Annotated in this window: 43 protein-coding genes, 1 pseudogene and 2 CRISPR repeat arrays; of the genes and pseudogenes, 25 read left to right on the forward strand and 19 right to left on the reverse strand. The window is 34.5% G+C overall.

What is annotated here, in order from left to right:
• Positions 1–68 precede the first annotated feature (68 nt).
• Together ACN4EE_RS08490 and zwf are read right to left on the reverse strand one after the other, a co-directional pair.
• Positions 69–464, reverse strand: coding sequence for a four helix bundle protein (locus tag ACN4EE_RS08490; RefSeq protein WP_431705994.1), 396 nt, complete (start codon positions 462–464; stop codon positions 69–71).
• Positions 465–574: 110 nt separating this feature from the next.
• Positions 575–2,104, reverse strand: a complete 1,530-nt coding sequence (gene zwf / locus ACN4EE_RS08495; protein ID WP_431705995.1) for a glucose-6-phosphate dehydrogenase — start codon at positions 2,102–2,104, stop codon at positions 575–577.
• A 240-nt stretch (positions 2,105–2,344) separates the two neighbouring features.
• On the opposite strand from zwf, the gene ACN4EE_RS08500 reads away from it, so the two are divergent.
• Together ACN4EE_RS08500 and ACN4EE_RS08505 are read left to right on the forward strand one after the other, a co-directional pair.
• Entirely contained in the window at positions 2,345–3,289 is a 945-nt protein-coding gene (locus tag ACN4EE_RS08500; RefSeq protein ID WP_431705996.1) for an undecaprenyl-diphosphate phosphatase, read from the forward strand.
• A 79-nt stretch (positions 3,290–3,368) separates the two neighbouring features.
• Positions 3,369–3,686, forward strand: a complete 318-nt coding sequence (locus tag ACN4EE_RS08505) for a putative quinol monooxygenase (RefSeq protein ID WP_431705997.1) — start codon at positions 3,369–3,371, stop codon at positions 3,684–3,686.
• A 68-nt stretch (positions 3,687–3,754) separates the two neighbouring features.
• Here the strand turns inward: ACN4EE_RS08505 and ACN4EE_RS08510 are convergent, their stop codons facing one another.
• The gene (locus ACN4EE_RS08510) at positions 3,755–4,894 is read right to left on the reverse strand and encodes a hybrid sensor histidine kinase/response regulator (protein ID WP_431705998.1); all 1,140 of its coding nucleotides are present in this window, start codon (positions 4,892–4,894) and stop codon (positions 3,755–3,757) included.
• Between the two features lie 244 nt (positions 4,895–5,138).
• On the opposite strand from ACN4EE_RS08510, the gene psbA reads away from it, so the two are divergent.
• Together psbA and ACN4EE_RS08520 are read left to right on the forward strand one after the other, a co-directional pair.
• Positions 5,139–6,206, forward strand: a complete 1,068-nt coding sequence (gene psbA, locus ACN4EE_RS08515; RefSeq protein WP_431705999.1) for a photosystem II q(b) protein — start codon at positions 5,139–5,141, stop codon at positions 6,204–6,206.
• A gap of 250 nt (positions 6,207–6,456) precedes the next feature.
• A complete protein-coding gene (locus ACN4EE_RS08520; protein ID WP_431706000.1) occupies positions 6,457–8,154 on the forward strand; it encodes an alpha/beta hydrolase in 1,698 nt (565 codons plus the stop codon).
• 85 nt (positions 8,155–8,239) lie between these two features.
• Here the strand turns inward: ACN4EE_RS08520 and ACN4EE_RS08525 are convergent.
• Positions 8,240–8,589: pseudogene (locus tag ACN4EE_RS08525) on the reverse strand (HigA family addiction module antitoxin).
• A 137-nt stretch (positions 8,590–8,726) separates the two neighbouring features.
• On the opposite strand from ACN4EE_RS08525, the gene ACN4EE_RS08530 reads away from it, so the two are divergent.
• Positions 8,727–11,900: a valine--tRNA ligase gene (locus ACN4EE_RS08530; RefSeq protein ID WP_431706001.1), complete on the forward strand. Its 3,174-nt coding sequence runs from the start codon at positions 8,727–8,729 to the stop codon at positions 11,898–11,900.
• Positions 11,901–12,152: 252 nt separating this feature from the next.
• Entirely contained in the window at positions 12,153–12,446 is a 294-nt protein-coding gene (locus ACN4EE_RS08535; RefSeq protein WP_431706002.1) for a hypothetical protein, read from the forward strand.
• 175 nt (positions 12,447–12,621) lie between these two features.
• Here ACN4EE_RS08535 and ACN4EE_RS08540 read toward each other — a convergent pair whose 3' ends face one another.
• From ACN4EE_RS08540 to ACN4EE_RS08585, 10 genes are all read right to left on the reverse strand, one after another.
• On the reverse strand, positions 12,622–12,984 hold the full coding sequence (locus ACN4EE_RS08540; protein ID WP_431706003.1) for a DUF5615 family PIN-like protein: 363 nt from the start codon (positions 12,982–12,984) through the stop codon (positions 12,622–12,624).
• A complete protein-coding gene (locus ACN4EE_RS08545) occupies positions 12,968–13,336 on the reverse strand; it encodes a DUF433 domain-containing protein (protein WP_431706004.1) in 369 nt (122 codons plus the stop codon). Before ACN4EE_RS08545 ends, ACN4EE_RS08540 begins: the two co-directional genes overlap by 17 nt.
• 115 nt (positions 13,337–13,451) lie before the next feature.
• Positions 13,452–13,613, reverse strand: coding sequence for a hypothetical protein (locus tag ACN4EE_RS08550; protein WP_431706005.1), 162 nt, complete (start codon positions 13,611–13,613; stop codon positions 13,452–13,454).
• Positions 13,614–13,653: 40 nt separating this feature from the next.
• Positions 13,654–14,469: a DUF3598 family protein gene (locus tag ACN4EE_RS08555; RefSeq protein ID WP_431706006.1), complete on the reverse strand. Its 816-nt coding sequence runs from the start codon at positions 14,467–14,469 to the stop codon at positions 13,654–13,656.
• Positions 14,470–14,546: 77 nt separating this feature from the next.
• Complete coding sequence (locus ACN4EE_RS08560; RefSeq protein WP_431706007.1) at positions 14,547–14,696, reverse strand: hypothetical protein; 150 nt, start codon at positions 14,694–14,696, stop codon at positions 14,547–14,549.
• A gap of 85 nt (positions 14,697–14,781) precedes the next feature.
• A CRISPR array of direct repeats spans positions 14,782–16,225; the repeat unit is 36 nt; unit sequence GTTTCCATTCAAATAGTTTCCCCAAGAAAGGGGAAG.
• Between the two features lie 192 nt (positions 16,226–16,417).
• Entirely contained in the window at positions 16,418–16,699 is a 282-nt protein-coding gene (cas2, locus tag ACN4EE_RS08565; RefSeq protein ID WP_431706008.1) for a CRISPR-associated endonuclease Cas2, read from the reverse strand.
• 5 nt (positions 16,700–16,704) lie between these two features.
• Positions 16,705–17,697 (reverse strand): CRISPR-associated endonuclease Cas1, encoded by a 993-nt coding sequence (gene cas1 / locus ACN4EE_RS08570; RefSeq protein ID WP_431706009.1) that lies wholly within the window; start codon positions 17,695–17,697, stop codon positions 16,705–16,707.
• A gap of 192 nt (positions 17,698–17,889) precedes the next feature.
• The gene (gene csx18 / locus ACN4EE_RS08575; RefSeq protein WP_431706010.1) at positions 17,890–18,195 is read right to left on the reverse strand and encodes a CRISPR-associated protein Csx18; all 306 of its coding nucleotides are present in this window, start codon (positions 18,193–18,195) and stop codon (positions 17,890–17,892) included.
• A 267-nt stretch (positions 18,196–18,462) separates the two neighbouring features.
• Positions 18,463–19,089, reverse strand: a complete 627-nt coding sequence (locus ACN4EE_RS08580) for a hypothetical protein (RefSeq protein ID WP_431706011.1) — start codon at positions 19,087–19,089, stop codon at positions 18,463–18,465.
• Positions 19,010–20,359, reverse strand: coding sequence for a hypothetical protein (locus ACN4EE_RS08585; protein ID WP_431706012.1), 1,350 nt, complete (start codon positions 20,357–20,359; stop codon positions 19,010–19,012). Before ACN4EE_RS08585 ends, ACN4EE_RS08580 begins: the two co-directional genes overlap by 80 nt.
• A gap of 308 nt (positions 20,360–20,667) precedes the next feature.
• On the opposite strand from ACN4EE_RS08585, the gene ACN4EE_RS08590 reads away from it, so the two are divergent.
• The gene (locus tag ACN4EE_RS08590) at positions 20,668–21,843 is read left to right on the forward strand and encodes a helix-turn-helix transcriptional regulator (RefSeq protein ID WP_431706013.1); all 1,176 of its coding nucleotides are present in this window, start codon (positions 20,668–20,670) and stop codon (positions 21,841–21,843) included.
• Positions 21,844–21,889: 46 nt separating this feature from the next.
• Here ACN4EE_RS08590 and ACN4EE_RS08595 read toward each other — a convergent pair whose 3' ends face one another.
• Entirely contained in the window at positions 21,890–23,347 is a 1,458-nt protein-coding gene (locus ACN4EE_RS08595; RefSeq protein WP_431706014.1) for a hypothetical protein, read from the reverse strand.
• A 200-nt stretch (positions 23,348–23,547) separates the two neighbouring features.
• A CRISPR array of direct repeats spans positions 23,548–24,789; the repeat unit is 36 nt; unit sequence GTTTCCATTCAAATAGTTTCCCCAAGAAAGGGGAAG.
• A 517-nt stretch (positions 24,790–25,306) separates the two neighbouring features.
• Here ACN4EE_RS08595 and cas10 point away from each other — a divergent pair.
• The 10 genes from cas10 to ACN4EE_RS08645 all read left to right on the forward strand — a co-directional run bounded on the left by cas10 (position 25,307) and on the right by ACN4EE_RS08645 (position 36,824).
• On the forward strand, positions 25,307–28,360 hold the full coding sequence (cas10, locus tag ACN4EE_RS08600; protein WP_431706015.1) for a type III-B CRISPR-associated protein Cas10/Cmr2: 3,054 nt from the start codon (positions 25,307–25,309) through the stop codon (positions 28,358–28,360).
• Positions 28,361–28,779: 419 nt separating this feature from the next.
• Entirely contained in the window at positions 28,780–29,910 is a 1,131-nt protein-coding gene (locus ACN4EE_RS08605) for a type III-B CRISPR module-associated Cmr3 family protein (protein ID WP_431706016.1), read from the forward strand.
• A gap of 12 nt (positions 29,911–29,922) precedes the next feature.
• Positions 29,923–30,807 carry a type III-B CRISPR module RAMP protein Cmr4 gene (cmr4, locus tag ACN4EE_RS08610; RefSeq protein ID WP_431706017.1) on the forward strand — a complete coding sequence of 295 codons (885 nt, stop codon included), beginning with the start codon at positions 29,923–29,925 and terminating at the stop codon, positions 30,805–30,807.
• A gap of 207 nt (positions 30,808–31,014) precedes the next feature.
• The gene (locus ACN4EE_RS08615) at positions 31,015–31,542 is read left to right on the forward strand and encodes a hypothetical protein (RefSeq protein ID WP_431706018.1); all 528 of its coding nucleotides are present in this window, start codon (positions 31,015–31,017) and stop codon (positions 31,540–31,542) included.
• Between the two features lie 42 nt (positions 31,543–31,584).
• Complete coding sequence (locus tag ACN4EE_RS08620; protein WP_431706019.1) at positions 31,585–32,001, forward strand: XisH family protein; 417 nt, start codon at positions 31,585–31,587, stop codon at positions 31,999–32,001.
• Entirely contained in the window at positions 31,989–32,324 is a 336-nt protein-coding gene (locus ACN4EE_RS08625; protein ID WP_431706020.1) for a XisI protein, read from the forward strand. Before ACN4EE_RS08620 ends, ACN4EE_RS08625 begins: the two co-directional genes overlap by 13 nt.
• A 48-nt stretch (positions 32,325–32,372) precedes the next feature.
• On the forward strand, positions 32,373–34,133 hold the full coding sequence (locus ACN4EE_RS08630; RefSeq protein ID WP_431706021.1) for an RAMP superfamily CRISPR-associated protein: 1,761 nt from the start codon (positions 32,373–32,375) through the stop codon (positions 34,131–34,133).
• Positions 34,134–34,419: 286 nt separating this feature from the next.
• The gene (cutA, locus tag ACN4EE_RS08635; protein ID WP_431706022.1) at positions 34,420–34,797 is read left to right on the forward strand and encodes a divalent-cation tolerance protein CutA; all 378 of its coding nucleotides are present in this window, start codon (positions 34,420–34,422) and stop codon (positions 34,795–34,797) included.
• A 7-nt stretch (positions 34,798–34,804) separates the two neighbouring features.
• Positions 34,805–35,719 (forward strand): ParA family protein, encoded by a 915-nt coding sequence (locus ACN4EE_RS08640; protein WP_431706023.1) that lies wholly within the window; start codon positions 34,805–34,807, stop codon positions 35,717–35,719.
• A 172-nt stretch (positions 35,720–35,891) separates the two neighbouring features.
• A complete protein-coding gene (locus ACN4EE_RS08645; RefSeq protein WP_431706024.1) occupies positions 35,892–36,824 on the forward strand; it encodes an NAD(P)H-dependent glycerol-3-phosphate dehydrogenase in 933 nt (310 codons plus the stop codon).
• On the opposite strand, the gene ACN4EE_RS08650 is transcribed toward ACN4EE_RS08645, so the two are convergent.
• Both ACN4EE_RS08650 and ACN4EE_RS08655 read right to left on the reverse strand, forming a co-directional pair.
• A complete protein-coding gene (locus ACN4EE_RS08650; protein WP_431706025.1) occupies positions 36,821–37,816 on the reverse strand; it encodes an L-lactate dehydrogenase in 996 nt (331 codons plus the stop codon). The genes ACN4EE_RS08645 and ACN4EE_RS08650 overlap by 4 nt on opposite strands.
• Before the next feature lie 80 nt (positions 37,817–37,896).
• Positions 37,897–38,283 (reverse strand): acyl-CoA thioesterase, encoded by a 387-nt coding sequence (locus ACN4EE_RS08655; RefSeq protein ID WP_431706026.1) that lies wholly within the window; start codon positions 38,281–38,283, stop codon positions 37,897–37,899.
• A gap of 126 nt (positions 38,284–38,409) precedes the next feature.
• Here ACN4EE_RS08655 and ACN4EE_RS08660 point away from each other — a divergent pair, with 126 nt between their 5' ends.
• The 6 genes from ACN4EE_RS08660 (at position 38,410) to ACN4EE_RS08685 (ending at position 44,884) form a co-directional block, all read left to right on the forward strand.
• Positions 38,410–40,515, forward strand: coding sequence for a Piwi domain-containing protein (locus ACN4EE_RS08660; protein ID WP_431706027.1), 2,106 nt, complete (start codon positions 38,410–38,412; stop codon positions 40,513–40,515).
• Positions 40,516–40,581: 66 nt separating this feature from the next.
• Entirely contained in the window at positions 40,582–41,745 is a 1,164-nt protein-coding gene (locus ACN4EE_RS08665; protein ID WP_431706028.1) for an AAA family ATPase, read from the forward strand.
• A 1-nt stretch (position 41,746) separates the two neighbouring features.
• Entirely contained in the window at positions 41,747–42,424 is a 678-nt protein-coding gene (locus tag ACN4EE_RS08670; RefSeq protein ID WP_431706029.1) for a DUF3226 domain-containing protein, read from the forward strand.
• A gap of 59 nt (positions 42,425–42,483) precedes the next feature.
• Positions 42,484–42,723: a hypothetical protein gene (locus ACN4EE_RS08675; protein WP_431706030.1), complete on the forward strand. Its 240-nt coding sequence runs from the start codon at positions 42,484–42,486 to the stop codon at positions 42,721–42,723.
• A gap of 217 nt (positions 42,724–42,940) precedes the next feature.
• The gene (locus tag ACN4EE_RS08680) at positions 42,941–44,671 is read left to right on the forward strand and encodes an HlyD family efflux transporter periplasmic adaptor subunit (RefSeq protein ID WP_431706031.1); all 1,731 of its coding nucleotides are present in this window, start codon (positions 42,941–42,943) and stop codon (positions 44,669–44,671) included.
• Between the two features lie 24 nt (positions 44,672–44,695).
• Positions 44,696–44,884, forward strand: a complete 189-nt coding sequence (locus tag ACN4EE_RS08685; RefSeq protein ID WP_431706032.1) for a hypothetical protein — start codon at positions 44,696–44,698, stop codon at positions 44,882–44,884.
• A gap of 128 nt (positions 44,885–45,012) precedes the next feature.
• Here ACN4EE_RS08685 and aqpZ read toward each other — a convergent pair whose 3' ends face one another.
• Together aqpZ and ACN4EE_RS08695 are read right to left on the reverse strand one after the other, a co-directional pair.
• Positions 45,013–45,756 carry an aquaporin Z gene (gene aqpZ, locus ACN4EE_RS08690; RefSeq protein ID WP_431706033.1) on the reverse strand — a complete coding sequence of 248 codons (744 nt, stop codon included), beginning with the start codon at positions 45,754–45,756 and terminating at the stop codon, positions 45,013–45,015.
• 534 nt (positions 45,757–46,290) lie between these two features.
• A complete protein-coding gene (locus tag ACN4EE_RS08695) occupies positions 46,291–47,688 on the reverse strand; it encodes an MFS transporter (protein WP_431706034.1) in 1,398 nt (465 codons plus the stop codon).
• A gap of 84 nt (positions 47,689–47,772) precedes the next feature.
• Between ACN4EE_RS08695 and ACN4EE_RS08700 the strand changes: the two genes are divergently transcribed.
• Positions 47,773–48,105, forward strand: a complete 333-nt coding sequence (locus ACN4EE_RS08700; RefSeq protein ID WP_431706035.1) for a DUF565 domain-containing protein — start codon at positions 47,773–47,775, stop codon at positions 48,103–48,105.
• On the forward strand, positions 48,095–48,562 hold the full coding sequence (locus tag ACN4EE_RS08705; protein WP_431706036.1) for a gamma-glutamylcyclotransferase family protein: 468 nt from the start codon (positions 48,095–48,097) through the stop codon (positions 48,560–48,562). Before ACN4EE_RS08700 ends, ACN4EE_RS08705 begins: the two co-directional genes overlap by 11 nt.
• Positions 48,563–48,758 lie beyond the last annotated feature (196 nt).

Consider the following 48,758-nt stretch of genomic DNA (forward strand, 5'->3'; position numbering starts at 1 on the left):
GGCATCGTCAGATGTGTATATGGGACAGGGAAGAGGGGGAAGAGGGGGAAGAGGGGAAGAAAAAAAGTTTATAAAAGCCATTGCTCAGGATTGTGTATCATCTTGACTAATCCACTGAGAATTTGATTATAAATACCGTATAATTCTCTGGCTTTTTCAATATCTATATAATGGCAATTAACCGCAAATTTAAGCCAAACTTGGGTTTCTGCCGCTTCTCCCTCAGAATCACTCAATTTAGCAATAAATGCCGCTTTGTATCGTCTTTTTCCCCATGTTTCTGCTAGATTAGCACACACAGAACGGGACGATCGACGAATTTGATCCGTAAGAGAGTATCTTTCTTCCATGGGAAACTTTTTTGATAACTCAAAAATCTTCATAGCAGACTCAAAGGCTTTTTGATACACAATCAAATCCTCGTGACTTATTAAACATTGATTCTTTTTAAAGTCTGTTTCCATACCCATTTTTTGATCAATCAATTAATGATTTAATTTATCTTTCCTCCCCCTCTCCCCTTTCTTCCCCCTCTCCCCCCTCTTGTCTTCATCATTTTCCATCGGGCTTAACTTTAAAGTCTTCTCCATCTTCTACCATCTCTATTCAGCAAAAACTCTGCCTCTGGTGGTTGCCATGTACCTGCTTCATAAAATGGGATAGAATCAGGGGCTGATGGTGCATCCCACGCTGTTAACGCAGGAGTGACAATGCGCCAAGCCTCCTCCACTTCATCGGCACGGGTGAACAAAGTTTGATCCCCTAACATACAATCTAAAAGTAAGCGGTGATAAGCGTCTGCTGTTGCCATGCCAAAGGATGAGCCATAACTGAAATCCATATCCACTGTACGAGTGCGTAATTCAGAACCGGGTACTTTTGCTTCAAATCGTAAAGAAATGCCCTCATTGGGTTGAATACGCAAAGCCAAAATATTCGGATTGGTTTGTTGGGCGGCGGATTGAAAAATGGTTAACGGTACATCTTTAAATTGAATGGCAATCTCTGACACCTTCTTGGGTAAACGTTTCCCCGTGCGTAGATAGAAAGGCACACCTTGCCAACGCCAATTATCCACCATCAATTTCAGAGCGACAAAAGTAGGGGTTGTGGAATCTGGATTAACGTCTTTCTCGTCACGATACCCCGGAATTGGTTTTCCTTTCATCCATCCTGCGGTATATTGTCCTCTAATGGCACTTTTGTCCAAATTTTTTAAATCTGCAAGGCGAGTTGACTGTAAAGCCTTAACTTTTTCACCCCTAATACTATCGGCATTAACCCCGTTAGGTGCTTCCATCGCTGTTAAAGCAAATAATTGTAAGAGGTGATTTTGTACCATATCTCGCAACGCCCCTGCGGTTTCGTAATATCCTGCCCTTTCTTCTACCCCTACGGTTTCTGCTACGGTTATTTGAATATTGTCCACATAGTTACGATTCCATAAAGGCTCGAATATGGCATTAGCAAAGCGAAACACCATCAAGTTTTGTACTGTTTCTTTTCCTAAGTAATGATCAATACGATACACTTGTTCTTCTTTACAGACTTTCTGCACGATGCGATTTAATACTTGCGCACTGCTTAAATCTTTCCCGAAGGGTTTTTCTATCACTAAGCGATGTTTGAAAGAATCTTCTAACATTCCTGCCGCACCTAGTTGTTTGATAGCTGGAGGAAAAAACTTAGGAGACACCGCTAGATAAAAGACTCGATTTCCCCTTGTGCCTCTTTTGCCGTCTAATTCTTCCAGAAATGCCTTGAGTTTTTCGTAGCTTTCGGCTTCATCCATGTTTCCTGCACAGTAAAAAAGTCCTTCAGCAAAATCCTGCCATAAATCTTCTCTACCGATGCCGTCAGAAAATTCCTCGATACCCTCTCGCATTTGTTCTCGAAAATAGTCATGACTCCATTCTCTCCGTGCTACACCCACGATCGTCATCTCCGCAGGTAATCGCCCTTCTTTTTTGAGTTGGTATAAAGCAGGTACTAATTTTCTTTGGGTTAAGTCTCCTGATGCTCCAAATATAACAAGGATAAGTGGTTCAGGAGTTTTAGCTTGTTTTAATCCTATTCTGAGGGGATTTTCTTGTAGTGTCAACATTTAATTCTGTTTTTGAACAACCACTTTCATTTTAGTTTCTCTCTCAAAATGTGATTGATTTTCTTCTGACAGGTTAACTTTTGTAAAGTTCGATCGAACTCCTCACGTTCTGCCATTCAGTTTATAACATTTATACAACATTAAAACTATCCACTCTTCACTATTCACTATCCTGTCATATCGTCAGACGATCGAGTATAATTTTAAACTCGTTGCAGTAATTTATCAGTCAAAGGAATAATGTTTAAATCAAAATCTCGTCTTTATAACGCTATATCAGGAGTCACAGGGGGAATGTTATTCGTTTTCCTTGCCCATTCTGTGGCATTATCCCAAGAGATTGAGACTGTCACTAGCAATAATTTTTCCCAAGTCAATATTTTTCAAGCCTTCATCTTAGGCATGATTCAAGGATTAACAGAATTTATCCCCATCAGTAGCACCGCTCATTTAAAAGTGATACCCTTAGCGTTAGGATGGAACGATCCGGGGGTGTCTTTTACTGCTATTATTCAATTAGGTAGTATCGTGGCAGTATTGTGGTTTTTTCGTCAAGATTTAACTAACTTAACCCAAGGCATTCTTAAAGCTGTAGAAAAAAAAGATTATCAATCCCAAGATTTTAAAATTGGTTTAGGCATCGCTATTGGTACAATTCCTATTATTATCGGCGGATTAGCTTTCAAACTTTTGATTGATGATTTAGATAACTCCGCTTTTCGTAGTCTCAAAACTATTGCCTTCGCCTCGATCGTTATGTCAATATTATTAGGTATCGCTGAAAAAATTGGCTCTCATAAGCGTAATTTTGACCAATTATCCACAAAAGATGGTATTTTAATGGGATTAGCTCAAACACTAGCTTTAATACCGGGGGTTTCTCGCTCAGGCTCGACTATTACCGCAGGATTATTTATTAACTTAGAAAGGGCAACCGCCGCCCGTTTTTCCTTTTTACTCGGTATTCCAGCCATTACTTTAGCAGGTTTAGTGGAATTAAAAGACGTTTTTGATCAAAGTTTAAGCCTCTCCTCCTTGTTACCCTTAACCATTGGTTTAATATCTTCTTGGATTTTCTCTTATCTTTCTATTGCTTGGTTAATTCGCTTTTTACAAAAACAAAATACTTGGGTTTTCGTCTGGTATCGTCTTATTTTTGGGATAGCCATTCTTGTTCTGTTTTAGCTTATTCTATAGACTTTTCTCAATAACTTTGATAATCTTCTTACTATTACCATTATTTTTTTATTTCGATCGAACTTCTATGAATCAACCATTTATTGTTTTAGCAGGTAGATACAAAATCAAACCTGAAAAAAGAGAGCGTTTTTTAGAATTAGCCACGGTAGGAGTAGAGCCAACTCGTCAAGAATCAGGTAATATAAGCTATGCTTTTTATGAAGAAGTTAACGTACCCAATTCATTCATCTACTTTGAAGAATGGGAAAATAGAGAAGCCTTAATGGCACATCTAAAACAACCTTATATCACACCGTTATTAGCAGAATTTGCCGACTTAGTAGATGGTAGTGCTGATGTTAAAATCTATGATGTTGAACACTATACCACAGGATTAGATTAACGGAGAAATAAACTTAAATCCACCGAATAATATTACCTATCACCTTCCTTAGACTTTTTCTGCACCTCCTAATTAGGTTGTGATGCAGAAAAAATCGGTAAACCCACTGTTACCGTTATATCTTGTCCATAAGTACTGTTAATGTTTACAAAACCTTTGACAACTTGAGCGATCATTTTTACCAGTTTTAAACCAATACCAACCCCTTGTTGACTATAAGTCTCTCTGTCAAATTGAGTGAAAGTACCAATTTTAGCAATTTGTTCGGATGTCATGCCCTTTCCTACATTATGGATAGAAAGATACATCATATTATTTTTAACCTCACTAGAAACCTTTACTGGTGTACCTTTTTGGGAAAATTTTAAGGCGTTGTCCACTAATTCTAGTAGGATTGTTAATAAATAATCCTCTGAAATGGCTATTTCTCCTTCTTCTATATCAAATAGTAAATCCTTGGCTCGATCGTAATTTCTCGCCCCCCGTCTCACTATCAATTCTACAATAGGTAGAGACAAAAAGCTTTCTTGAACAGAACCTTTATTGATACCAAATAATTGAAGTTGTAAATATAAAAGAAATCTTTTAGTTAAATTAACTAATCGGTAAGCTGAATGTTGAGCCTCTCCTAGTAAATCTGAAATTTCATTATCATCAAAGTCAGCTAGATTATTTTTAAGAATGTCTAAAATACCAACAATACCATTTAAAGGAGTATTCAATTCATGGGATAAACTCACAGCGATATTTCCCGTTAACTCATCCATATTTTTGGCTAATGTATTGATAGTATTTCTCTGCAAAATAGAAAACTCGCTAATTTGATCATATTGAATTTTCATTCTCAACATGGATTTTACTCTGGCTTTTAACTCAACACTGTTAACAGGCTTCCCGATAAAATCATCCGCCCCCGATTCCAAACAATTAGCTAAATCTTCTTTAGAGTTTAATGCCGTCACCATAATAATAGGGATAGCCTTCCATTTCATCCTGTTTTTTATTTGTCTGCAAACTTCAATACCATCTAATTCTGGCATCATCACATCTAATAAAATTAAATCTGGGTGCACATCTTCTAAAGATGCGATCGCATCATAACCATTAGAAGCGTAATGTAAATAATAATCTGCGCTACTCAAAAATGTTTCAATAACATCAAAATTATCAGGCTCATCATCGACAACTAAAATACAAGGAACTTTCATAGCTAATTTTTTTGACTGTTTTCCAATCACTCTTTAGATACTGTTTCTAATTCCATTGTAACAGGACTGATGGAGTTTCACAGGGCAAATTTCCTAGCAGAAAACCTTTAGAATCTGGAAAGAAAAAAAAATGAAAAAAACTTGACAAAACTTTATATATGTTGTTATAATTCTAACTAAAGTGAGAAATCGCTTAAATTCGTACCTCGAAAATATTATACACACATAAAGAAATCATAAAAAGATGACTACCACTTTACAGCAACAACAGTCTTCCTCATGGGAGCAGTTTTGTCAGTGGATCACTTCTACCAACAACCGCTTATATGTAGGTTGGTTCGGTACTTTAATGATCCCTACCCTCTTAACTGCAACCACTTGTTTTATTATCGCTTTCATCGCAGCTCCTCCCGTTGATATTGACGGTATTCGTGAGCCTGTAGCTGGTTCTTTGTTATACGGAAACAACATCATCTCTGGTGCAGTTGTTCCTTCTTCCAACGCTATTGGTTTACACTTCTACCCCATTTGGGAAGCAGCTTCCTTAGATGAATGGTTATACAACGGTGGTCCTTACCAATTAGTAGTATTCCACTTCTTAATCGGAATTTTCTGCTACATGGGTCGTCAATGGGAATTATCCTTCCGTTTAGGAATGCGCCCTTGGATCTGTGTTGCTTACTCTGCACCTGTATCTGCTGCAACTGCTGTATTCTTAATCTACCCCATCGGACAAGGTTCTTTCTCTGATGGTATGCCTTTAGGAATCTCTGGAACATTCAACTTCATGTTTGTATTCCAAGCAGAGCATAACATTTTAATGCACCCCTTCCATATGTTAGGTGTAGCAGGTGTATTTGGTGGTTCTTTATTCTCCGCAATGCACGGTTCTCTCGTAACTTCTTCTTTAGTTCGTGAAACCACTGAAACCGAGTCTCAAAACTATGGTTACAAATTCGGTCAAGAAGAAGAAACCTACAACATCGTAGCCGCTCACGGTTATTTCGGTCGCTTAATTTTCCAATATGCTTCCTTTAACAATAGCCGCGCGTTACACTTCTTCTTAGGTGCATGGCCTGTCATCGGTATTTGGTTCACCGCAATGGGTGTATCCACCATGGCATTCAACTTAAACGGTTTCAACTTCAACCAGTCTATCTTAGATAGCCAAGGTCATGTAATTGGAACTTGGGCAGACGTATTAAACCGTGCTAACATCGGTATTGAAGTAATGCACGAACGTAACGCTCACAACTTCCCCTTAGACTTAGCCTCTGCTGAAGCAGTATCTGCTCCTGTAATCAACGGTTAATCCCTAAGGTTGGAAACAACTAAATAATTGTGTTGGGTTCTAAACCCAACCTACTAAAAGGCACTCTCTATTAATTTAGGGGGTGCTTTTTGGTGTTTGTGTATATTTTATATCGAATGCTTGAGGGGGAAATTACTCTCGTTAATCTACACTACAAAACGATTCGATCGAACTTGTATCCAAAAAAAAATTTGTTTTCATCTTGGTTTTTTTCACTGATAATGAATAATAAAATATTCTTTAGATTTGTATGAGCTTTGTCGATCGATTTTTCCCTCGTAAACTCACCGCCATAACCCTAAGTCTTCTTAGTTTAGGGGTATTCGACATTAAAAAAGTCTATAGTGCGGAGAGCATTTTCTTTGTTTATAGCCCATTTATTGCTAATCTACGGGTAGAATCTTTAGAACAATTCGCCCTTGATGGTACAGTTAATCAAAATTTGGGTTTTTATCTCAATCTAGCAAGGGTTGACGAAGAACAAACTGCGATATTTCGAGAAGCCTTAACTACTCCCATCATAGTTGATCATACCTTAATTTCTCGTATTTTAAATACTAATGAAGGAGAAAGATTACTTAACTATTTTGGTTCAGTCATTAATGTACGAGGAGGGCGTAATGGTAGATATGTTCTACGAGGTGCTTTAGTCAAAGCCTCTATGGAAAAAGATGGTTTAAGTTTACTTAATGTAATTCGGCATATGTCCGTTGATATTCAGCTTAATATCCGTCAAGTGTTGCAATATGTGCGTCAAGTTAATTTAGTCATAGATGGTAGTGAATTTTTCGCCACAGAAATAGCTAATCTCGCCTCGATCGAAGCCAAATCCAGTGGTAACATAGACTTTAACCAATTACCAGATATTCGACAAAGAGGTTCAAAAGCAGTTACTAACACTACCTTAAATCTATTTGATCAAAAAAGAAATCGTAGGTTTTATGTGGAATTATATCAACCCCAACAGTTAACCCCCAATACCCCCGTCATTATATTTTCTCATGGTTTAAGTTCTCGTCCCGAAGATTTTGCCTCCATTGCCTCCCATTTAGCTTCCTATGGTTACGTTGTCGCCATGCCTCAGCATATCGGTAGTGATATAAAACAAACAGAGGATTTTCTGGCAGGTTTTTCTCGTCAAATATTTATCTTAGAAGAATTTATCGATCGACCTTTAGATGTAACATTTTTATTAGATGAATTAACTCGTTTAAATAGTAGCCAATTTGGCGGTAACTTAAACTTAAACAACGTAGGAGTAGGAGGACATTCCTTTGGTGGCTATACCGCTTTAGCAGTGGCAGGGGCAAAAATTGACTTTGAGAATTTAGAGCATGGTTGTAATTTAGCTTTTGGAAATTTGAATAATGCTCTGTTATTACAATGTCGTGCTTTGAATTTACCCAGAAAAGACTATAATTTTCGAGACGAGAGAGTGAAAGCCGTTTTTACCGTTAACGCCGTCAATGCTACCATTTTTGGAGAGCAAGGATTAAATAACGTTACAATACCTACATTTGTGGCGGCAGGTAGCTATGATCCAGCGACTCCCTTTGTTTTTGAACAAGCACGAACTTTTCCTCATATTAACAGTTCAGATACCTATTTTCAACTACAAGAAGGTCAAGCCCATGTGGACTTTTCCCAGTTAGATGCAGGTATTACAGATTTAGTAAATACTGTGGGAAATTTAACCCTTCCTGCGCCCTACTTATTAGAAAACTATACTAATTCTATGGCTTTAGCCTTTTTTCAAACTCACTTACAAAACGATGAAAATTATCGAGTTTATCTCCAATCAGCTTACGGAGAACATTTAAGCGAAGGACAAGAATTTAAAACTCATATTATCACCGATAAATCAGCCCCGATTTTAGATGAAAAATTTGCTGAATTTATCCAAAATAATTATCAATTAATTTTTGGCACAAGACTTTTACGCAATTGAAAATAATAAGTAATAAGTAATAAGTAATAAGTAATAAGTAATAAGTAAGTTATATATCGTAAAAAAAGCCCTAATTAAAAACATTTTAACAGGCGATATGTTCTTTTATTTGAGCAAGTATTTCTTTTTCTTTAGCTTGGATATGGTATAAATCCCACCGTAACTGAAGATTAAGCCAAAAGTCTGGTGACATTCCAAAAAATTTGGCTAGGCGTAAAGCTGTACTAGGAGTGATTCCTCTACGATGATTTACAATTTCATTGACTGTTATATAAAACTTATTCATAGTTACCTATGACGTTTACTTTCTTTTTGATAAGGTACATGAATTTTATCCCCTAATTCTTTTTGTGTTATACCCATAGGTTCTAAAAATTCTTTTAATAGCATTTCCCCAGGGTGAGTTGGTTGTCTATGAGTGGGAATGTTAATCATAATAATTTGCATAGAAGTAGAATGATGAAAGTAGGCAACAGACAACTCTTAATTTTATATTCTATTAGTTAACAGTTAAAAGCTCTGATCCAATCACTATATAATAATAATTTGCCTATGATTTATAGATAATTTTTATGACAAACTCTCAATTTATATTACCTCCTCAATATGAACCTCAAGCCACCGAAGCTAAATGGCAAGAGTTTTGGAAAAGTAAAGAAACCTTTAAAGCTAATCCTAGCGCTCAGGGTGACGCTTATTCGATCGTAATTCCCCCGCCCAACGTTACTGGTAAACTTCACATGGGACACGCTTTTAATACATCCCTCATTGATACCCTTATTCGTTATCATCGCATGACAGGAAAAAATACCCTGTGTTTACCCGGTACAGATCATGCTAGTATTGCAGTACAAACTATTATAGAAAAACAACTCAAAGAAGAAGGTAAAACCCGTGACGACTTAGGGAGAGAGAAATTTTTAGAAAAGGCTTGGCAATGGCGACAAGAATCAGGAGACGCTATCTATAATCAATTACAAAGACTCGGTTTATCCGCAGATTGGAGTCGGGAAAGATTTACCCTTGATGAAGCATTATGCACTGCCGTTAAAACTGCTTTCATTAAATTATATGAAGAAGGCTTGATTTATCGGGGCAATTATATGGTTAACTGGTGTCCTGAATCTCAATCCGCCGTGTCAGACTTAGAAGTAGAAAATAAGGAAGTTGACGGTAATCTATGGCATTTACGCTATCCCTTAACGGAAGGAGACGAATATATAGAAATCGCCACGACACGCCCCGAAACCATGTTAGGAGATACTGCTGTAGCTGTTAATCCTGATGATAGTCGTTATCAGCATCTTATCGGCAAAACCCTGATTCTTCCTATTACTTTTCGAGAAATTCCCATTATTGCCGATGAATTTGTTGATCCTTCTTTTGGTACAGGATGTGTTAAAGTGACACCAGCACATGATCCTAATGATTTTCAAATGGGTAAGCGTCATGATCTACCCTTTATCAATATTTTAAACAAAGATGGTACGATCAACGAAAATGGTGGAGAATTTGAAGGGCAAGATAGATTTGTAGCGAGAAAAAATATCGTTAACCGTCTGGAGGAAGAAGGATTTTTAGTCAAAGTCGAAGCCTATCGTCATAGTGTACCTTATAGCGATCGAGGTAAAGTACCCGTTGAGCCTCTTATTTCTACTCAATGGTATGTCAAAATTGAACCTTTAGCCCAAAAAGCCTTACAAGAATTAGACAATAATCACTCCCCCCATTTTGTACCCGAAAGATGGCAAAAAGTCTATCGAGATTGGCTAGTCAAAATTCAAGACTGGTGTATTTCCCGTCAACTATGGTGGGGACATCAAATTCCAGCATGGTATATTGTTAGTAAAACAGGAGGAGAAATTACCGACGAGACTCCCTTTGTTGTCGCCTTTGATGAAGATGAGGCAAAAGAAAAATCGATCGAACTCTATGGAGAAGATATTATTATACAACAAGACCCAGATGTTTTAGATACATGGTTTTCATCAGGATTATGGCCATTTTCTACTATGGGTTGGCCTAATTCTACCGAAGATTTAGCACAATATTATCCTAACACAACCCTAGTCACAGGATTTGATATTATCTTCTTCTGGGTAGCCAGAATGACGATGATGGCTGGACACTTTACTGATAAAATGCCCTTTAAAGATGTGTATATTCATGGCTTGGTAAGGGATGAAAACGGCAAAAAAATGTCCAAGTCTGCTAATAATGGTATCGATCCTTTACTGTTAAGTGACAAATATGGTACTGATGCCCTAAGATATACCTTAATTCGAGAAGTTGCAGGGGCGGGGCAAGATATTAGTTTACAATATAACCGTCAAACCGATGAGTCAGAGTCTGTAGAAGCAAGTCGCAATTTTGCTAATAAATTATGGAATGCGGCGCGTTTTGTATTAATGAATCTGGAAGGAAAAACCCCCCAAGAGTTAGGCTATCCTAACCTACAGCAATTAGAGTTATCAGACAAATGGATACTGTCACGATTTAATCAAGTTGTCAAAGACACAAGAGAAAATATCGAGAATTATGGTTTAGGGGAAGCGGCGAAGGGATTATATGAATTTATCTGGGGTGATTTTTGCGATTGGTATATCGAATTAGTCAAGACTCGTTTATGGATAAAAGGGGAGTCTTCCTCTCGTGTGGTGGCGCAACAAACTTTAGCTTATGTTTTGGAGGGGATATTAAAACTTTTACATCCTTTCATGCCTCACATCACCGAAGAAATTTGGCACACCTTAACTCAAAATGAGAATGATAGTTTAGCCTTACAATCTTTTCCTGAAGTTGACGAATTAATCAATCTTTCTCCCTCTCTGGTGGTGGATACTCCTATGATGGAGATCGATCGAACCGATGAGGGTACAATTATTAAACTAGGGAATCAAGTAGTAAGTTTATTAGATCAATTACCAGATCAGGTTAGCCAATTTATCCGTAAATATCAACAACCTTTCACTCTATTAAGCATAATTTTTGCCACTTTCCTTGTTTTAGAGTTAATTTCTTCTGTTATTACGGCTATCCATGATTTTCCTCTCTTAGCGCCCTTACTACGTTTAATCGGCTTATTATATGGTTTATGGTTTAGTTATCAAAATCTGGTATTTGCTGAGACAAGACAACAGACTTGGGAAAGATTAAACATCTTAAAACGAGAAATTTTTGGACATTCGACTTCCGATACTGTTATGGCTTTAGAATTTGCCTCCCCGAAAGTTATCACCCCTCCTATCACTACTCTAATTGATAAGGATTTGGAAACCAGTTTTAGTGTATTATTTGAGACAATTCGATCGATTCGCAACCTCCGTGCAGAAGCTGAAATCAAACCGGGTATTAAGGTTAACGTCATTTTAGAGTCAAAAAGCGAGACAGAAAGAGCGATTTTAAATCAAACTCAAACCTATATCAAAGAGTTGGCAAAAGTCGAGAATCTCACCATTACTGATAGCTTAACCGAAGAAGTGTCTAAGGCGATCGCATCGGTTGTCGGTACAATTTCAGTATTGATACCTTTAGATGGTGTCATTGACATTGAAAAATTAACAGCAAAATTAGAGAAAAAATTAGGTAAAATCGAAGGAGAAATCAAATCCTTAGAAGGGCGCTTAAACAATGCTAATTTTGTTAATAAAGCACCGCAAGAGATTATCGACACCGCCAAAAATGCGTTAAATGAAGCTAAAATTCAAGGCGAAATTTTACAAAATCGCATCAATTTACTACAATAAAAATTAAGAATTAGCAATGAAGAATGAAGAATGAAGAATGAAGAATTAAGAATTAGGAATGAAGAATGAAGAATGAAGAATGAAGAATTAAAGGTGTTAATCACTAACACGCCGTTTAATAAATTATACGGCTAATAGTTTCCCGTTCAATCAATTGAACTCTAAATGTTTGATTAAAAACTATTCATTATTCACTATTCACTATTCACTATTCACTATTCACTATCCACTATTCACTATTCACTATTCACTATGTCCAATTCAGACTATAACAATAATCGAAAAAAAATCGAGGAGTTAGAAGCAGAAATATTAAATTCAACTCCTATTAAAACTAAAACTTTTGGCAGTATAATTAATAGTGTTAAAAATTGGTTTTTTACTCTACCATCTGCGGGGAAAGTTATTGTCGGAGTATTCGGTTTAATGATTGCTTTCTCTCTTTTAAGAACCGTTTTATCGATCGTACAATTAGCCTTTAGTTTGACTATTTTAGCCGCTATTTTTTATATTGTTTTTCAATTTATTGTTAAACCAAAAAGTTAAACCGTCAAGAAATAAATAAGTCTGTGACAATTATTTTGTGTTAATAAACTTTTGCAAAAATGATGATTTCAAAATAAAGGTATTGCATCTGTACTTTTAGTAAATATAGTCAATGTCTGTTGTGTCAAAATCACTAGGTAAACTGTACTTATTTTTAGTTATTTTCCCTTTATATTTAACCTAAACTTTGACAACGAATCCCATTATTTTTTACTATGATTAGGGATGTTTTTAACTGTGATTTATATTCAATAATAACATCAATAATTTTTTGAGCATATTCTGATAATGTAACTTGTTTAGGTGATAATCGCACAAAAATAACTCCATATTGAGCAGTTTTTTTTCCTAAAATTAAATCACTAATAAAACGTTTATCTTCAGTAATTAAAATCGCCTTCAATTCATTAGCTAATTTTAAAACTTCTCCATTCGTTACACCTCTATAATTTTCAAAAATAGCCTCAACTTCATAACCATATTCTCTTAATTTATCAATGGCTTCTTTTTTGATATTTTCATCAGCTAGAAATTTCACAATATTCCTGAAATAATTTTTTTAAATAATGATTATTATCCAAAGATTGAGCAAAGATTATCACACCTTCAATAGCATCTAAAGAAAGACTAGGATAAGAAGCAATTAATTGTTCTTTTGTTTGTCCAGAAGCCAAATTTTCTAAAACTGATTCTACAGATATTCTAGTACCTTTGATACATAGTTCACCGCCTAATATATCATCATTTTGACTAATAAAATCATTACTCAAATTAGTATTTTTATTAAAATTTTCTGTTTTATTTTTTAGGTATAATATTAAATCTAACTGCTCGTCAAAATCTAATCGATCTATCTCTTTAATAACTTTTTTAAATATTAAACTTGTCATAATTTTACCCTTTTATGTTGTTAACTTATTACTTAAAAAACAACTGATTTTGTTGCAAAAAATTAAGGGTTTCTTCTGCTTCATCAGAGAAATTCAAATTAAACATAATCTATTATTAATCATCATCCTCAATTTCGACATCAGCATATTGAGAAAAATTACCTAAATATTTAACCTTTCCCTGTTTAGCCTGTTCAATTCCTCTCAAAAGGGATTCTAAAGCCTCTTGATTATGCCATAACCACTGTTCATATTGAGGAGATTTAATAATAGTCATTACCTTGCAACTACATTGATCTAGATTATTCAACTATATTTTATCGCAAAGATGATTTTTTTTCTTTAATTAAAGTAACATTAATCCACGCTCCAGTATCATCATATTGACGGATTAAACGCAATCTTATATTAGGCTCAATTAACCAACCGCATTCCACAAAAAATCTTTGACGATGTTCAATTTTTAACGGTGTCGTAGAAGATGCACCATCGGGTAATAATAAAACTCTTATATCCTGATTATTTTGGGAAAAAGTGATTTTATTTCCGTCTATAATTCCTTCGGAATTAATTTTTAATTCAGGTGTTTTTATCTGTTGAATAATTTTATTTCCTTCTTTTTTTATGGTTAAATTAGTTGCATAAGGTTCACTATTTCGCCAATCAGGATACAAAGTAAAAGCCTCCCCTTGCCATTGTCCTTCTAATTGTTCTATGGTAAGATGTTCACGATCGACACCGTTACCATTCGATCGAAATTCTCTAATTAATGTCACCTGTTCTAAGTTACTTTCCTTGTCGAATAATTGTACCATTCTTAAACGTCGATCGAACCCTAAAAAACCATATTCAGCACCGAAAATAGAAAAAGGGCTAAACTGTTGAGAACCTTTTGCAAAATGACCTTCTTCAAAAAGGAATATATTGCGATTAAGAGCGGTAAATTCGTTAATATGAGGCGGTGTACCACTATCTAGTCGATCGACCGTTAAACGGATAGTTTTATCGTTATTTAAGCCTTCTAAAGTGACTTGTGTCGGGGTATTTTTAACCAACACTCCATCAGGAGAAAATTGAGTAAAAGAACCTTCCCAAATGCCAGAATTTTTTAATAAGTATGACCACTGAGACATAAGAAATATTGACGCTAGGACGTATTTAAGTTTACTGATGAAGATAGGCAAGAGGCAAAAGTTAAATGTCTCTTAGCTTAAATCGATCGAGCTTGACTTAATATGATTAATAATAACACCACTCTACCTCCTGTTTTAAGCAGGGCTGTTTCATTTTCAAATTTTTGTTTAAGAGAAAGTAATGAGTAAAGAGTAATAAGTAATGAGTTTTGATAATTTACTATCATAAATTGATTATTTCAAGATTTATTATTATTACCTGAAATCTGGAAGCAAAAATCGATCCAACCACGATGGTTTATTGCTTATAGAGTTTCCATTCAAATAGTTTCCCCAAGAAAGGGGAAGGACTGAAAGCCGTCTGCTACAGTTCAAGAATCATAACCGTTTCCATTCAAATAGTTTCCCCAAGAAAGGGGAAGATTTCGCTTTTGTAAATTCAAATTGTTGTTTTAATCGAGTTTCCATTCAAATAGTTTCCCCAAGAAAGGGGAAGAATATCAAAAATCCCTTTTCTGTTTCTGCCCAGTTTTCAGTTTCCATTCAAATAGTTTCCCCAAGAAAGGGGAAGATTTATTGTTAGCTCAGGGTACTTATACTATTGGTAAGCCAGTTTCCATTCAAATAGTTTCCCCAAGAAAGGGGAAGCAAAACTCAAAACTAGCAGTATTGAAAATTAAACTATCACTAAGTTTCCATTCAAATAGTTTCCCCAAGAAAGGGGAAGAGTATGGAGAAGACGATTTTATCATTGAAGAAGTGAAAAAGTTTCCATTCAAATAGTTTCCCCAAGAAAGGGGAAGAAGGAGCTCAAGGCCGTAAGGCCATCATTAACGCACGTTTCCATTCAAATAGTTTCCCCAAGAAAGGGGAAGTCAAAAATGCCGTGAGAATTTTTAAGAGCCGTTTTTTTTGAGTTTCCATTCAAATAGTTTCCCCAAGAAAGGGGAAGAACACTTCTATTTGTAAACTTGTGGACACTTTAGAGTTTCCATTCAAATAGTTTCCCCAAGAAAGGGGAAGTTATGTAATGTTAAAGTCTACTAAACTAAGAAGAGCGTTTCCATTCAAATAGTTTCCCCAAGAAAGGGGAAGGGAATGTCCACAAATTCGAGGTAGCAGAATTGTATGAATGTTTCCATTCAAATAGTTTCCCCAAGAAAGGGGAAGTCCAACTCCAAGAAAGAGATAGCGATCGGGAACTGGGGTTTCCATTCAAATAGTTTCCCCAAGAAAGGGGAAGAGACTTTAAACCTAATCGTAAAGTCATCAATGACATCGTTTCCATTCAAATAGTTTCCCCAAGAAAGGGGAAGACAGCTACCCAAAAAGCAAAAGCCTTAAACGCACTAAGTTTCCATTCAAATAGTTTCCCCAAGAAAGGGGAAGGAGCGTGAAGTGGAGTATAGCGGTTACAAAGAATTTGAGTTTCCATTCAAATAGTTTCCCCAAGAAAGGGGAAGGCGGAAGAAGCCAGTCTGCAAGAGTTAGCTGATAAGTTTCCATTCAAATAGTTTCCCCAAGAAAGGGGAAGTTAGTTAATACACTTAAAGTCATGTTAAAGGCACGGGTGTTTCCATTCAAATAGTTTCCCCAAGAAAGGGGAAGTTAACTCCAAACTTACCAGACATATCTTTACTTGATCAGTTTCCATTCAAATAGTTTCCCCAAGAAAGGGGAAGAACAGAAACTATGGGATTTTGAGTGGTTAGAGAAAAACGTTTCCATTCAAATAGTTTCCCCAAGAAAGGGGAAGGGCTGTTCGTAGAGTGCTTATGATGTCTCAATTCCAGAAGCAGTTTGCGAACGATACCAAAATTATAACTTGTAATCGCCTTTTTTGTCAAGTCAAAATCCCTGAAACCCTTATACAGCAATATATCGAGGGATAACACGAATTTACTGGATTTGAGGGCATTTTCATTATCCATCGATTTTTGTTACATTTCTATACAATCACAGAAGTAGCAGGTTGAGTAATTTCAGCACCAATGCCCCATACTTCCACCTTAATTAAAGTATGACTAGAGACAGGATAAAACCTTAAATTATCTTCTTCCGACTTATATATTTTCTTTATTCTTGTTTGTAATTCCTTATATTTTTTGTCAGGTAAAACGCATTCAAAAACACTATACTGAACCCTTGAACCATAACCTTCTAATAAATCTGATATTTTTTTTCGTCTTTTATCATCGGGAATATCATAACAAATAACATAAAAAAGCATAATTTTTATCTTAATAAGTAGGGTTGATAACCAGTAATCGGACTATAGAAAAATTGTTTTATTTTTATTATTTGTTGCATTAATAAATCCCAACGGGGTTCTTTTTCTCCTTTTTCATTAGTGATAATTTCCTCCATTCTAGTTACAAAAGCCTGTAAATATTTTTTCCTTCCTGAATCGTTTAAAAAGCAACCACCATCACGAAAAATAAAATTCTCTTGGGCATTTATGATGTTTTTATTAACTAAATAAAGTACTAAAGAGTCCACAATTCCTGCTCTAAATTCTTCGATTAAATCAGAAGCTAAAGTAGCGTGACGCTCATTATTTTGATGTAAACAGGCATAATAAGGGTCTAAACCTTGTAATTCAATTAAGGCTAATAAATGATTCCATAATACTTGATAACCAAAACTTAAAAGGGCATTGATAGGATTAGCAGGAGGGCGACGGGAGCGAGAATAAAAGATAAAATCAGGGTTAGTTAAACATTGTCCAAAAGCTGAAAAATAAGTTACTGCCCCTGCTCCTTCATAGCCCATTATTTTTTCAATATATTCTGCTTTATCTACTTTTTCTTGAAGATAATTTAAGGTATTAATAGCGTCTTGTAAATCTAAATTCGGTTTTCTTCTTAATTGTCTTTGTAAGATAATTTTTGAGTTATTTAATTTACCTTTAATAATCGCTCTAGCTACTAATAATTTATGATACAATTCTACTTGTTGTTGATAACGTGATAGTTGTCGATAACCTCTTTCTAGGGCGATCGTGCGTCCATAACAGTAACCCATACGGGATAAATAGACAATGGGAATATTTTTAAATAAACAAGCTCTTATTGCCTGTGTTGTTATTTGAGATTTACCAAAAATTAATACTTGTTCAAGGAGGGGTATTTGTATTTGATTAAGTATTTGTTTATTTTTTTTAATTAATAATAAATCTTTTTCTAAACAGACATAACACCCTTGTTGAGATATATATAATGTTTTCATTTATTTAAGGATAAAGTATTGTTATGATTGCCCAAAAAATTCTCTGAAAATTGAAGAATTTTTCTAAGATTGCTTCGTTACCTCGCAATGACTGTAATTGAACGATTTGTCTGAGATTGCTTCGTTACCTCCCAATGACTGTAATTGAAAGATTTTTCTAAGATTGCTTCGTTACCTCCCAATGACTGAAACTTAAAGATTAATGTCGTCATTTCTTCGGGATAAATTGGGGTTATTTTGTCGGGTTATGGGATTATTATAGGGATCATTTAAGGGTCGATCGAAATAAGATTGTTGACGAGAAGAATTAAGTAGCCAGATAGTAATAAAATCAAAGGTCATTGTTACCATAAAAGTAGAAACTGTCACCATAAAAGTTATAAATATTACTGATGCTAGTCCTAGAGGTGCAATTAATAGTAAAATTAAAGTAATTAAACCATTAATAAATGCGGAAGCAACATTTTTAACGAGATGTCCTTTTAATAATTTATTCATAATTTTTTTGTTTTTTTGTGCATCTGTTAATGATAGTTTTAAAACAATCTTTAATTAATGGAATTTAATGGAATTGTCTATTAACCCGCTTCGCAATAAATTGACGAAGCTAATAGCTAAAATCTGCTAAAGCGATTTCATAAATATCTTTTAAAACAATGAAATATAAAAATTATAGTTAAAACTCTTGAAATTAGTCGCTTTAGCCGACTTGTGCTGTTAGCCATGAAATTTATTTCTTGGCGGTTTATGATACATTCCCTAAAGTTAATAATTAATCTCTTTTAAAAACTCATTAATATTGGGGAAAAATATCGATTTTAATGATTTTTTTGAGGGTTTTACTAAGGTTTGTGCTATCTCCTGTAAATAAAGTTCTAAAATTATTTTTTCTAGGTTATATTCAATTTGATGACTGGGAGATAAATTATTTTCTGAGGATTTAACCTCATTAATTTCTGCTTTCATCTCTACAGTTTCTCGATCATGTAATTTCTGATCGTGCAATGACACATCTTGTTCAGTATTTTTTACATCATTTATGGGAGGTTCGATCGAATTATTAATCAGATTATTAGTAGTATTTTCACTAATAATGGCACTGGGTTGATTATTAAGTTCTAAATGTTGATTAGAGTTAATAATAGGAGAATTAATAGGAGTGGTTTCTTCATAATTATTAGGACTTAAATCTTCAATTTTATTTTCAGAAATATTAGATGAATTAAGAGGATATATTTCACTATGATCAGGAAATTTATTAATAGGAGAAGAATCGATAAAATTATGAACTAAAGTTTCAATAGTAGGTAAGTCAATTCGTCCATTCTTCTTCGTCTGCTGACGGTAAAGATTCAGGAGAATAGCTTGTTGTAAAGGAGTTATTTTCAGCATCGTTAATGTGTAAAGTATTTTCTAAATTTTGTCTGATGGAGTCTAATTCGGGAATCAAAGATTCTCCTTGTTTTTGAGCAGACATTAGGGCAAAATATAACCCTTGAAAATGCTCATCGATTTTACTTTGTAATTCTTGATTGTAAGATAACTGAACTTCTTTACTGAGGGCATGGGATAACGCCATGGCACAGGAAGCAAGACTGGTAATTCCCGAAAGAAGAAACATAAATAATGACAATCCTAATTGTGACCATTCACCGTTGAATAGTTTGCTATATACTTGAGTAGTAGCTAAACCAACTAAGACAGTACCTGATTTAATTTGTCCTTCTTTGGTAAAATGTTCTTGAAAAAGATTGGGAGCAACGGTTTGTAAAAATTTGATGTCTGATCCTGTTTGGGTTCGATCGAGCAATAGGTTATGATAATGGGCGGAGGCGGTTTCGATGAGTTGATTTTGTTTGTCTTCTAAACGGGTGACTTGACGACAGAGAGGTAATTGTTGAAAGGGTTTTGTTTCCCATTGGTCATTTCTTTGGGCAAAAGTCCCGAATAGTTGGACATGAAGACTATCGCGCTGAGGATGATTAACGGATAAACTTTCTAGTTTGGCTTGTCCTGTTTCGCATTGTTGTTTAAGATTTTGATAAATGGGATCGTCAAATTCCGATAAACGACTAATTTCTGCGTCTTTACTGTCTAAATAATTATCGGCGATTTGGGTTGCGTAAATTCGATCGAACTGAGAACGATTATTAAACAATTCAACTCCAATACCAGTAGTAGCGGTTTGAAGAATATTTAAGCCCATTAAACCGACAAAACCCCCCAATAATGACCAAATACGATTACCTTTTTTATATCGTGCCACACTAGCCCCTAAAACATTTCCCGTACCTAACAGAATACCAGTACTAGCAAGAGCGGAAGTAAAACCGATAACAGGGTGAATATTTTGCACCATGAACAAAAATAGAGGAAAATTGGAGACACAGTTAATCCAGTTAGCAAAAGTAATTGAACCTGCGGTGATTTTTGAGTGAGTTTCCACAGCTTCAGTTACATATACTCTACCATGTAAATCATTATAATCAACGATAAGTAAGTTTTTGAGATGATGAAGGATTTTTTGATCTTCTTCGGTATCCTGATGGGGGTTATATTTTCCTTCTATAATTAATTGAGCTTTGGTGACTAAATCGGGGCGTGTAGTAATGATCCATTCGATCGCCTGACGGACTTCATCGAGATTATAAGGTTGAGTCATTTAATTTTCCTGATTGATATTAAGAATTAATGAAGGGAAATAATAAATAGGAGTTGCTTAAAAAAGTTCAATGATGAATGATGATTAAGTTTTAGGTATGGGGTGGGTTGAATATTATTCAACCCCTAGGAGAAAAATATTTGTCGAAAATACCTAATGTCAAATATCTACATTTACTATTTTGATCGATCGAACTGCAAATAACTGTAAAAAGAAAATATTATTAAAAAAACTTTTTTCTGTGGAACTATTGCAAAATATAGGCTAAAAAAGGATTAAGATATTAATATAATATTATTTTTAAAATCATGGCAAAAAAACCGAAGTTGCACCGCTACAGTGACTTACTCTCTTTTCAGAGACTAATGTTATTAATTGCTACCTTGGTTAACTATCCGGGTATCGGTTGTCGTGAAGATGAAGAATCCACAGAAAATCATCATAATGCTTTAGCTTTGTTACAAAACCAAATGGAAATTACCGCCCAAAATCTTGAGATTAATCTGGAAAAACCAGCTATCGCAACCCTCAGAAAAGATTTAGAAACCCTAAGAGAAACGGGAATTTTAGAAAAAAGAATGTATCGTTGGGGGTATTATTTAGGCACTGGAGTAATGAATAAACAAGAATTAAAAATCGCCTTTGATGCTTTAGAATCTATGGCAATTTATCAAGGGGATACCGTTGCCAGACAAATTCATTCTAAATTAAAGAAAAGAATTAAGGGTTTAGATATTAGTAAAAAAGATGATTTTTTTTATCCCATTAGAAAAAACTTAAATCGAGCTATTAATTATACCGATCCAGAAGAAATGATTTTAAAAGGAAGAAATCAACGTAATTTATACCATCATATTCCCAAGTTAGAAATGGCTATTCTTAAAGGTCAAGCCATCGAAGTTTCTCGTAAAGAAGATTTATTTAATCAAGGGAATATCGGAGTAGAAATTATCATTCCTTTACAATTAATTTATTATAATATTGCATGGTATTTAGTTTATGAAAACTGTGTTAATAATCAACTAATAATCGGTAGAATTAACCGTTTCAGTAATTATTTCAAAGTAGTTTCATTAGCTGGAAGACACATTGAAGCTCAAAAAGAAAGCCTTAAAAAAACTGAATTTTTACTAAAAAATGGATGGGGTTTAAACTTGGGAAATAAAGAAGAACAAGAATTAGAATTACAAGGAAAATTAACCTTAGAAAAAATCAAAGTTAGATTTTATCCCCCCGTCAGTAACTTCATTCAAGAAGGAGAATTAAGGCATCTTCAACAAAGGATTAAATTAACCAAAAACTCTACTGATAACAAAATTTTACATCTTGATTATTTTATCAATCTTCCTCCTCGTTCTCTTAATGAATTTCTCTTTTGGTTACAAGGTTATGGTAGTTGTGTAGAGGTTATTTATCCTGACAGTTTACGAGAAAAACATAAAAAAGGTTCGATCGAACTTTCCCAAAGGTATGATAAGGAGTAAAAAGTAAGGAGTAAGGAGTAAAGAAAGGGGGAACATACCCACAAAATTAAGGTTGATATTTTTGAATTAAATCCTTAATTTGACGATGATACTCCGCCATAAAACTCCCTTTTTCTAAACTAGGATAATTTTGTCCAGAAAGAGAGTTTAAATAGTATAAAACTTTATTTTTCCATTGTTGTACATCTTGCACTTCCCAACAAACACTCAATAAATCACCTTTTTCTAAATGTTTTAAACGATGAAAAATTCGATTACGCCATTCTTTAATATGCTCAAAACGTTGCCAATTTTTCTCATTTTCGATATGAGGTAAAACAATTTTTACCAAAGAATATAACCCCCCACCATATAGATAAACTCTACCATCTTGATTAAATAAACCACGGTGATTTTTCAATTCTGGAAAAGGGCTATTTTTATCACAAATTCTTGAGCTTAAATAGGGTGTTTCACCTTTAGGAAAAATAACATAATCATTATATTTTACCGTAATTAATTCACTCATTAAACCTTCGATCGAGCGGAAAGCATGGAAAAAAGCCTCAATATTATTACCCTGTTTAAAACGCACAAAACCCAGATAAGCAGATTCATAACCTTTCCACCACCAGTTATTATTTGGTATCTGTTGTAAACCACTAATAAAAGTATCAAAATCCGTAATATTCCACTTAATCGCCTTGCTTAAATAAAGTTTTAACTTACGAATATCCTGATTATTACTATCTTGATAATAAGGCTCTAAAATAGAATATACCCCATTATAATCGTGTCTTTCTAATAAACTTAAAGCCTCCCCTTGTTTACGACTCCAAAGATAATTAACCCCCTTAAAAGGAGCAGTATAAATAGATGGTTCACCTACTAAATTAAGTTTTTCATCCTCCTTAAAATCATAAAAAGTTACCTTTTCTTCAAAACGGATAATTGAGGTAATTCTTCCTGCTTCCGATGACTGATTAACCCCACCTTTTAAACATAACAATAAATCTAAATCTTTCTTATTATTAGGATCGATAACATTCCAAAAATTTTGCCACCATTTAAACATTTCTTCAAAATCTGAGGGGTTTTCATTCTTTTGCCCTTGTTTAAATATTTTGACTTTAAAATTATAGTTTTTTTCTAAATACTTTTTGATAACTTCTCCCGAATAAAGACTATCTTTTTCACAATATCTAGGAGAAGCAACTCCTTCTTGATTAGTCACAATTAAATAAACTGTGTCAATTTTTGCTTGATAATCCTCTACTAATTTACCGATAATAATAGGCTTAATTTTATCCTGATAAACTTCCCAATTTTCTAATAAATATTGCGTAACTTCTCGAAAACTTCCCTGTTTTCCTAATTGATATTGAACCCTTACCGCTTGACTTTCTTTTTCCTCAAGATTCGATTGAAAAGCATTACCTACATTTAGCCATTGTTTATTATAATCCTCACAATATAACGCTAAATCACGAGTGCCGATCGTCGCTACTAAAATAGTTTTTGTCATAAATTAATTGCTTATTTTAACTTAGCAAGAAATAGAACCTATTTGATGATAAGAGATAAAGGTTTCCATTCAAATAGTTTCCCAAGAAAGGGCAGGGCTGTTTCATTTTCAAATTTTTGTTTAAGAGAAAGTAATGAGTAAAGAGTAATAAGTAATAAGTTTTGATAATTTACTATCATATGTTTTCTCTATCTCCTTTAATTTCCATTCAAATAGTTTCCCCAAGAAAGGGGAAGTAACAATGGGTATCTCCCCTGTTCGAATCGATCGTTCTGGTTTCCATTCAAATAGTTTCCCCAAGAAAGGGGAAGCTTGAAGACCCAGTCTCACCACAGTTAACTTTATTCCCAGTTTCCATTCAAATAGTTTCCCCAAGAAAGGGGAAGCGTTTAAGGCATCTTTAATAAGATGGTGATGCTCAGGAGCTGTTTCCATTCAAATAGTTTCCCCAAGAAAGGGGAAGGAGTTTTCTAGCTACAAAGTAGCATTGGATGCTTTTGAGTTTCCATTCAAATAGTTTCCCCAAGAAAGGGGAAGCCTAAAACCATGCGACGTTTTGTTGCAATCATCCCTGAGTTTCCATTCAAATAGTTTCCCCAAGAAAGGGGAAGCATACCAATTTACTCACTTCAAGAAAATCACTACTGTTTTTTGGTTTCCATTCAAATAGTTTCCCCAAGAAAGGGGAAGCTTCGGAAGAAGTTTCGGATGCTTGTGAATTTGAGGGTAGTTTCCATTCAAATAGTTTCCCCAAGAAAGGGGAAGTTTCGATCGAGCAACGTTATTACGGAAGTCTTGGAGATGTTTCCATTCAAATAGTTTCCCCAAGAAAGGGGAAGTATTTAATGATATAGAAATCGCTTTTGATGAAACCATCGATAATGTTTCCATTCAAATAGTTTCCCCAAGAAAGGGGAAGAAAAATAATGAAAACAATAACAATAAATAGCTTTATCAATGTTTCCATTCAAATAGTTTCCCCAAGAAAGGGGAAGGGAGTTGTTAACATCAACTTCATCCATTCTTCTTTTGAGTTTCCATTCAAATAGTTTCCCCAAGAAAGGGGAAGTAGTGTGAAAGGCCGTTATTCTCAGCTTTTTGTTATTGAGTTTCCATTCAAATAGTTTCCCCAAGAAAGGGGAAGCGCACTGATGAGACAGGTTATAACACTTTACATAATATGGGTTTCCATTCAAATAGTTTCCCCAAGAAAGGGGAAGCAATCAAGCTTGGATATCTTTCACATCTACTTCTTTCTAGTTTCCATTCAAATAGTTTCCCCAAGAAAGGGGAAGTTTAGTTAATTCAACACTACTTAAATTTTTATAATAAGTTTCCATTCAAATAGTTTCCCCAAGAAAGGGGAAGGTGACAAGGCTAAACCCTTAAGAAAAACCGACGTTGACGTTTCCATTCAAATAGTTTCCCCAAGAAAGGGGAAGGGCTGTTCGTAGAGTGCTTATGGTGTCTTAATTCCAGAGGCAGTTTGCGAACGATACCAAAATTATAACTTGTAATCGTCTTTTTTGTCAAGTCAAAATACCTGAAACCCTTACACAGCAATATATCGAGGGATAACACGAATTTACTGGATTTGAGGGCATTTTCATTATCGGTCGATTTTTGTTACATTTCTTTACAGATACACACATAAATCAATCATTTAAAATAAAACAGTTCTGCCGTAATTAAGGCAAACAGAGGGATCAAAAATTTAATTTCCATCAAGTTCGATCGAACTCTATCTTATATAAGTACTGATGCAAAATCGAATTTTAAGTTACGAAATATCACAATAATAAAATATTTATTAAGATTTTAATAAAAACTGAAAACACCTATTATGATTAGATTAAAGCTAAATTGCTACAAAGTATAGTCAATATTGGCAAATAGCAAACTTAGATTATATATCTAGGATAAACTAAAAAAAGCAACTCAAAAAGGAGTTAAAAATCCGTGACAAAACCCTATTGGAGATCGAAAATATGGGCATTGCTCCACGATCCCATTTTAAAACCATTATCCCATAGTCGAGATTTAGCAAGGGAAGGAAAATGGGAATTACTCAAATGTATGGAAGGTTGGCAATCACCGAAAGACTCATCGGCTCAAGACATTTATAATGGGGAATGGTTAAAACATCTCAATTTATGTGACTTAATTTCATCCGCTAGCGATCGAACTACCATAGGAAGATTACCACCTAATTATAGTGCCATAAGCTATACAAAAGAAGGAATACAAATTAATCATTTATTATCAGGAAAAGCTCAACAAATAATCTGTGATAATTGGCATGAAGATTTGAATAAGGAGAAAAGAAAAGAATTTTTAGAAAATATTGAAACAGAACCGCTAAACTTGATTAAAGACTGGGAAGATCCCCAAAAAGTACACTGGTGGTTATGGCGTTGTTATCCTGACATTATCGGGAAAGAAAATCCTAATACTCACCTGTTACCAGCAGAAACCCGTTTACCCGATGCCTCTATATGGAGTCATTTAAGCATTACCTCAGCTTTAGCAGGAGGATTAGCAGGATATTACCCCGATGAAAGTCAATATCCCCAAAAAGGAGCTAGTTTTCAACGTTCACGCCCTTATTTAAGCACTTTTAGCTTTACCCCCGTACAAGAATTAATCAAAGCTAGTCGCAAAATGCGGGATTTTTGGGCTGGTTCATGGTTACTACATTATCTCTCGGCAAAAGTAGCTTGGAAAATTGCCGAAAAATATGGTGCTGATACTTTACTATATCCCTGTTTATATCAACAACCTTTAATTGATCATTGGTTATTACAAAAATATCCCGACTTTGAGCAGTGGATAAAACAACCATCTCAAGAGGCGATGTTAACGGCAGGATTTCCTAACGTTTTGGTGATGATTTTGCCTAATAATGGACAGGATGAAGAAGCTATTAAGGATAATCCCGTTCGATCGGCGATGGATTATGCTAACAATACTCTTAAACAGGAGTGGAATAATTTAGGAGAAAAAGTTTTAACCTTTATTCAAAATCGCCAACAGGGTAAATCATGGCAAAATGTGAATCGCCATACATGGGATAACTGGTTAAAGGCACAATGGCAACAATATTGGGTATCTTTACCTCTAGGCAATCCAGACAATAATAAATTGAGTATGTCACCCCGCCCAAAAACTAAAGAAGCGGAAAAATCTCCTGAAGAAAGAGAGTATCAGCAATGGATTAATCAACAAAATGACTATGCTAACCCTAATCCAGCCCTATTTTTAGACTCCGAACAAGAATTTCTCAGTGCTGTATTTCAGCTTACCTCATCGGAATCTGACACACCAGAGACAAAATTTCGTTATAAACAACCTAACTTAAATGTGGGTTCTTGGTGGGCTAGTACTTTTGATCAGTTACGATTTAGCTTAAATGCGGTGAAAAATGCTCGTAATTGGCAAATTCCTACAGCTTTCGGTTCTCGATCGACTATATCAGGATTAGGTGCAGTCGTCTATGAGAATCAACCAGACGGCACGGAATGGGTAACAGAAGCCCAAACTCGTCAATTTTGGCAGAAAAACTTAGGATTATTTGACGGTATCGAAGAATTAAACGCTACCGAAGTTTTAAAAAGGGGTTTACATCAAGTCTTGTTATCGGAATTGTACCCTGACGAAAATTTAGACAATACAAAAGTATCATTACTTTATCCTGATTTAAGCTCAGGAGTCGCAGGTTATCTACGCTACTCAGAAAAAAAAGGCAATATTGACGCTATCAAATATTATCATCGAGCCTGTCAGTCGATCGTCAGTAAATTTCCTTGGGTAAATGAAGGAAAACAAGCCCCTGCAAAACTGCCTTGGGGGATTCCATGGATAGCTAAAAATTATCCCAACTGGTTAAATCCTAGGTTACTCAATGGAGGATGGTTAATTGATGACTTTGAAGCAAACTCTAATGAAGTTGATAAGGAGGAGAAAAAAAAGGAGGAGTTAATCCGATTAAAACAGGAAATTAGTAAATTTTATCCCGTCGGGCAAAATCCTACGGATTGGTATGTTTTGACGGCAGGAGACGGTGACGGTATGGGGGAATGGTTAAAGGGTAGCAAACTGAAACCCTATAGTGATTATATTCCCGAAGCATTAAAGGCAAAAATTGCGAAGATGCCCGAAAAATATCAAAAACCTCTCAATAATTTCTTGGAAGTGACAAAAAGAATGGGACCCTCTACCCATAGTGCGTTAAGCCGTGCTTTACTAGATTTTTCTAATCAACTTGTACCCTATCTCACTCAAGAAAGGTATGCAGGAAGGTTAATTTATGGCGGTGGAGATGATGTTTTAGCCTATACCAATCTTTGGGAGTGGGATAATTGGTTATGGGATTTACGACAATGTTTTATCGGTGCAGATGATCCTCACCATGAATTTATCAGTCAAGGGGATTATTGGCAATGGGGAAGTAATAAACCTATTCCCGAATCTATCTCATCCCGCCCATTATTTACTATGGGGAGTCAAGCTAGTATCAGTTTTGGTATTACGATCGTCCATCATTCTGTACCGTTAGCCATTGCTTTAGAGAATTTATGGGAAGCGGAGGAAGAAGCAAAAGAGCATGAATTTGACAGAAATGGAGAAATCATCAAAAAAGATGCTCTACAAGTGAGGGTTATCTATGGAAATGGCAATATTTTAAAGACTACTGCCAAATTTGAGGTATTTCCGTTATGGCAAAATTTAATTAATTCTGATTTACAGTTGCCTAGCAGTATTTTCGAGGTAGCTAGTGAATATATCCTACAGTATCCCATACCAGCAGAAAGTTCGATCGAGCCTTGGGTGAAAGCCTTTAGTGAAAGACGTACCAATTTAGAAAAAGATAAATTAACTTTATTTAAACAACAATTAGGGAATTTTATTAAGGCAATGTGGAAAACCAATAATGAAGAAAAATTCAACCTAGAAATCAGTAATTGGTTAAGACTAGGTGCTTTTATCATTCGTAGTCGAAACATCAAGAATTAACAATTAACAATGAACAATTAACAATTAAGAATAATTTTAGTCGTTAATCCATAACTCGCCAAGAAATAAATTTCATGGCTTATAGCAAAAGTCAGCTAAAGCGACTAATTTTAATATAAAACAACGTATTGGTGAAATATTTTAATTAAAAACAATGTTTATGAAATCGCTTTAGCAGATTTTAGCTGTTAGCTTCGAGATTGCTTCGTGCCTCGCAACGCTGCGCGATTTATTGCGAAGCGGGTTATTGCACAAAACCGATTCTTTGTCAAGTTGTATATTCAAATATATTTCGCCAACGGTTTCATTTATTGCGAAGCGAGTTATTGGAAAAACTGATTCTTTGTCAAGTTGTATATTCAGATATATTTCGCCCATAAAATTATGAATCTGTTAACAAAACAATTTAGTTTAAAAATATGACGATTTTCTTTTATAAATTAACGCCCATAGATGTTTTATTACTTCGAGATGGAAAACCATTTTCTCCCGGAGAAAGGGCTTGGGCAGGTAGTGTATTTCCCCCTAATGGGCATACTTTAGCAGGGGCAATTAGAGGATTATTAAGAGAAAAAAAAGAGTTTAATTTATTAGGTTCTTTTCTCTGTTATAATGAAGAATTATATTTCCCTAAACCACTCAATTTTGTTGGCAAAAATACTTTACATCCCTTACCTTGGTTAGTAGAAGAAAACGACAATTATCCCCTTAAAAAAATATTATGGGATCGTTTACAACCTGCCCCCTTATTAATTAAAAAACTAAATCAGCGAGATTCTACTATTAAATCAAAGGAAAAAAGTAGCCAATATTTAAGCTATAATCAATTAAAAAATTTGTTGATTAATGGTATTAATAATACTATCGAATTAACCTCAGAAAATCCCGTTGAATTTACTCCCTATTTACCTGAAACTCGATCGCACAATTCCTTAAATGCTAATACAGGACAGGTAAAAGATGCTGATGGTTATTTTGTGGAAAATGCCGTCAGACTTAAACAAGGTTGGAGTATAGCCATCGGTTTAGACATAGATATTACTACCCCGAATATCTTACAACTAGGAGGAGAAGGGCATCGAGTGATTATCGAAAAAAGTGCAACTTTAGCTCATCAATGGCAAGAGTTAGCAACCCTCAGTAATCTTAATTTTGAGGAAAATCGAGATAATCACAGTAAATCTATTGCTTATCTGGCGACAACGGGAGTATTTGAACGTAAACACCGAGATAACAAAAGTTATTGCCAAGCATGGCCTTGGGAATGGAAACTAGCGCATCGAGGCAACCCCAATCAATCCCTCGGTAGTTTAGTTAGTGTGGCTACCGCTAAACCTATAGCTATCAGTTGTCGCATTAAAGATAAGAACAAAAATACTAGCATTCCTGCACCCCAAGTATTTGGGGCTACTGCTGGTAGTGTTTATTATCTCAATCAGCCTGAATATCTTTATGCTGAAAATCCTGAAACTTCCCCATCGTCAGGATTAAATTCTGCCCAAAAATGGCGTAAATTGGGCTATTCACAATTACTTTGGATTAAATATTAGGAGGTTTTTACTATGTCGGATTTTCGTGTTGGTTATTTATACAGTCTTTCTCCTGTACATTGTGGCGGTGAAGGTGACTTAGGTAATATTTTAGAAATTGCGAGGGAGGTTCATACCAATTTCCCTTATATCCCCGGTTCGACTTTACGGGGTAACATTCGGGATGAATTAGAACAGTTCGATCGAACTATTGCTGATAAACTCTTTGGTAAAAAGTTAGATGGAGAAGGACAAATGGGAGTACATCAAGTATGGTTCGGAGATGCTCGTCTTTTGTGGATTCCCATGGCTACTATGGCTCGTAATAATCAAGATGTATTTACATGGGTTAGCTCTCATAGTTTAATCAGAGATCATGCTTTGGTAGCAGGTTTACCTACGGTTGCCTTACCTAACTGTGCAGTGGGTACTTTAGGCGGTACTTATCATGTGGCGGATGCTCAAATTAATGTTACTCCTATCTCTACTTTATCTGATGATCAAAAGAGTTCGATCGAACTTAGTGGTAATTGGTGCGACTCATTGAGGGAAGCCGTTAAACCTGCATGGGAAACAAACCATTTAGTGTTACCCGATGCCGATTTTCAAATTTTGATGGAACATTCACTATGGACACAAGTAAGAAACAAAATACAAGATTCAGGAGATCAAGCAGGTAGTGCAGAAGTATTTTGGACAGATGTTTGCATTCCCAGAGACACGATTTTTTATTATCCTTGGGGGTATAGCATCAAACAGAATAACCCCATTGGTAATGATGAACATAATCAACTAATGGAAATTATACAGGGATTAATCCAAGTAGGAGGACAAGCCAATGTTGGTAGAGGTTGGGTACAAAGTTGGACACCGAATCACACCTCTCCTGTTGTCTCTCTACAGCCAACTTCCGTGTAGGTTGGGTTAAGACTCAACAAAACCTCAGTGAGTTGTTTTCAAAAGGATTAGAGAGATTGCTTCATACCTCGCAATGACAATAGGACTTACTCAAAACAACGGTATTCTGTCATTCCGAGCGGTAGCGAAGGAATCTCAAACTTCATATTTTTACTACAAATGCGCAAGTAGTGGATAATTCATCACACTTTCTAAATAAAAAAATCCATGAGTAAAAGAAACAGAAAACCATCTCAACCAAAGCCTCCGAATTATACTAAGATTTCTCCTCCTTCTGAGTCAAAAACCTCAAGCAATTCAAGCAATTCAAGCAATCTTTCTGTCAATACCACAATTAGAACAACTATGGTACAACCTGAACAAATGAGCTTAACAGCCCATCAACACATTCAAACTTATTTGAATAATCGCCTCTCTTTAGAGGAAAAAGACTTAACAGCTATTTTACGTTTATCTACCCATTTACGAGTATTCGGTTTACTTTCAGCCGTTGGTTATATTAATCAGAGTAATGATCAACAAGGAGAAGTCAGACTGCGTACAGTACCCGTATGGCGATCGCTCTTAGGACAAATGTTAATGGATAACAGTAACATTTCAGGGAGAGATTTAATGAATCATGTACAAACTATGGCGAGGGAAAATCCCACAGAATATATGGTAATGTGGCGAAAATCTTTAACTTTATCGCAATACTGGAACTTTTGGGGGAGGGCTTATACAAATAATGATTAACTTAATTAAAATAAAGAATAATTGATTAAATAAAAATAATTAATGTCAGCAAAAGATCGTTTTCATCAAGTACTAAAAAATGCCCTAGAAAAAGATAAATGGATAATTACCCATGATCCATTAAGATTAAAATTTGGTAACGTTAATTTTCAGATAGATTTAGGTGCTGAAAAAATTATTGCCGCCGAAAAAGATAAACAAAAAATAGCCATTGAAATTAAAAGTTTTCTCAATCCTTCAGCTATTAATGATTTTTATAGTGCTTTAGGGCAGTTTCTCAGTTATCGTATTGCTTTAGAAAGTTTTGAACCTGAAAGAACTTTATATCTAGCCATTCCTTTTGATACCTATAAAACTTTTTTTCAGTTTGAATTTACTCAAATTGCGATTAATAAATATCAAATTCCCTTAATTATTTACGATCCTATTAGTGAGGTAATTATTGAATGGATAAAATAACTCAATATCGAGAATCAATTAAAAATCTCTTAACCCATTATGCCAAAGATGATTTTTATGACGAAAATATCGAAGTCCAATTAATTTTTGATCAAGAAAAAGATCATTATCAATGGGTTAATGTCGGTTGGCAAGGATTTAACCGTATTTATCAATGTTTAGTCCATTTTGACTTAAAAGACGGCAAAATTTGGTTACAGCAAAACTTAACGGAAATGAATCCTGCCGAAGATTTAGTCGCCATGGGAATACCTAGAGAAGATATTATTCTCGGACTTCATCCTCCTTACAAAAGACCATATACTGACTATGGTGTAGCTTAAATTTGGCTAATTTTATCAATTATAAACATCTATTTATCATAAAAAAACATGGTATATACTGCACCAAAACTTATTGAATTATTACAAAAACAGCATCAACAACGGGGCAATACAGACTTATTTAAACAAGGTACTTTTATCCTACAATGGCGATCGAAAGTCGGTTCTCATCCCCATCCTGATCTGGAAACCATGATACCTGCGAGTGAACCTTGTGGCTCATGGAAACCAACTCAACAACCTCAAAACCCCGAAGATATATCTTTATTACGTCCAGAAGCTAAAAGAAACGTAGCTCAAAATAATAAATACTTTTATAATCTGCCCTATCGTGGCTATATTCCCGCCTCCAGTATTCGAGGGTTAGTGAGGGCTTGGGCAAGTAAACGCCCAGACATTAAACCAGAAATGGAGAGATTACTCGGAAAACAAGAAAATGACACTATAAACGCTGGAAAATTTATCTTTTTTGACGCTTATCCTCAACAAGAAACCAAAGTTACTCTCGATATTGTTAACCCACAGCAAGACTTTCAAGTTTATCATCAAGGGCAAAGTACCCCTCTTTCTTTCTACACTTTAGGAGATGGAGAAAATAATATTACGGTAAAAGTAGCTATTAAAGGCATTGAAGGTAAAGTAACCCCCGATGATGTGGCTAAAGTGTGGAGTTGGATAGAACAAGCTCTTAATGCCTATGGGGTAGGAAGTCGTACTGCTTCGGGTTACGGTGCTATCAAAACTCAAGGTAATTCTCCGACGATCGAATCTGATCCCCGTTGTACAACTAAAACTTTTACTTTTAGCCTTTATAGTCAGGGATGTGGCGGTGTTACGGTGCAAGATATACAGTTACGCCCTAGTCATTGGCGCGGTTGGTTACGATCGTGGTTGCTAAGATTTTTATTAGGGGTGATGTCTCAAGAAAATGCGCAAAAAACCCTAGGGGAGTTAATGGGTAGCATCGATGGTAATGATAATAACGCCCAAAAAGGTGCTGTACGTTTAGAAATGGTAAAAGGTAGAATATGGGGAGATCGATCGGAAGATCAACCTAGATTTTACACTTGGAAAGGACAATTAAAAATTACCGCTCCCACCAATATTTTAAACAAAATCATCCTCCCTATAATCAAATTTGCCACTAGCGTTGGAGGAGTGGGCAGAGGTTGGCGCCGTCCTTTACATATCTTTACCATGCCCAATGGGAGAGAAGCGTCAAGGGGTTGTCATTTAATCCTCAATCATAAAGTTAAAGATAAAAACACACAGGAACAAAAAACGAAATTATTTGGTTTATCTCCCAACCAACCCCAAACATGGCAAACGACTTATGATAATTGGCTAAATTCTGTGAGAGAAATTTGGGGTAATCAAGTGCGTGTTGGTGTTAATAATAATTTACAGGGGGAGGTTTTTTCTCCGCAAACTTGCGCTATTTATGTTGTACCCTATCCTGATGAAGAACCTCTCGACAGACAAAATAATACATGGGGTGATTTTCAGTATGTCACTGATAGTCGTGGGAAAGGAATGGATTTGATTTATAAAACTGAACCTAGATACAAAAGGAATCCAGAAGTTGGAGGAAGTGCGGCGGGGGGAGGAAATTCCCATTGTTCATGGGTTAGTATCAAAAGAGTGAATGTAACACATCCCTCGATCGAAGATTCTGAATGTCAAGAGGTGGTGTGTGTCTTTATGGGAGGAGTTGCTGTTAATCATCCGAACCATCTGAGGGCAAGATTCGTTAGGGATTTAAACAATATAAATGGTAATCGTCACTTATTTGGAGTTCAACCCCATTAGATTGTCAATTCTTTAAGGGCTAAAGCCCTCACTACCAACCTATATTAATAATATTTTTGTAAGTATTTATAACTATTATGGCTAGTATTTTATTCTCTTTGAGCTTCTTCCTGAGTTTTAAAGTCTTTACAGTCACAGTAAGTCTTCACACATTCTGGTAATAATATGGTGATAAAATGTATTGTAAAGGCGTTAAATTAATAATGTTAGCAATGAATGAGATTGAATCTTGTATTAGTCGTCTTCTTAATCTCAAGAAATGGTTTGTTGAAATTTTACCTTAGTAATGAGATCATCTTTTTTATGGAGTTCTCTTAATTCATTGTCTATGGAAAATAATTATTATGGTATAGTTTTAGTTACCGCCAGTAGTAAAGATGAAGCAAGTTCGATCGCACGGGTTATCATCGAAGAATCATTAGGCGCGTGTGTCAATTTTATGCCCATTAATTCGGTGTATCGTTGGGAAGGGAAAGTATGCCAAGAGGAAGAATGGCAATTAATTATTAAGACAGATTTACAATTTTTTGAGCGCCTCGAAAGTAAAATTAGAGAATTGCATTCTTACGATGTACCAGAAATTATTGCTATACCAATTACAAAAGGCTCTCAACCTTACTTAAATTGGATTACAGAAAACGTTATTAAAAGTTCAACTATTTAAAATTATTATGGGATATGTTATCAGTACCGTTAATATGAAAGGTGGCGTAGGGAAAACAACTTTAACGGTAAATTTAGCCACGTCTTTAGCCAAAAATTTTAAGAAAAGAGTATTAGTATTAGATTTAGATGCTCAAATTAGTGCCACTTTGAGTTTATTACCCCCCCATGAGTTTGGCAAGTTAAGAAAAAAACGCAAAACCCTGAGTTATTTAATCGATGGAGTCATTCAACCTAACCCCTATGCTAAGTTAACTATTCACGATATTATCTCCCCATTTGTCGGTGGTTTACCCCTGTTGGAGTTGTTACCTGGGGATATTGAATTGTATGATGAATATTTAGTGTCAGAAATGTTGCATCAAAAGGCAGTTAATGAAAATAAGATTGAAAATTTTGAATCCGTCTGGAATACTTTTGAAAGAATGCTGATTCATAATATTTTACAACCAGTGGTGAATGATTATGATTTTGTGATTATGGATTGTGCGCCGGGGTATAATCTTTTAACTAGAAGCGCCATCGCCGCTAGTGATTTTTATTTGTTACCAGCGCGCCCTGAGCCGTTATCATTGGTAGGAATACAATTATTGGAGAGAAGGATAAAAAAATTAAAGGATAGTCATAAAGATAATGATCCTCTAAAGTTGCAATTATTGGGTATTGTGTTTATTCTTTCAGAAGGGGGGCTATTTGGACGTTATGATAAATATTATGATCAGGTAAAAAGAAGGGTACAACAGGATTTTACCATCGATCAGATATTTGCTAATGATATTCCCATGGATGTTAATGTGGCTAAAGCTGTGGATTTATTTATGCCTGCGGTATTAACTTCTCCTAATTCTAATGGCTCAAAGGCTTTTGTGAAACTTACAGAAGAATTTTTAGGGAAAATCACTACTTTTCAAAAAAATTCATAGACATCTGGGAAAATTATTTTTCTGTAGGTTCGTAATAAAGGGCTTTAGCCCTTAGAATGTCTAATTAAGAAAAATTGAAGATAATTAATTTTACATAACTTTTCCCTTTTCCCTTTTCCCTTTTCCCTACCATCACCAATAAACTTAAATGTAAACTAGCTTATTATCAACTATGGGCAATGAAAAAATTATTATTATCGGTGGAGGAGCATGGGGTAATACTATTGGTTACTTATTAAATCGATCGAACCACCAATATCAGTTATGGAGTCGTAGCGTTAAAGACTCCTTAGCAACTATGGTAAAGGATGCAGATATAATCATCTCGGCGGTGTCGATGAAGGGCGTTAAAGATGTTATTACTACTTTAGGTTCGATCGATCTCAACCCTGATATAATTATTGTCACGGCTACCAAAGGATTAGACTTAGAAACCACCTACACTCCTTCGCAAATTTGGCACAAAGCATTTCCCCATAATCCTATAGTAGTGCTATCAGGTCCGAATCTAGCCAAAGAAATCCAAAGGGGTTTACCTGCGGCTACGGTGGTATCTAGCAAAAATAGTACTTCGGCGGAATTAGTGCAAAGTGTTTTTGCTTCTGATATTTTTAGAGTATATGTCAATGATGATCCCATTGGCACAGAATTAGGTGGTACATTAAAAAATGTGATGGCGATCGCATCGGGAGTATGTGATGGTTTAGAATTAGGCACAAATGCAAAAGCCGCCTTACTGACAAGGGCATTACCAGAAATGATTAGGGTAGGGGTGAAATTAGGCGCACGGGTAGAGACATTTTTCGGTTTATCAGGATTAGGAGATTTATTAGCCACCAGCGACAGTCACTTATCCCGTAATTATCAAGTAGGTTTTGGATTGGCAAAAGGCAAGACACTTCCAGAAATTTTAGCCCAATTAGAAGGCACAGCAGAGGGAATCAACACCACTAATGTTTTAATTAAACTAGCACAAAAACAACATATTTCTGTACCCATTACTTACCAAATCTATTTATTATTACAAGAAAAAATCACCCCTGAAATTGCGGTTAAAAATCTCATGGCAAGGGAATTGAAAGAAGAATTTTACTTTGACAATTAAAAAGTAACTCGATCGAACACTTCCCGTAAAACCCTAGCAGAATCCACCAATAACTTTTCTTCTGTATCACTCAAAGTTAGATTAACAGTTTTTAAAATACCTCGCTCATTAATTACACGGGGAACACTTAAACACACATCTTCAATGCCGTATAACCCTGTCATCAAACCACTAACGGTTAAAATACGCTCTTGAGAATTGAGAATTGCCTTGACAATATCCGTTGTCGCCAGTCCGATCGCATAGGAAGTATAGCCTTTGCGTTGAATAATCTCATAGGCTGCATTTTTTACATTTAAGTAAATCTCGGATAACTTATTCTGCTCATCTTGATTCAAATTATCCCAACCGTCTGGTACAATTTTCATGCCACCCACGTTGGCACTACTCCACACTGCTACTTCACTATCTCCATGCTCACCAATAATATAGGCATGAACACTACGAGCATCAATACCCATTTCCTGAGCCAATAAAGCTCGAAAACGAGCACTATCTAATACTGTACCAGAACCGATGACCCTAGAACTAGGAAAACCCGTGATTTTTAAGGTGACGTAAGTAAGAATATCAACAGGATTACTCACTACCAAAATAATGCAATCAGGACAATATTTGACGACATCTTCTAAAATACTTTTGTAAATAGCAATATTGCGTTCCACTAAACTTAAACGGGTTTCTCCCTCTCTTTGGGCGACTCCTGCGGTAATAATTACAACGTCTGCATTTCTTCCTTCATCGGCAACTGTACCAGCTTTTAAGTCTGTTGGTGCAAGAAAAGGCATTCCGTGAGAGAAATCCATTACTTCTCCTGCCAATTTTTCTTCGGCTATATCCTGTAATATCAATTCATCAAAACAATCTTGAATCAAGAGAGAATAGGCACAAGCCAAGCCCACTTGCCCTAAACCGATGATAACTCCCTTACGGGGTTTTAAGGATGAGGGTTTTTCGGCACAGGGGTTAGGAATTAAAATTTTTTCAAACATGATTTCGATCGAGATTTTGTATAATTTTTAAACAATTTCAGTATAAACCTAAAAATAATTACTATGAGGTTAATATAAGATTAAGTGTCAAAACTTTGTTTAATAATCAGAGGAATTTCTTGAGTTTTTCTAGTTTGTGGATTGATGCAAATATGTTTAGTTAAAGCCTTAGCTACTAAATCATTATCTTTAAAAACGTGATATTCTATTTCAAAAACTTTTTCATTAATTAAAATCAGGTTAAGAGTTATATTAATTAAATCACCACAAAAAAGAGGTTTAAAGAAGTCAATTTCTGCATGAATAATGGGAATTGCAATTAATTGATTCGAGAAAAAATCTTTTAAATTAACTTTTAAATTAGCTAAATATTCTTCGTAGGCTTCGTGACAGATAGACAGTAAATTGCAGAAATAAACAACTCCTGCCGAGTCGGTATCCCTAAAATAAATCTTTCTTTGATACATAAAAAATGGTTTTTCTACTTTCAATATGATAAATTATTGATGAATATCTCGATCGACATTTAGTTAAACAATAAATTATTATAAATTGAAAAACGTGTTACTATATTGTATAATCGAAAATAAACAATGGAATTATTCACAGAAATTTTACCGATCGTAATAGAATCTTTACCTAAACTTAGCACTTATTCGATCGAAACTATTACTCCAGAAAGTAAGGATAAAATCGGCAGAAAACTTCATTATCAACTGCAAAAACAATTTTTAGGTCATTGGCATTGGGATAAAATAAATCAATGTCTAATCACAGATTCTCCTCAAACTCAAGATAAAATTAATGACTTTATCCCACAACTTTGGCAAAGCAAAGATGATATTTTTAAAAATTCCCTTCAGTCGATCGAACTCAATGATAAAATAACTCCATCTAGCCAAGGTATAGCTGATTTTGTTACTCACAAATTACTGGGTAATATTAACATTAATCGTCAAATTCGAGAAATATTAGCTAAATCAACTCAAGATAAAGGTAAATATATCGTCACCTATGAATGTGAAAAATATGGTTGCGTTGTCAATAATCATCCTTCTGTGTCTATTTCCCTCAAATCAAGACTAGACTATAAAGGTACACTTAAAGATTATTTAACTAAGATTTCTTCTACAGATGAATTGATTGGGCTTCACGTTACCGACATTACCAAACCTGACTTTCAGTCTGCCATGACAATCACTTCTATAGTCGGTAAATTGGGAGAAAATAACACCCGACAACGATTATTAAGTTATCCTTTAAGTGCAAAAATGCAGGATACGATTAATCAAGCTGATAATGATGAATTAGTAGTTAAAACCGAAAATTTTTATGATTATGTAGTTAGTGCTTTAAAAATTAGAGTGTATAATCAAGACTACGATCGACTTAACGTTAGTGAAAAATTACAAATTACCTCTGAAAAAAGATATGAATATGTAAAGGAAATTTTTACTCTTTTGAAAACAACTGGTTTAGTTTTTGATAATTATTCATCCACACAAAAAAATCATTCATTTAGAACAGAAAAAAGTATTGATTACTCTCCACAATTATTATTTGGAAATAATCATCAAGATAGCAAAAATGTGTTTAATTCTGCGAAAAAATTTGGTACTTATAAACCTTCTCAAAACAAAACCATTAGAATTGCTATTTTAAATACCCTTCCTAACTTAAATTTAGACACATTAAAAATAGGTATTCGTGATAACTTAGGCAAAAATGGCTTAGGTTATGACTTAAAATTAGCAGGAGAAGAAGTAATTAATCAACCTAATAGAGCAACTTTAGAAAGATCGATCGAACTCTTAAAACAACAAAAACCAGATATTATTGTAGCGATTATTGCAGGAAAAATAGATAATAAAAATAGTGACTGGACACTTTATGATCACTTTAAACATCTTACCTTAAAAAATGATATTCCAAGTCAAGTAATTAGACCAGAAACTATTAACAATCAATACGCTCTTAAAAATATTTTACTAGGAATTTTAGCAAAAACGGGAACTATTCCTTATATTTTAGCTAACCCCATTCGCTATGCAGATTTAATCGTGGGTTTAGATGTTTCTCGACAAAAAAAAGCCACTTTACAAGGCACAATTAATGCGGCGGCAATGGCGAGAATTTATTTTAACAACGGTGAACTATTACGATACAGTATTCGTGATGCCATGTTAGAAGGAGAAATTATCCCGACTCATATCCTACAAGATATATTTCCTGTGAAAGAATTTTCGGGAAAAACTATCATTATTCACCGTGACGGCAAGTTACCCTATCAAGAAAAAGAATCATTATTAGCGTGGGGTAAAGATATTGATGCTACTTTTTATTTTGTGGAAATTATCAAAAATGGTAATCCTCGTTTATATGCCCTTAATGAGAATAATAAGGTTATCAATGCCCCTAAAGGTAGTATTTTTAAGTTAAGCGACACCGAAGCCTTATTAGTATCTTCTGATTTCCCGAATACTATGGGTACACCACGTCCTCTCAAAATTCGTACTCATAACCCTTTTCCCTTGAAAGAGGCTTTACACTCTGTTTTATCCTTAACTTTACTACATTATGGCTCAGAACGTCCCCCTCGATTACCAGTAACTACCTATTATGCTGATAAAATATCCACTTTGGCTTCTAGGGGGTTACGTCCTCATGCTACAGATGGAACTATTCCTTTTTGGCTATAAACTAAAGTATATTAGACTTCCAAATGGGATCAATTTCAGAATAATTCTAATAATAAGATTAAGATAATGATTGAATCATTTAAAGTTGATAATTATCGTGGATTTAAAAATTTTGAACTATCTCAATTAGGTAGAATCAATTTATTAGTAGGGGAAAATAATAGTGGTAAAACTTCTATTTTAGAAATTATTAAACTATGTATTTCTTATCCTTATTTTCCTTCTTTATTAGATATTTTTAATCATAGGGGAGAGTTTTCTTGGATAGATTTAGGCTCTTTTTCTGTTGAAAATGATTTTCTAAGAAGAATGGAAAAAAAATTTAATATATTTAATATTTTTAATTATTATTCTCCTAATGATAATAATAGTATTAAGGCAATATTTACTATCAATAGTAATGTTTATAACTTAAATATTTTAATAAATCAAAATCCTGATTATCCAGAAATAGATACAGATATTAAAAAACTCGATCGAACAATTATATTTGATAATTTATGTTTATCTTTTTTATGGTCTAAAAATGAGCAAAAATCAGTTAAATTAATAGAAATACCTACTAATATTAAAGGAGAAATTACATCTTCAGATATTCAAAAATATCTAAGTAAAAAAAATTTTATTTATCAATTTGATTCAAATATTAACAATGTATTGATTAATCCTTTTTATGATGATATTAGCAATTTAATTAATACTTTTGATCAAATATCTCTCACTCCTTTAGAAGAAATTGTTATTGAAGCTATTAAAATTATTGAACCAAAAATTAAAAGAATTGCTACCACTAAAAGTGACAAAGCCGAAAAAAACAGTTTAAAAGTATTACTTGATGGCTACAGCGAACCAATTTCTGTGGCGAGTATGGGTGAAGGTATTTGGCAATTACTAAAAATTATTTTGGCAATGGTAAATACTAAAAATGGTGTTTTATTCATAGATGAAATTGATACGGGATTGCATTTCACCACTTTATTAAAAATGTGGGAATTAATTTTAGAAACTTCAAAAAAATTAAATATTCAAGTGTTTGCGACTACTCATAATAGCGATTGTTGGATGGCTTTAGGGGAATTAATTACTCAAAAAAATACTAAAGAAAATCCTCACTATATAAGGGAAAATGAGATTACTTTACATCGTATTGAAGTAGATAAAAAAGCATCAATTTTATTTAATACTAACGAAATCTCGATCGCAGCTAATCGTGAAATTGAGGTAAGATAAGATGAGTAAAGGTAAAATTTATCCTAATATTTTGTTAGTAGAAGGTGATAGTGATAAACGAGTTATTCCTGAATTTGTTGAAAAAAATGGTATTAATTGGGAAACATCTGAAAAACAACCTATTGTGTTTATAAAATCGGCAAATGGTGAAGATAAATTGTTAGATATAAATATTATTAAAACGGAGTTGAAAAAAAGTCGTTTACAAAATTTAGGAATAGTTATTGATGCTGATAATGAACCTAAAAATAGAATAATAAGCATTAACAATATTTGTAATTTGTTAAAAGAAGATTCTGATTTTGGCTTATCTAATAATTTAACACAAGACGGTTTTATTTTTCGTCTAAATTCAGGAATAAAATTTGGAATTTGGATAATGCCTGATAATCAAAATCAAGGAATGTTAGAAACTTTTTTATCTTATTTAATTACCGAAAATAATCCCCAAAATAATCTTTTATGGCAATATACAAAACAAGTGGTACAAGAAGCAAAAAAAAGAGGTGCAACGTATAAAGATGTCCATTTAGATAAGGCTCAAATTCATACATGGTTGGCATGGCAAGATGAGCCTGGAAGACAATTACATGATGCAATAAAATTTAAAATACTTAATCCACAGCATCCCAAAGGGCAATCTTTTTTTCGTTGGTTTAAACAGCTTTATAATCTTTAACAGAATTTGATGCTTCATTTAGGGGGAAGAAAAAACTATCTCAAGGTAAAGATAATTTAGTGAAAACTGCTTTTAATATATTAAAGGTTAATTGTTATGAGTTCGATCGATTTAGTAACTTAAGGGTGTTAGAATTAATCGAGAAAAGAGTAGAAGAAGCAGTGGGAAAAAGTGATTTAGAAAATGTATTAATTCGACAACAGGAAGTTTTAAAAAAAATTGATGATATTGCTTATAAACTTTATGGAGTAGAAGAATATAGAGAAATAATTACTCAAGCATTAACTAATATCAATTAATGATGATATTGAAGCAACTCGAAAAAAAATGATAGAGTCTAACAATATTCTGTCATTCCGAAAGTAGCCAAGAAATCTCAAACCCGTAAATTTTGGTAAACAAGATGGACTCGTAACAAGAAAAAATTGATAAGCTAAAGGTGAATGATTAAATTAATTAAAAAATTGCAATTGTTATCAATTAACAGTTTCTATGTAACTCAAAACTTATTATATTATGATGAATGGTAATACCAAAACAACAAGTGTAGATTCTTTATTAGAAACTCAAGGAAATCCTCTCAATGGCAATCATAAAAACAGTGATACAGAGATTAACCTAGATATTTCTGAATTTGAAAAAGATGTAATTCTTAAACCATCTCCTATATGGTCAAGAACGATGACATGGAGTATTATAGGAGTTACAGTATTTGCTATTAGTTGGGCGGCAATAGCTAAAATAGAGCAAGTTGTAACGGCTAGAGGACAACTTAAACCCAAAACTACGGTTAAAGAAATTCAAGCCCCCCTAAGTGGAGTGGTGAGACAGGTTAACGTAGAAGACGGGCAAAGAATACAAGAAGGGGAATCATTGTTAGTTTTTGATTCTGATGCTACGGAAGCAGAATTAGAATCTTTGCAGAAAATCAGAAATTCTTTAGTACAAGAAAATAAGTTTTATCGCACTCTCATCAATGCTACTATTACCCCTTCTGAGATACAAAAAGCTATATCGGAATTGAATTTACCCCCTGAAATTCTCGCCTTAGCGCTTAATCGGGCAGAATTAGTGGGGGAAAATAGGCTTTATCAAATACAGTTATCGGAGGGTAACTATAATATCAATAGTTTAAAATCCGATGAAATTGCTCGTTTACAAGCCGCTTTTGCTGAGTTAAATAGTCGATCGAACGCCGCTCAATTGGAAGCTGATCAGCTACAAAAACAACTTGACCAAAATCGAGTTAAATTAGAGGATACGAAAAAACAATTATTGAACGATCGAAGAGTACTTCAAGAAATTCAATTCCGTAATGAGCAATCTATCAAAGAAGCCGAAGAAAGTTTGCGTATAGATTTGGAAATTTTGGAGAGTATTCAACCCTTATCCGAAGAAGGGGCATTGGCAACCATTCAGATAGAACGCCAAAGACAACAAGTACAAGACAAAAGACGAGATTTAGTCGATCGACGCTCCAATGGTAAAATCGAATACGAGAATCAGAAACAACAAATTGAAACTCGTCTGGCAGAAATTGAACAACTGCAACAGGAAGAAACCCGCTTAAGTCTTACCATTCGTCAGGCACAACAACAATTTGAAAATACCATCGCCGTAACAGAAAAGGATGTGCGCGATCGTATGGCGATAAATAATCAGAGAATTGCCGAATTAGACAGTCAAATCAATAAAGTAATTGTGGATAATGAAAAACGCATCGCTGAAATTGGTAGTCAAATTAGTAGTGCAAAACAAACTATTAAGTATCAGGAATTGAAAGCCCCCGTATCTGGCACAGTCTTTGACTTACAAGCAGGAGTCGGATTTGTGCCAAAAAGTGGACAATCAGAAGCCCTATTAAAAATAGTACCAGATCCAGGTCCGGATAATCCTTTGATTGCCGAAGTTTATGTCACCAACCAAGACATTGGTTTTGTGCAACCCGGGCAAATAGCCGATGTGCGCATTGATTCTTTCCCCTATAGCGAATTTGGAGATATTAAAGGAAAAGTATTTTTTGTGGGTTCAGATGCACTACCTCCTGATCAAATTTACAACTTCTATCGTTTCCCTGTCAAAGTAGAGTTAGATGCCCAAGAATTAATTATCAGAGGTGAACCAGTGGTTTTACAATCGGGGATGTCTATTAGTGTTAACATTAAAGTTAAGGAAAATCGTACAGTATTGAGCTTATTTACTGAATTATTCACCAAAAAAGTGGAAAGCCTCAAACAAGTGCGGTAAGAATTAAGAATTAAAAATTATCCTATGGAATGGAAATTAAATAATTTAGTTAAGTCGGATTGTCATTGCGAGGCACGAAGCAATCTAAAGCAATCTCTAACATCAAACTTGTCTATTTTATTAAATCTTGATTCCTATAGTCTTTTTCTCGATCGAAACTTTTTTGTTATCGATCGTAAATCTCTCCTATCTTCTAAGCTAAGACGCATTTAACTTACAGTTTTTATTAACAAGGGGTTTAAACCCCTTGCCATGACTTCATCGCTTACCTGTTGCCTACCTCTATCAGACGACTTAAATGCAAACTAGCTTATGTCTTCAAAAATTGAGATTCAAAACAATTAAATTTCTAACTCTTCTTCCGAGGGGGCAGGGGGTAAAGACTCAGCAAAATAGCTATAGTAAAGATAACCTGCTAAAACCGCGCCTAAAATGGGGGCAATCCAAAACAACCATAATTGTCCGATAATCTCTATATTACCTGCAAATAAGGCAACCCCAGTACTTCTAGCAGGGTTTACAGAAGTATTGGTAACAGGAATACTAATTAAGTGAATTAAGGTTAAACCTAAACCAATGGGAATAGGTGCAAAACCCGCAGGCGCTCTCCTATCCGTTGAGCCTAAAATAATAATGAGAAAAATAAATGTCATTATCACTTCGGTAACAAACGCAGATAATAAAGAGTAACCTCCCGGAGAGTGATTTCCATAACCATTAGTCGCTAAAGGATTGCTTCCACTTAATTCAAAACCATCTGCACCACTAGCAATGATTAAGATAATTAAACCTGCTAAAATTGCCCCTACTACTTGAGCAATAATATAGGGTAGTAATTCTGAACCAGAAAAACGTTTTCCAGCCCATAAACCAAAGGAAACCGCAGGATTAAAATGTCCTCCCGAAATGTGTCCTACAGCATAAGCCATTGTTAACACTGTCAAACCAAAAGCAAGAGAAACTCCCACAAAAGCGATACCAAAAGGATTGCCTTCTCCTCCAAAATTAGCGGCTAAAACGGCACTACCGCAACCGCCCAATACTAACCAGAAAGTGCCGATTAACTCAGCTACATACTTTTTCATTGTTTTATCCGAAGTTTTATATTTGTTATTAAAGTCTAGAGAAAATTATATAGATTGAAGCAAAAAAAAGACTAATAAGTTTTATGACAAATCAAACGTTAAATGTTTATTAAAACATAACAAAATTAAGATTTGAGGGTAAATTATGAAAACAATCATCAATCCTTTTTAATTTAAAGATGTACAGATTAGATGATTCTGTGGAAGAATTGACCTAAACTTGATCATAAACCAGTTTTGTCGGAATATTTACTAAGTTTGATTATTATTTTTGTCTAAGTTTTATTTTTTTGAATATCTTGTATTTTATTAATAAAAATTTATCACTACTAAATTAATAATAAATAGAGTTTGCTCAAACAGTATTTTGATAAAGGTAAGGAAAAGGGAAAAGGAGCAGATTTTTAATGGTTTTAATTGGTAGAATCAGCATTTCATAAGCATAATAATACTTACTTATTTTTAAGTAAAAATTGTCAAAACTAATAAATGTGTTAGGCTGTTATATCATTACGATAAACTTTTAATTTATAATTAATTTTCTAAACTTTTTCCTCTAGTTTCTATTCTTAATAAATAAGTTAAAATTCCTGCAATAAAACAGCATACTGCTAAAATATATAATAGTTTAGAAACCCCTAAATCGTGTTGTAAAATAGGTAGAAAAAATGTGCCTAAAACAGCTCCCATTTTGGCGATCGAAGCGGAAACACCAGCCCCCGTAGCCCTTATAGCCGTAGGAAAAACCTCCCCTGATAGCAAAAAAGTGGTAGAATTAGGACCAGCATTCATCAATAAATTAAACACTAAAAATCCCGTAAAAACAAGGATTAAATTAGGGTGTTGATTTAAACTAGGATCACCAGCTATTCCTAACAAAATTAAACCGATACTCATACCCATAAAACCAACTATTTGTAGAGTAATTCTACCAACTTTATCTACTAATAAAACAGCGATTAAAAAGCCCATGATTAGGAATAAGTCCACTATAGCAGAACCTTGGCTCGATCGAACTTGTTGTAGAATAAAATCATCATGATTTCTAAAAGCTAAAATCGCAATAATTGTCGGGGTAAAAATCCCTATACCGTAGGTAGCAATATCTTGTAAAAACCAAGGAATAGAAGCTAATAAAGTATTTTTAATATATTTTTGTGAAAATAAAGAAAGATAATTAAGGTTAGTTTGTAAAGGCTGTGCGTCAGTTTCAGCAGTGATAATAACATCTGTTTCTAACAATTCTCTAGCAGATAATTGAGCATTTTCATAATCTCCTTTCGCAATATAATAAAGAGGACTTTCTAAGAGAAATTGTAACCGTAAAAACCCCACCAAAATAGCTAATAATAAACCAACTCCTAACATTCCTCTCCATCCATAACGAATGAGAATATCAAGGGAATTAGGGAAAAATTGAGTAAAAATATTAATGATAATAATACCAGTTAAAGCCCCGAATAATGCTCCTACAGCTTGAAAAGTAAATGCCCCAATCACCATTCTTCCCCGTAAACGAGAAGGCATATTTTCGGTGATATATGCCACACTAATAGGATAATCTGCTCCAATACCAACACCTACTAAAAAACGGAAAAAAATTAAAGAAAAAGCATTCCAAGCTAAAGCAGTACCTGCACTAGAAATAATAAAAATAAGCACATCAATTAACAACATTTTTTGTCGTCCAATTTTGTCAGTTATTCCCCCTAAAGTTAATGAGCCTATTAATGATCCTATAATAGCAGAAACTGCGATCGAGCCTATTTCTGTACTGTTTAAATTAAAGTCTTTTTCCAGAAAAGGTAAAGCAATACCGATGATAAAAAAATCAAAACCATCTAAAGCAATTAATCCCGCCGATAAAAGCCATAAAAACCACATCGGTTTAGTTATTTTAGAGTTATCTAAAGCTGATTGAAAATTATTCATTATTAATTAATAAAATTGGTTTTTCGACTTTAAATATGATAAATTATTGATTAAGTTCTAAAGCTCAACGACGAATAAGTAAGTATGCAAGAAACTCGCTTAAATCTATTAATCCAAAGATTAGTAAATCAATTTCTTGGTTTTTTTACTAATCCTTGGCGACAATTATCTCTGATAATTATTTGTTTGTTATTGGGATTTTTTCTGGCAAACGTTTTATCCGCTACTGCTGGACAAGCCGCAAGATGGGATGTTACGATCGCACTTTTTTTTCTTTTATTTACGGAGATAAGTAGTTATATTATATATCGTCGTAGGGATATTGACAGAAAACCTGCTTGGGTGGATTTATTAAACTCCCTAAAAATTGGTTTTGCCTATGCGCTTTATTTAGAAGCCTTAAAACTTGGCTCATAAATCATTTAAGATTATTTTATCGATCGAAATATGTGTTGTTAGTCTTATGAATCAAGAAAATATAATCAAAGTTTTTGTGTACGGTACACTTAAACCGAGAGGTAAATATTATAAAATTTTTTGTGAAGGAAAAACCATAGAAGAACAGGAATGTTGGACAAAAGGAAGTTTATTCGCCCTACCTGTTGGCTATCCTGCTATGATTGAAGGCAATGATCAAGTTTATGGTTATGTACTTTCTTTTGCTTCTTTTAAAGACTTAGAAAATCTTGATAAATTAGAGGGCTATTCGGGAATCCCTAACTCGCCTTTAAATGAGTACGATCGAGCCAAAATAATTGTCTATAATCAAGCTAATCAAGCCATAGACGAGGTTTGGAGTTATTTTATGACAGAAGAAAAGGTAAAGACACTCAACGGTGTTTATTTGCCTTCGGGAATGTGGCATCAAGAATAAGATATAACTTACTCACCTCTAACGACATTCTGTCATTCCGAGAGTAGCGAAGGAATCTCAATCCCTTGATTTTTGGTAAAAGTGCGTAACTTCTATAAGATATTTAGGGGTTGCTGAAAAAGTCTTTTGATGAAGATAGGGAAGAGGGAAAAGGGAAAAGGGAAGAGTGAATAAATGACAAAAATCAAGGTTTTGA

Origin of the sequence: Geminocystis sp. CENA526 (assembly GCF_050753365.1) — a bacterium.
Classification (GTDB): Bacteria; Cyanobacteriota; Cyanobacteriia; order Cyanobacteriales; family Cyanobacteriaceae; genus Geminocystis.

Excerpts from the sequence above, each read along its gene's own strand:
- ACN4EE_RS08680 (WP_431706031.1), top strand. The coding sequence starts at position 42,941 with ATGATGAATGGTAATACCAAAACAACAAGTGTAGATTCTTTATTAGAA.
- ACN4EE_RS08620 (WP_431706019.1), top strand. The coding sequence starts at position 31,585 with ATGTCAGCAAAAGATCGTTTTCATCAAGTACTAAAAAATGCCCTAGAA.
- ACN4EE_RS08685 (WP_431706032.1), top strand. The coding sequence starts at position 44,696 with ATGGAATGGAAATTAAATAATTTAGTTAAGTCGGATTGTCATTGCGAG.
- csx18 (WP_431706010.1), bottom strand. The coding sequence starts at position 18,195 with ATGAATAAATTATTAAAAGGACATCTCGTTAAAAATGTTGCTTCCGCA.
- ACN4EE_RS08590 (WP_431706013.1), top strand. The coding sequence starts at position 20,668 with ATGGCAAAAAAACCGAAGTTGCACCGCTACAGTGACTTACTCTCTTTT.
- ACN4EE_RS08670 (WP_431706029.1), top strand. The coding sequence starts at position 41,747 with ATGAGTAAAGGTAAAATTTATCCTAATATTTTGTTAGTAGAAGGTGAT.
- ACN4EE_RS08650 (WP_431706025.1), bottom strand. The coding sequence starts at position 37,816 with ATGTTTGAAAAAATTTTAATTCCTAACCCCTGTGCCGAAAAACCCTCA.
- ACN4EE_RS08695 (WP_431706034.1), bottom strand. The coding sequence starts at position 47,688 with ATGAATAATTTTCAATCAGCTTTAGATAACTCTAAAATAACTAAACCG.
- ACN4EE_RS08530 (WP_431706001.1), top strand. The coding sequence starts at position 8,727 with ATGACAAACTCTCAATTTATATTACCTCCTCAATATGAACCTCAAGCC.
- aqpZ (WP_431706033.1), bottom strand. The coding sequence starts at position 45,756 with ATGAAAAAGTATGTAGCTGAGTTAATCGGCACTTTCTGGTTAGTATTG.
- ACN4EE_RS08605 (WP_431706016.1), top strand. The coding sequence starts at position 28,780 with ATGACGATTTTCTTTTATAAATTAACGCCCATAGATGTTTTATTACTT.
- ACN4EE_RS08655 (WP_431706026.1), bottom strand. The coding sequence starts at position 38,283 with ATGTATCAAAGAAAGATTTATTTTAGGGATACCGACTCGGCAGGAGTT.
- ACN4EE_RS08640 (WP_431706023.1), top strand. The coding sequence starts at position 34,805 with ATGGGATATGTTATCAGTACCGTTAATATGAAAGGTGGCGTAGGGAAA.
- ACN4EE_RS08505 (WP_431705997.1), top strand. The coding sequence starts at position 3,369 with ATGAATCAACCATTTATTGTTTTAGCAGGTAGATACAAAATCAAACCT.
- zwf (WP_431705995.1), bottom strand. The coding sequence starts at position 2,104 with ATGTTGACACTACAAGAAAATCCCCTCAGAATAGGATTAAAACAAGCT.
- ACN4EE_RS08580 (WP_431706011.1), bottom strand. The coding sequence starts at position 19,089 with ATGCTGAAAATAACTCCTTTACAACAAGCTATTCTCCTGAATCTTTAC.
- ACN4EE_RS08630 (WP_431706021.1), top strand. The coding sequence starts at position 32,373 with ATGGTATATACTGCACCAAAACTTATTGAATTATTACAAAAACAGCAT.
- ACN4EE_RS08665 (WP_431706028.1), top strand. The coding sequence starts at position 40,582 with ATGATTGAATCATTTAAAGTTGATAATTATCGTGGATTTAAAAATTTT.
- ACN4EE_RS08510 (WP_431705998.1), bottom strand. The coding sequence starts at position 4,894 with ATGAAAGTTCCTTGTATTTTAGTTGTCGATGATGAGCCTGATAATTTT.
- ACN4EE_RS08585 (WP_431706012.1), bottom strand. The coding sequence starts at position 20,359 with ATGACTCAACCTTATAATCTCGATGAAGTCCGTCAGGCGATCGAATGG.
- ACN4EE_RS08500 (WP_431705996.1), top strand. The coding sequence starts at position 2,345 with ATGTTTAAATCAAAATCTCGTCTTTATAACGCTATATCAGGAGTCACA.
- ACN4EE_RS08660 (WP_431706027.1), top strand. The coding sequence starts at position 38,410 with ATGGAATTATTCACAGAAATTTTACCGATCGTAATAGAATCTTTACCT.
- ACN4EE_RS08700 (WP_431706035.1), top strand. The coding sequence starts at position 47,773 with ATGCAAGAAACTCGCTTAAATCTATTAATCCAAAGATTAGTAAATCAA.
- cmr4 (WP_431706017.1), top strand. The coding sequence starts at position 29,923 with ATGTCGGATTTTCGTGTTGGTTATTTATACAGTCTTTCTCCTGTACAT.
- ACN4EE_RS08490 (WP_431705994.1), bottom strand. The coding sequence starts at position 464 with ATGGAAACAGACTTTAAAAAGAATCAATGTTTAATAAGTCACGAGGAT.
- ACN4EE_RS08615 (WP_431706018.1), top strand. The coding sequence starts at position 31,015 with ATGAGTAAAAGAAACAGAAAACCATCTCAACCAAAGCCTCCGAATTAT.
- ACN4EE_RS08550 (WP_431706005.1), bottom strand. The coding sequence starts at position 13,613 with ATGACTATTATTAAATCTCCTCAATATGAACAGTGGTTATGGCATAAT.
- ACN4EE_RS08520 (WP_431706000.1), top strand. The coding sequence starts at position 6,457 with ATGAGCTTTGTCGATCGATTTTTCCCTCGTAAACTCACCGCCATAACC.
- ACN4EE_RS08645 (WP_431706024.1), top strand. The coding sequence starts at position 35,892 with ATGGGCAATGAAAAAATTATTATTATCGGTGGAGGAGCATGGGGTAAT.
- ACN4EE_RS08560 (WP_431706007.1), bottom strand. The coding sequence starts at position 14,696 with ATGATAGTAAATTATCAAAACTCATTACTTATTACTCTTTACTCATTA.
- cas1 (WP_431706009.1), bottom strand. The coding sequence starts at position 17,697 with ATGAAAACATTATATATATCTCAACAAGGGTGTTATGTCTGTTTAGAA.
- cutA (WP_431706022.1), top strand. The coding sequence starts at position 34,420 with ATGAGATCATCTTTTTTATGGAGTTCTCTTAATTCATTGTCTATGGAA.
- ACN4EE_RS08545 (WP_431706004.1), bottom strand. The coding sequence starts at position 13,336 with ATGACAAGTTTAATATTTAAAAAAGTTATTAAAGAGATAGATCGATTA.
- psbA (WP_431705999.1), top strand. The coding sequence starts at position 5,139 with ATGACTACCACTTTACAGCAACAACAGTCTTCCTCATGGGAGCAGTTT.
- ACN4EE_RS08595 (WP_431706014.1), bottom strand. The coding sequence starts at position 23,347 with ATGACAAAAACTATTTTAGTAGCGACGATCGGCACTCGTGATTTAGCG.
- ACN4EE_RS08535 (WP_431706002.1), top strand. The coding sequence starts at position 12,153 with ATGTCCAATTCAGACTATAACAATAATCGAAAAAAAATCGAGGAGTTA.
- cas2 (WP_431706008.1), bottom strand. The coding sequence starts at position 16,699 with ATGCTTTTTTATGTTATTTGTTATGATATTCCCGATGATAAAAGACGA.
- ACN4EE_RS08555 (WP_431706006.1), bottom strand. The coding sequence starts at position 14,469 with ATGTCTCAGTGGTCATACTTATTAAAAAATTCTGGCATTTGGGAAGGT.
- ACN4EE_RS08625 (WP_431706020.1), top strand. The coding sequence starts at position 31,989 with ATGGATAAAATAACTCAATATCGAGAATCAATTAAAAATCTCTTAACC.